The sequence below is a fragment of the Cryobacterium psychrotolerans genome (genome assembly GCF_900101115.1).
Classification (GTDB): domain Bacteria; phylum Actinomycetota; class Actinomycetes; order Actinomycetales; family Microbacteriaceae; genus Cryobacterium; species Cryobacterium psychrotolerans.
On sequence record NZ_FNFU01000013.1, the window covers coordinates 1 to 56522 of the forward strand.

The window sequence follows — 56522 nt, forward strand, 5'->3', positions numbered from 1 at the left end:
TCCGCTAGTCGTTCTGGGGGAAGCCCAGGTTGATGCCGCCGTGGCTCGGGTCGAGCCAGCGGCTGGTCACGGCCTTCTCCCGGGTGTAAAAAGCGACCCCGGCAGGGCCATAGGCCTTCGCGTCACCGAAGAGCGAGTTCTTCCAGCCACCGAAGGAGTGGTACGCCACCGGCACCGGGATCGGCACGTTGATGCCCACCATCCCGGCCTGCACCTCGTTCTGGAAACGGCGGGCCGCCCCGCCGTCGTTGGTGAAGATCGCCGTGCCGTTGCCGTACTGGCTGCTGTTGATCAGGTCGAGGCCCTCGGTGTACGTGGCGACGCGGACCACCGAGAGCACCGGGCCGAAGATCTCATCCTGGTACACGGCCGAGTCGGTACCGACCTTGTCGAACAGGGTCGGGCCGAGCCAGAAACCGGATGCGTCCCCATCGACCTCGATGCCGCGACCGTCGACGACGACCTCGGCCCCGTCCGCGGCCGCAACGTCGATGTACGAGGCGACCTTGTCGCGGTGCACCTTCGTGATCAGCGGGCCCATGTCGCAGCCGCGCATGCCGTCGCCGACCTTGAGGCCCTTCATCCGCTCGGTGATCTTCGCGATCAGCTCGTCCGCGACGGGCTCGACGGCCACGATCACGCTGATCGCCATGCACCGCTCACCGGCCGAGCCGAACCCGGCGTTGACCGCCGCGTCCGCGGCGAGGTCCAGGTCCGCGTCCGGCAGCACCAGCATGTGGTTCTTCGCCCCGCCGAGGGCCTGCACCCGCTTGCCGTGGAGCGCCGCGGTCTCGTAGATGTACTTCGCGATCGGGGTCGACCCGACGAACGAAATCGCCTGCACGGCGGGGTTCACCAGCAGAGCGTCGACGGCCTCCTTGTCGCCGTGCACGACGTTCAAAACACCGTCGGGCAGGCCCGCCTCGGTGAACAGGGCGGCCATCCAGTTCGACGCCGACGGGTCCTTCTCGCTGGGCTTGAGCACGACCGTGTTCCCGGCCGCGATCGCGATCGGGAAGTACCACAGCGGCACCATCGCCGGGAAATTGAACGGGCTGATGATGCCCACCACACCGAGGGCCTGCTTGAGCGTGTACACGTCAACACCCGTCGACACGTTCTCCGAGTAGTCGCCCTTCATCAGGTGCGGCATCCCGAGCGCGAACTCGACAACCTCCAGGCCCCTCGTGATCTCGCCGAGCGCATCCGCGCTCACCTTGCCGTGCTCGGCGGTGAGGATGTCGGCCAGCTCGCCCTTCCGGGCGTTGAGCAGCTCACGGAAATTGAACATGATGCTCTGGCGCTTGGCCTGCGAGGTGTCACGCCAGGCCGGGAAAGCGGCCAGGGCCGACGCAATCGCGACGTCGACGTCGGCCGTGCTGGCCAGGCTCACGTTTTTGGCGACCTGGCCCGTGGCCGGGTTGAACACCGGCGCGGTGCGGGTCGAGGTGCCGGCGGCGGCGGCCCCGTCGATCCAGTGGCTGATTGTGGGAATAGCGTTCATTGTCATCTGTCGATTCTGTCGGTGTTGTGGTTTGCGGGTGTCGCGGTGATCGAGCTTGTCGAGATCAGGGTCTCGACAAGCTCGACCACCGATCAGTTGAGCAGGTCGAGGCCGAGCACCTCGTCGTAGACGGCCAGGGCCTCGGCGACCTCGTCATCGGTCACCACGCAAGGCGGCACGACGTGGATGCGGTTGTCCGCGAGGAACGGCAGCAGGCCCCGGCCGAGCAGCTCCGCCTTGATCCGCCCCATCACCGCGCCGTTGAGCGGCTCCCGGGTCTCCCGGTCGGCGACGAGTTCGAGCGCCCAGAACACACCCTCACCGCGCACCTCACCGATGACCGGGTGCTTCGCCTGCAACTCGGCAAGCCCCGGCGCCAGCACATCGCGGCCGATCCGGGCCGCGTTCTCCACGATGCCCTCGTCCTCCATCGCGTCGAGCGCGGCCACGATGGACGCCATCGCCAGCGGGTGACCGCTGTAGGTCAACCCGCCCGGGAAGACGTTGGTGTCCCAGTCACGGGCGATGGAATCAGGGATGATCACACCGCCGGTGGGCACGTAACCGGAGTTGACGCCCTTGGCGAAGGTGATCAGGTCGGGCACGACGTCGTAGCCGTCGAACGCGAACCAGCGCCCGGTGCGCCCGAAGCCGCACATGACCTCGTCCAGGATGAGCATGATGCCGTAGCGGTCGCAGAGTTCGCGCACCCCGGCGAGGTAGCCGGGCGGCGGCGGCATCACGCCGGCCGTGCCGGGGATCGTCTCCAGGAGCACGGCGGCGATCGAGCTGGGACCTTCGCTCTGGATGACCCGCTCGAGGTGGCGCAGCGCCCGCTCCGACTCCTGCTCGGGTGTGGCAGCCCAGAACTCGCTGCGGTAGAGATACGGGCCGAAAAAGTGCACGTGGCTCCGCGCGAATTCGTTCGGGATGCGGCGCCAGTCTCCGGTGGCCACGATCGCCGCGCCGGTGTTGCCGTGGTACGAGCGGTAGGTCGAGAGCACCTTGTCGCGACCGGTGTGCAGCCGGGCCATCCGCATGGCGTTCTCGTTGGCATCCGCGCCGCCGTTGGTGAAGAAGACCTTGCTGAAGCCCTCGGGGGCGCGGTCGACGATGCGCCGGGCAGCCTCGCCACGGGCGAGGTTCGCGGTCGACGGGGCGATCGTCGTGAGGGTGCTCGCCTGTTCGATGATTGCCCTGACGACGGCCGGATGCTGGTGGCCGATGTTGACGTTGACCAGCTGGCTCGAGAAATCCAGGTAGCTGCGCCCGTCGTGGTCCCAGACGCGGCTGCCGAGCCCCCCGGCGATGACGAGCGGCTTGAGTGCGGCCTGCGCCGACCAGGAGTGGAAGACGAAAGCGCGGTCGAGTTCGCTCGTGCGCTCATTCATTCCGGGTCCGGTGGCGCCGGGTCCGGTGGTGCGGTCAACGGTGTCAGTCACGGGTATCGCTTTCCTTCTGTGAATCCTGGTCGGGGGTGCGGGGGTTGGCGGTGCGGGGGTGGCCGGGTGGCCCGAAGTGGGCCACCCGGCGGGGGACGGTGTTAGGCGCCGCCCTCCTTCAGGGTGACGGTGAGGGGCTTGAAGCCCTCGCCCTTGACGTCGACTCCATCTTTCTCCAGTTCGTCGAGCGCCTGCTGAACGTACGTGTTCGACCAGGCGGTCTTGGGCGGGTCGGAGGTGATGATGGTCGCGCCGGTCTCATTCTTGGTGTTCATCGCGATGTCGACGGTGTTCTGCCAGGCGCCTTCATCGATGATGCCGATGCCGTTGGTGGACGGCCAGATCAGCTTGTTGACCTCGTTGGTCATCCAGAGCTGGTGGCTCTGGCCGAGCTGGGATCCCGCGGCCGTCACGATTCCCGCGGCGTCCTCGGCGTTCTCAGCGGCGAAGATCCAGCCCCGGATCGAGGCCTTGATGAACTTCACCGTGGTCTCGGCGTAGTCCTTGTCGGACTCGAGCAGGTCGGCGTTGGCCCAGATGGCATCCTGCAGCATGGCGGTGCCTTCCTCGTTCCAGTCGATGACGTTGAGGTCTTCGGGCTGGTAGAGCTCGCCGGTCTTCGGGTTCTTCGTCTCGAGCACCTGCGCGTACTCGTTGTAGGTCATCGCCTGCGCGGCGTCGATGTCGCCGGAGAGGAAGCCGTTCATGTCGAACGCCTGCTGGATGAGCTTGATGTCGCCCACCTCGACGCCGGCCTTCTGCATGCCGGCGAAGAGCTCCCACTCGTTGCCGTAGCCCCAGCTGCCCACGTTCTTGCCCTTGAGGTCGGCGGCCGACTCGATGCCGGCGTCCTTGAAGGAGATCTGGGTGGTGGCGGAGCGCTCGAAGATCTGCGCGACGTTGGTGATGTTGGCACCCTGCTCGATCGAGCCGAGCACCTTGGGCACCCAGGAGATGGCGAAGTCGGCGTCGCCGGAGGCGAGCACGTCCTGCGGAACGATGTCCGCCGCGCCCTCGGTGATGGTGACGTCGAGGCCCTCGTCCTCGTAGAAGCCCTGGTCGACCGCGGCGTAGTAGCCGGCGAACTGGGCCTGGGCGACCCACTGGAGCTGGAGGGTGACCGGCGTGAGCTCGCCTGCGCCATCCGTCGCCCCATCGGTGCCGCCGTCGCCACCGGTGGTGCATCCGGTGAGGACAAGGGCGCTGGCTGCGGCCATGGCGCCGAACGTGCCGAGCCATCGTGTGCTGTGTTTCATGATTTCCTCCGGTTTCGCTGTGACTACTCAGGGTGGGGATGGGAACGACCGGCCGCCTGGCGGCCGGACACCTAGCCGGTGCTGCGGCGGCTGACCAGCTTCTCGAGGGCGAGCGCGGCGGAATAGAACAGGAGACCGAGCAGGATCGACCCGAGCACGTAGGCCCAGGCCAGCCCGTAATTGCTGCTCGAGGCCGAGGAGGTGATCGACTTGCCGAGGCCGCCGACCGGGCCGCCGAAGTACTCGGCGATCAGGGCGGAGATCACCGCGAGCGAGGACGCGATCCGCAGGCCCGTGAAGACGTAGGGCGTGGCCGTCGGCAGGGTGACGGTCTTCGTCGCCTGCCAACTGGATGCCGCGTACGAGCGCATCAGGTCGCGGTGCACCGGTCGCACCTGGCGGAGCCCCTTGAGGGTGTTGAAGTACACCGGCACGAACACCGCGAGCCCGGCGACGATCTGGCGGGCCGTTTCGGCGCCGGCGCCGAACATCGTGTACAGCACGGGGGCGAGCGCCACGATCGGCACCACGGAGATCGATGCCACGATCGGGGCGCCCATCTCGTCGGACACGGGAACGAGCGCCGCGATGATCGCGGCCAGGATGCCGAGCACCGCGCCGACCAGCAGGCCGATCAGGGCGTTGCGGCCGGTGACGACCATGCCGTTGATGACGTTCTGCAGGTTGGCGGCGAACTCCTCGCCGATCAGGAAGGGCCCGGGCAGGATGAACGCCTTGATCTCGAACGCCACGACCGCCCACTGCCAAAGCAGGAGGGCGGCGACGCCGAACACGACCGGCGGCAGCGCCGTGCGCACGAATCCGGCCCCGCCCGGCTGCCCCTGGTTCATCGTGTCTCGACCCCGCGCGCGCCGGTGGGCGCCTCGCCGTGCAGCAGCTCGCGCACCTGGCTCACGGCGTGGAAGAACGCCTCGTCCTCGCGCAGGTTCTCGCCGCGCTCGGCCGTGTCGCCGAGGCCGACGCCGAGCACGTCGCGGATGCGTCCGGGCCGCGGCGACATGACCACGACCCGGTCGGAGAGGAACACGGCCTCCGGGATGGAGTGCGTGACGAAGACGACGGCTGCACTGGTTTCGCCGCAGATCCGCACGAGCTCGTTCTGCATCCGCTCGCGGGTCATCTCGTCGAGCGCGCCGAAGGGTTCATCCATCAGCAGCAGGCTGGGGCTTTCGGCCAGCGCGCGGGCGATCGCCACTCGCTGCTGCATGCCGCCGGAGAGCTGGTCCGGGTAGTTGTCGGCGAAGTCGGACAGCCCGACGAGTTCGATCAGTTCGGCCGCCCGCGCCCGCCGGGCCGCCTTGCCGGCCCCGTGCAGTTCGAGCGGGAGCTCGATGTTGCCGGCCACCGTGCGCCAGGGCAGCAGGCCGGCCTGCTGGAAGGCGATGCCGTAGTCCTGGTCGATCCGCGCCTGCCTGGCCGGCTTGCCGAAGACCCGGATGCTGCCGGCCGTCGGGGTGTCGAGGTCGGCGATCAGCCGCAGGAGCGTGCTCTTGCCGCAGCCGCTCGGGCCGATCAGCGAGACGAATTCGCCGGGCGCGACGGTGAGGCTCACGTCGTCGAGGGCGGTGACGGATGCGCCCTTCCGGCCGGTGAAGACACGGCTGACGCCGCCCACGTCGACGGCGGGGGCGCGGCCGCCCGGGGAGGACTCCATGATCATGCTGCGACCTCTCCCCTGCGGAAACGACGAAGGAACAGGCCGATGAGGCCCACGAAACCGGCGGCCAGGAGGCCGACGGCGATGGATCCGAAGATGGGCGCCCACGGTTTGCCCGGGTCGCCGCCGGCCGCACCGGCGTACTCGACGATCAGGCGCCCGATTCCGCCGCGCAGCCCGATCGACACCTCGGCGACCACGGTGCCGATGACGGCACTGGCCGCGGCCAGCCGCAGGGCGGGCAGCAGGTAGCCGACGCTCGCCGGCAGCCGGAGCCGCCAGAGCGTCTTCCACCAGCCCGCGGCGTAGCAGTGCATGAGGTCGACGTGGTTGGCGTCCGGGGAGGCGAGGCCGCGGAGCGCGCCGACCGACACCGGGAAGAACGCGAGGTAGGACGCGATCAGGGCGACCGACATCCAGCTTTCCCAGCTGAAGTCGCCGATCTCGATCTGCGACCCCCAGCGCCGGACCAGCGGGGCGAGGGCGATCAGCGGCACGGTCTGGCTGAGCACGATCCAGGGCAGGACCGCCGATTCGGCGAGCCGGAAGCGTTGCATGAGCAGCGCGAGCAGCAGGCCGACGGTGACCCCGACGAGCCAGCCGACCGCCGCGATCCCGAGCGTGAACATCGATCCCTGCAGCACGACGAGCCAGAGCGGCAGGGCTGCGGCCGCGCCGGTGACCGGTTCGAGAACCCGCTCGGCCATCACCCAGAGGTGCGGCATGGCGAGGTCGCTGGTGCGCGGCAGCAGGGTCGTGCCGCCCACGACGACCCCGTCCGCCGGGCCGAGCAGTTTGTAGAGCTCCCACAGGGCGGCGAGCACGACGAGGCCGAGCGCCCCGGTGACGATGCGCCGCAGCTGCACCTGCCCGCGGCGCGCCTGGCCGCGCGGGGCCCGGGTCTTCCCCGCTGCGGCAGGCTGGGCCGGCGGTGCCGTTCGGGTCATGCCTTGGCCACGATGTGGTCGGCCATGGCCGTGATCACGGTCTCCCCGTAGACGCGCATCGTTTCTTCTTTGTTGTCGTGCTGGAGGTAGCCGGCGAACTGGTCAACGCCGATCTCCCGGAGCGCCTGGAGCTTCTCGATGTGGTCCCTGGCCGTGCCGAGCAGGCAGAACCGGTCCACGATCTCGTCCGGCACGAAGTCGGCGTGCACGTTGCCGGGGCGTCCGTGCAGGTTGTAGTCGTAGTCCTGGCGGCCGGCGATGTAGTCCGTCAGTGCCTTCGGGACGTGCGAGTCGGTGCCGTACTTCGCGACGATGTCGGCGACGTGATTGCCGACCATCCCGCCGAACCAGCGGCACTGGTTGCGCATGTGGTCCCAGTCCTCGCCGATGTACATCGGCGCCGCGACGCAGAATTTGATCGACAGCGGGTCCCGGCCGACGTTCGCCGCGGCATCCCGGACGGTCTTGATCATCCAGGCGGCCACGTCGAGGTCGGCCATCTGCAGGATGAAGCCGTCGCCCACCTCGCCGGCGAGCTTGAGGGCCAGCGGGCCGTAGGCCGCCACCCACACGTCGAGGCTCGAGCCGCGGCTCCACGGGAACTGCAGGGTGGCGCCGTTGTATTCGACCGAGCGCGAGTTCGCCAGCTCGCGGATGACGTGGATCGACTCGCGGAGCGTCTTCAGCGTGGTGGGTTCGCCGTTGATCACCCGCACGGCCGAGTCGCCGCGGCCGATGCCGCAGATGGTGCGGTTGCCGTACATCTCGTTGAGCGTCGCGTAGGTCGACGCGGTCACCGTCCAGTCCCGCGTGCCTGGATTGGTGACCATGGGCCCGACGATGATCTTGTCGGTCTCGGCGAGGATCCGGCTGTAGATCACGTAGGGCTCCTGCCAGAGCAGGTGCGAGTCGAACGTCCAGACGTGGCTGAAGCCATGCGCCTCGGCGAGCTTGGCCAGCTGCACCGTCCGGGCGGACGGCGGGTTGGTCTGCAGAACTGCTCCGAAATCCATCTGTTTCCCGCCTAGATCAGGTACTGGCTCAGGCCGCGCTTGACGAACTGGCCGTCACCCTTGGCGCCGAGGTATTCGTTGTGGTCGATGACGACCTTGCCGCGGGAGAGCACGGTGTCGACGTGGCCGTCGATTTCGTAGCCCTCCCAGGCGGAGTGGTCCATGTTCATGTGGTGGGTCTTTTCGTAGCCGATCGACGTGTGGCCGTTGGGGTCGTAGATGACGATGTCGCCGTCGGCGCCGGGCTGGATGACGCCCTTCTTGCCGTAGAGGCCGAACATCCGCGCCGGGGTCGTCGAGGTGATCTCCACCCAGCGCTCCAGGGTGATGCGCCCGTTGACGACCCCCTGGTAGAGCAGGTCCATCCGGTGCTCGACCGAGCCGATGCCGTTGGGGATCTTGGAGAAGTTGCCGAGGCCGAGGTCCTTCTGGCCCTTCATGCAGAACGGGCAGTGGTCGGTGGAGACCATCTGGATGTCGTTGGTGCGCAGGCTCTGCCACATGTGGTCCTGGTGCCCCTCGGCCCGGGACCGCAGCGGCGTGGAACACACCCACTTCGCCCCCTCGAAGCCCGGCGCCCCGAGGTTCTCTTCGAGCGAGAGGTAGAGGTACTGCGGGCAGGTCTCCCCGAACACGTTCTGGCCGTTGTCGCGGGCCGCGGCGAGCTGCTCGACGGCCTGCCTGGCGCTCACGTGCACGACGTAAAGGGGAGCGCCGGTGAGGTTCGCGATCATGATCGCGCGGTGCGTGGCCTCCTCCTCCATCTGCCAGGCCCGGGCTACGCCGTGGTAGTACGGGTCGGTCTTGCCCTGGGCGAGCAGCTGCTCCACGAGCACGTCGATCGCCGGCCCGTTCTCGGCGTGCATCATGGTGATCAGGCCGGTGTCGGCGGACTTCTGCATGGCGCGCAGGATCTGCGCGTCATCGGAGTAGAAGACGCCGGGGTAGGCCATGAAGAGCTTGAAGCTCGACACGCCCTCGGCGAGCAGGCCGTCCATGGCCTGCAGGGAGTCGGCGTTGACGTCGCCGATGATCTGGTGGAACGCATAGTCGATCGCGCAGTTCCCGGCCGCCTTCTGGTGCCAGGTGGCCAGGCCGTCGAAGACCCGCTGGCCGTAGGTCTGCACCGCGAAGTCGATGATCGTGGTCGTCCCGCCCCACGCCGCCGCCCGGGTGCCGGTTTCGAACGTGTCGGACGCCGCCGTGCCGCCGAAGGGCAGTTCCATGTGCGTGTGCGCGTCGATGCCGCCGGGGATGACATACTTCCCGGTCGCGTCGATCACCCGGTCGACGCTCGCGGGAAGGTCGGTCCCGAGCAGGCGGGATCCGGGCTCCAGCACGGCGACGATGGTCTCGCCGTCGATCAGCACATCTGCCTTCGACCGGCCGGTCGCCGTCACGACGGTGCCGCCGGTGATGAGGGTTGTCGTCATCTCTTGCTCCTCTTGGTGGAACCCGCGGTCAGGGTGCGGTGATCGGTCCGTAGGAGTCCGGGCGGCGGTCGCGGTAGAACTGCCACGAGTTGCGCACCTCGCGGATCAGCCCGAGGTCGAGGTCGCGGATGACGATCTCCTCCGTGTCGGTGGAGGCCACCTCGCCGACGTAGTTTCCGCGCGGGTCGACGAAGTAGGAGCTGCCGTAGAAGGTCACGGCGTCGTCGCCGAACTCCTTCGTTTCGGTGCCGATGCGGTTGTTCGCGCCGACGTAGTACTGGTTCGCGGCGGCCGCTGCCGGCTGCTCGAGCTCCCAGAGCCGGTTGGACAGGCCCGGCTTGGTGGCGGAGGGGTTGAAGACGATTTCGGCGCCGTTCAGGCCCAGCGCGCGCCAGCCCTCGGGGAAGTGGCGGTCGTAACAGATGTACACGCCGATCCTGCCGACCATCGTGTCGAAGACGGGGTAGTCGCCGTTGCCGGGGCGGAAGTAGAACTTCTCCCAGAACTGCGGGAGGTTCGGGATGTGGTGCTTGCGGTACTTGCCGAGGTACGTGCCGTCGGCGTCGATCACGGCGGCCGTGTTGTAGAGCACGCCGGGCTGCTCCTCCTCGTAGACCGGGAGGACGATGACCATCTTGTGCTCGGCAGCGAGCTTCTGGAACCGTTCGACCAGCGGGCCGGGCACCGGGTGCGCGTAGCCGTAGTACTTCGAGTCCTGCACGATGCCGAAGTACGGACCGTGGAACAGCTCCTGGAAACAGATCACCTGCACGCCCTGTTTGGCCGCGGTTCGCACGAATTCCTCGTGCCTGACGATCATCGATTCCTCGTCACCCGTCCAGGTGGTCTGGGTGATTGCTGCCCGAACAACGGTCATGGTGCCTCCAGAATTTCGCGGTGAGCCTGTCCAGATCGAAACTTTTTCGGACTGCGTTGTCCGTATTTGTTATTATTCGATGTAAACATTTCAGTTGTGTTTCCGAGTGTGTCGCACGCGTTAATCATCCTGTCGTCGAAACCAGGCAGGGGCAAGAGAAGAATGCAAATCTTTATCGACGAGATCGAGCGGCGCACGCCGGCCGGGATCGCGGCGGCGATCGGCCGGATGATCCGCACCGGGCAGCTCGCGCCGGGCGACCGCCTGCCCACGGTGCGCCAGTTCGCCAGCGAACTCGGGGTGAGCCCGGCCACGATCAGCCACGCCTGGCAGGCGCTGTCCGGGATCGGCCTGATCGCCTCGCGGGGACGGAGCGGCACCTTCGTGCTCGAGCAGGCGCCGCAGTGGCTGCCGGCCCGGAGCCAGTCGATGGCCGGCCACCAGCAGGCCACCCGGGTCGACCTGTCCCGCGGCACCCCCGACCCGCTCCTGCTGCCGGCCCTGGGCCCGGCGCTCTCGCGGGTCTCCCAGCGCGCCGTGACGCCGAGTTACCAGGACTTCCCGGTCATCCCGGAGCTGCTCGCCGTTCTGATCGAGTCCTGGCCGTTCCCGGCCGAGTCGATCACCGTCGTCGACGGCGCCCTCGACGCGATCTCGCGCAGCCTCGACCAGGTCACCCGGTTCGGCGACCGCGTGATCGTGGAGGATCCCGGTTTCCCGCCGTTCTTCGACCTGCTCGACCAGCTCGGCGTCGAACGGATCCCGGTCCCCGTCGACGAGCACGGGATCGAACCCGCCGCCTTCGCGGCCGCGCTCGAGCTTTCCCCGGCCGCCGTCATCCTGCAGCCCCGCGCGCAGAACCCCACCGGAGCGTCGATGACGGCCGAGCGCGCGGAGGAACTGGCGGGCCTGCTCGCGGGAAGCGAGGCCGCCGCCCACACGATCGTGATCGAGGACGACCACTCGGGCGAGATCAGCATCGCACCGGATGTCAGCCTCGGCCGGTGGCTGCCCGGGCGCGTGCTGCACGTGCGCAGCTACTCGAAGTCCCACGGCCCCGACCTGCGCATCGCCGCGCTCGGCGGGCCGGCCCGACTCGTCGACCGGATCGTCGCCCGCCGCATGCTGGGGCCGGGCTGGACCAGCCGGATGCTGCAAACGATCCTGTTCGAACTCCTCACCAACGGGGAGAGCATCGCCCAGGTCAGCGAGGCCAGACGCATCTACTTCGCCCGGCAGAAGGCACTCGCCGACGCCCTGAACGAGTTCGGCCTCGGCGTGCACCAGGCCGACGGGATCAACACCTGGCTGGCGGTGCCGGACGAACGGGACGCGATCGTGCAGCTCGCGGCCGCGGGCATCCGGGTCGCCGGCGGCTCGTCGTTCCTCGCCTCGGACTCCGCCTCGGACCGCCCGGGGTCGTTCATCCGGGTGACGGCGGCGGCCATCGAGGGCGACGTCGCCCCCATCGCCAGGGCGATCGCGATCGCGGCCCGGCCGCCGGGACCGGGTGCCCACTCCCTCGAAACGAGATGGACCTAGCACCCAACGCGGGGCCAACTTGTGCCCATTCGGACAATTGTCGCCGGCGCATCGGCGACAGTCGTCCGATGCGGCAGCACGTGTTCGGTGCGCGCGTTAAGCTCGAAGCAGACCGCCGGTTGGCTCTGACCGGTCGAGCTGCCTTGGATTTGGGCCGCAGGTCGCCGAGCACCCTCGGATTCCCCTGCCATTCCTGTCCCATCCCGCGCTCGCGCAAGCGCCGGGCCGGACCCCCTCCCGTGAGGCTCCCCATGAACCGCAAAACCCTGCACCTCGGCGCGCTGGCCATCGCCGCCTCGACCCTGCTGCTGGCCGGCTGCGCCGGGCAACCGGCCGGCACCGCCCCGAGCGCGAGCGCGACGGCCGACTTCCCGGTCAGCATCGACAATTGCGGCACCACGGTGACCGTGCAGAAGGCGCCGGAGCGCATCGTCACGATCAAGTCGTCGACCACCGAGCTCCTGCTCGCCCTCGGCCTCGGCGACAACATCGTCGGCTCGGCCTTCCTCGACGGCCCGCTGCCGCCCGCCCTGGCGCCCGCCGGCAAGGCGCTCAACGTCATCAGCGACTTCCTGCCCGGCCAGGAGGCCGTTCTGGGACTCACCCCCGACTTCATCTACGGCGGCTGGGAGTCGAACTTCTCGGCCGACGGCGTCGGCGAGCGCGACCGACTGGCCGACCTCGGCATCGGCAGCTACGTCTCCCCGGCCGCGTGCAAGGCCGCTGAGCACATGCCCGACCCGCTCACCTTCGAGAGCGTCTTCGACGAGATCACCGAGGCCGGCGCCCTGTTCGGCGCCGCGGATGCCGCCGCCGCGCTGGTCTCCGATCAGAAGGCCGAGCTGGCCGCGCTCGAGCCCGCTTCCGGCACCACGACGGCGCTCTGGTACTCGAGCGGAACGGACACCCCGTACGTCGGCGCCGGAATCGGCTCTCCCGCCATGATCATGGACGCGGCCGGGCTGGCGAACATCTTCGGCGACGTGCACGACACCTGGACCTCGGTCGGCTGGGAATCCGTCGTCGAGGCCAACCCGGACGTGATCGTGCTCGTGGACGCCACCTGGAACACGGCGGCGTCCAAGATCGCCACCCTCGAGTCGAGCCCGGCCACCCAGGGCCTCGACGCGGTGAAGAACAAGCGCTACGTCATCCTTCCGTTCGCGGCCACGGAGGCCGGCATCCGCAATGTGGAGGCCGCCGCGTCGGCGATCGACCAGCTCGCCGCCTTCGACAAGTAGGCCAGCAGATGGCGACCGAGCTGAAGGCGACAAGCACGAGGAGCGGCCGGAGACCACGCGGCCGCTACCTCGGCTGGCTGACCCTGTCGCTCGTCGCCCTCGTGCTCGTCAGCGCATCCGCCGTCGCGGTCGGGCCGGCCGATGTCAGCCTGCCCGACGTGATCGGCAGCATCGCCGGGCACCTCGGCCTGCCCGGCGTCGCCGTGCCGCCGCTCACCGACTCGATCGTCTGGCAGCTGCGCCTGCCGCGGGTGCTGACGGCCGCGGCCGTCGGCGCCGGGCTGGCCCTCAGCGGCGCGGTGATGCAGAGCGTCACCCGGAACCCGCTGGCCGACCCCTATCTGCTCGGCCTCTCCTCCGGCGCGTCGTTCGGCGCGGTCTGCGTGGTCATCCTCGGCGTCTCCTTCGCGCTCCCCGCCGCGGCCTTCCTCGGCGCCCTGGTCGCGCTCGTCGCCACCCTCAGCATCGCCAGGGTTGGCGGCACGATCACCCCCGGCCGCGCGGTGCTGTCCGGCCTGGCGATCGCGCAACTCGCCGCGGCCGCCACCTCCTTCGTGATCTTCTGGTCGGCCAAGGGCGACTCCTACCGCGAAATCCTGAACTGGCTGCTCGGCTCCCTCGCCGGCAGCGACTGGACAAGCGTCGCCATCTCGGCGTCCGCCCTCGTCGTGGTGGGAACCGGCATCGTGCTCGCGGCCACCCGCCTGGACGCGTTCGCGTTCGGCGACACGTCAGCGGCATCCCTCGGCATCGACGTCAACCGAACCCGCTGGGCCCTGCTCGGCGCCGTCGCCCTGCTCACCGGCTCGATGGTGGCCGTCAGCGGCGCGATCGGGTTCGTCGGCCTGATCCTGCCGCACCTCGTGCGCGGCCTGAGCGGGCCGGGACACCGGCGCCTCCTGCCGCTCGTCGCGGTGCTCGGCGCCCTGTTCCTCGTCGTCGCCGACACTCTCGCCCGCATCGTGTTCGACCCGCGCGAGCTGCCGGTGGGCATCATCACGGCGTTCATCGGCGTGCCGGTGTTCATCCTGCTGATCAAGCGCAAGCGGAGCGCCGCATGGGCGTGATCCTGGCGGACGTGTCGTTCGCGATCGACGGCGTGAGCATCCTCGAGGACGTGTCGGCGGTCATCCCGGCGGGCACCGTGACCGGGCTGCTCGGCCCGAACGGGGCCGGCAAATCGACCCTGCTGCGCCTGATCGCGGGCCTGCAGACACCGGATGCCGGCACGGTCCGGCTGGGCGGCACCGTCGTCGCGTCCCTGCCGCGGCGCGAGGCCGCCCGGCGGATCGCCCTGCTCGAGCAGAGCGCGGCGCCGAGCGTGGACCTGTCGGTGCTGGAAGTGGTGCTGCTCGGCCGCATCCCGCACCGCAGCCGGGTGCTCGGCAGCTTCGGCGGTGACGAGGACCGAAGGGTCGCCGAGCACTCCCTGGCGATGGTCGGGGCCGAGGGGCTCACCGATCGGCAGTGGCACACGCTCAGCGGCGGACAGCAGCAGCGCGTGCAGATCGCGCGGGCGCTGGCGCAAAGCCCGAGCCTGCTGCTGCTCGACGAGCCGACCAACCACCTCGACGTGAGCGCCCAGCTCTCGCTGCTCGGCCAGGTGCGCCGCCTCGGGCTCACCTCGGTCATGGCGCTGCACGACCTCAACCTCGCCGCGGCCTACTGCGACCAGATCCTGCTGCTGCACCACGGAAGGCTGGTGGCCTCCGGGACGCCCGAGGAGGTGCTGCGGCCGAGTGTCATCGCGGATGTCTACGGCGTGGACTGCGACATCATCGCGCACCCCCGCGGCGGGCATCCGGTCATCGTCTTCTCTCCGTCCGATGCGCCGGAGGCTGGAGCATGATCGGCAACATCACGGTCCTGGCCGGGGGCATCGGCGGCGCCCGGTTCACCCGCGGGCTGCTGCACCACCTCTCGGCGGCCCGGCCGGAGGCATCCGTCACCGTCGTGGTGAACACCGGCGACGACATGTGGCTGGACGGCCTGCGCATCTGCCCCGACCTCGACACCGTGATGTACACGCTCGGCGGCGGAATCAACGAGGAGCAGGGCTGGGGCCGGCCGGAGGAATCCCGCCGCACCTCGGCCGAGATCGCGGCGTACGGGCGCGGCTGGTCCTGGTTCACGCTCGGCGACCTCGACCTGGCCACCCACATCGTGCGCACCGACCTGCTCCGGAACGGTTCCACGCTAAGCGAGGCGACCGAGGTGCTCTGCCGGCGTTGGCAGCCCGGCGCCCGGCTGCTGCCGATGAGCGACGACCCGGTCGAGACATATGCCCGACTGGCTATGGATGCCGACGAGCACCGGGCGGGCGATCTGATCCACTTCGAGGAGTGGTGGGTGCGCTATCGGGCGGCAGTGCCGGTGACCGAGTTCGTGCCGGTCGGCCTGGCCGCGGCCGGGCCGGCGCCGGGCGTTGTTGACGCCGTCGAGGGCGCAGACCTGGTCATCCTGCCGCCGTCGAACCCGGTCGTGTCGATCGGCACGATCGTCGCCGTTCCGGGGATCGCCGAGGCCCTCCGCGGCACCTCCGCGCGGGTCGTCGGGGTGTCGCCGATCATCGCGGGCGCCGCGGTGCGCGGCATGGCCGACGCCTGCCTGAGCACGATCGGCGTCGAAACCTCGGCTGCGGCGGTGGGCCTGCACTACGGCTCCCGGAAGAGCGGCGGCTTGCTCGATGCCTGGCTCGTCGACGAGACGGATGCCGCGGCCGTGCCCGTGCTCGAGGCCGCCGGCATCCGCTCTGCTGCAGTGCCGCTCTGGATGCGCGACGTGCCCTCCTCGGCCGCGATCGCCGCCGAGGCGCTCGCGATCGCCGCCGCAACGGGCTGAGCGCGCAAGAACTGAACTGAACTGAACTGAACTGAACTGCGGACAAAGTACCTTCCTCGCGCCAACGAAGGTACTTTGTCCGCAACTCAACCATGCAGGCGGCGCGGGGAGTCAGGGTCCGATCTGGCGAGGGGCCTCGGCGGCCACGCCCGGGGCAACCGAGGTGCCGGCCACGAGCGCGCTCGTGTGCACGCCGACCCCGCGCTGCAGCGCCTCGGCGAGGTTGTCGACCGTGTCGACGTCCCGGCGGATCGACGCGGTCGGCGGCAGGCCGAGCGGCACATGGCCGGCCGCCTCGTGCGCGGCACGGGAGCCGAGGCCGAAACGCGGGCTGAACGGCACCCCGGCGAGCGCGAGCAGCGCCGTGGTCCCGGTTCCCTCCTCGTCGGCCACCATCGAGAGCGGATGCGCGGCGGCGAGGCCGAGCGCTGCTTCGACGTCGGCCACGGTGAGCGCGGGAAGGTCGCCCGTCACCACGGCGATCCCGCGGCCGGGGAAGGCCGCTCGGGCGGCATCCGTGCCCTGCCGGATGGCCGCGTTGAGCGGGCCACGCTGGTCGCCCTGGTCGCCCTGGTCGGTCGGGTCAAGCCGCACTTCGGGCACGATCACGGCGCCGAGCTCGGCCAGGCGAGCCGCAATCGCTTCCTCGGCGGTCACCACGAAGACCTGGCCGATCAGTGGCGTGTCCAGGAGTGCCGCCACGGTGTCGAGGGCGAAGGCATCCGCCAGCCCACCGCGGTCGGGCAGATCGCCGAGGCGACTCTTGGCCTCCGGCGTGCCCTTGACCGGAACCACGGCCACCCAGCTCACGCGGGGTCGCTTCCGCACGCACAGGCAGCAGCGCCAGCGGCGCCGGCAGCAGCAGCAGCAGCAGCAGCAGCCTGCCCGGCCGCGAAACCCTCCGCATACGCCTCCGCCGACCCGAGGCGGAACATGTCCTGGTCGCTCGGGCGCAGCAGCCGACTCGCTCCGCGCGCATCCGCCGCGTCGAGTTCGCCGACCAGCCTGCCGAGCCCGCGCACCACGGCCACCGGATTGCCGCTCGTCTTGCCCTTGACCAGGTCGGCCGCCCCGGCGATCTCGTCGGCGACGGCGGCGATCGTGGCGTCGAGGCGCTTGCCGGAGGAATCCTCCGTGCCGCGGAGGTCGTCGAGCACGGCCAGCCCGGCCGCGCCGATCGCGATGTCGGTCTGGCCCTCGCGCCAGGGTCGCCCGACCGTGTCGGTGATCAGCACACCGAGCCACAGCCCGGTGCGCTCCCGCAGCGCCGCGCAGAGCGCCCGCGCCGATGCATCCGGGTCGATCGGAAGCAGCAGCACGGTGCCGTCGGGGGTGTTGCTCGCGTCGACTCCGGCCGCAGCCAGCACGAGTCCCTGCCGGTTCTCGACGATGCGGGTCACCCCTCCCGGATGCTCCCGGGTGGCCACCACGCGCACGGTCTCGTCGGTGATCGCCTGCTCGCGGTCGGCGGCGGCCACCTGCCGGCCCTCGGCCTTGGAGACGATCTTGCTGGTCACGGCCAGGATGTCGCCGCCCCGCAGTAAAGCCCCGGCCGCGCCGAGAATGATCGCCGCGAGGTCGTCGCCGGCCTCGATCTCGCCGATGCCTTCCGGGGCGAACACGGTGAGCGCGCCGGAAGGCACGCCCTCGGGCCCGGCTGCGGGCGCAGCCCTCTCGTTCATCGTTACCGGACGAGCTTCGGCAGCACGTCGCGGCCGAAGACGTCGATCCACTGGCGCTGGTTGCGGCCCACATTGTGCAGGTAGATCCGGTCGAAGCCGAGGTCGACGAACTTCTGGATGTAGGCGCGGTGGTCGTCCGGGTCGGCCGAGATGATCATCCGTCCCTCGAAGTCCTCGGGGCGCACGAGCTTGGCGATCTGCTCGAATTCGAACGGCGAACGGATGTCGCCCTTGGGGAACTTCATCCCGCCGTTCGGCCACTCCACCATGGCGTTGCGCATGGCTTCCTCGTCGGTTTCGGCCCAGCTCATGTGCAGCTGGAGCACCTTGGGCATCGCCGACGGGTCCTTGCCGGCATCCTTCGCGCCCTCGTCGAATTTGCCGAACAGCATCGAGATCTTCTCGAGCGGGGCGCCCACCGTGATCAGGCCGTCGGCGTGGCGGCCGGCGCGTTTGGCCGTGACCGGGCCCGCGGTGGCGATGAGGATCTCGGGGGCTACCTCGGGCATCGTCCAGAGCCGGGTCGACTCGAGCTTGTAGAACTGCCCGGAGTGCTTGACGTCCTTGCCGGCGATCGAGGCCGTGAACAGCTTCGAGATGATCTCGATGGCCTCGAACATGCGGTTGATCCGCTCCGGGGCTTCCGGCCAGTACTGGCCGACGATGTGCTCGTTGAGCGCCTCGCCCGAGCCGAGGCCCAGCCAGTGCCGGCCGGGGTACATCGAGGCGAGGGTGGCGGAGGCCTGGGCGACCATGGCCGGATGCCAGCGGAACGTCGGCGCGGTGACCCCGGGCCCGAGGTCGCCCTTCGTGCGCTCGCCGATTGCCGCGAGCACGCTCCAGACAAACGACGACTCGCCCTGGGCCGGCACCCACGGCTGGAAGTGGTCCGCCGCCATCACACCGCTGAAGCCGTGCTCCTCGGCGTGGGCCGACAGGGCGACAGCCTCCGCGGGGGCGAACTGCTCGAGCATTGCCGCGTAGCCGATCTGCAAATCCGTCATGCAGTCATCCTGCCAGTCATAGGCTGGAACAATGCGCATCGCCACCTGGAACGTCAACTCCATCCGTGCCCGTTCGGCGCGCGTCGTCGACTGGATGGTGCGCGAGGACATCGACGTGCTCGCTATGCAGGAGATCAAGTGCAAGCCCGAGCAATTCCCGGCCCAGGCCTTCGAAGGCGCCGGCTACGAGCTCGCCATCCACGGGCTGAGCCAGTGGAACGGTGTCGCCTTCGCCAGCCGCGAACCGATGACGGATGTCGCCACCAGCTTCCCCGGGATGCCCGGCTTCCTGAAGGGCGAGGAGGGGCCCGGCCTGCCGCTGGAGGCGCGCGCGCTGGGGGTCACGGTCAACGACCTGCGCCTGTGGAGCCTCTACGTGCCGAACGGGCGCACCCTGGACGACCCGCACTACGTCTACAAGCTCGACTGGCTGGCCCGCCTCAAGGAGCACGCGAGCGCCGAGCTCGCCGCCAACCCGCAGCTGGCCCTCGCGCTGATGGGCGACTGGAACGTGGCGCCGCTGGACTCCGACCAGAACGTCCCCGGGCTCGTCCCCGGGTTGTCCACCCACATCTCCGCGCCGGAGCGCGCCGTCTTCCACGCCTTCGAGGCCGCCGGTTTCACCGACGTGGTGCGGCCGCTCGTCCCGGAGGGGGCGTTCACCTACTGGGACTACAAACAGCTCGCTTTTCCGCGCAACGAGGGCATGCGCATCGACTTCATCCTCGGCTCGCCGGCATTCGCCGACCTGGTCACCGGGGCGAGCATCCACCGCAACGAGCGCAAGGGCGACGCCCCGAGCGACCACGTGCCGGTCGCCGTCGAGCTCGCCCTCGAGGACGAGGACGACGACCGCCCGATGATCTTCTAAGACCCCCCCCCCCCCCGCCAACCCTCGCGAAACCGCACTTGTGCGCGTTATGAGGCCCGTTTAGCCTGCACAACTGCAGTCTCGCGAGAGGGAAGGGGAAGGAAGGGGCGGGGTCAGGCGAGGAGGGCCGCGATCAGCAGCAGCGACGGGAGCGATGCGATCGTCGTGACGAGCACCGTGTCCCTCGCGATCACGGTTCCGCGGTTGTACCTCGCCGAGAAGTTGTAGATGTTCTGGGCCGTCGGCAGCGCTGACACCGTCACCACCGCGAACAGCTCCGTTCCGGTCAGGCCGAACGCGAACCGCCCGAGCAAGTACGCGATGACGGGCATCACGCCAACCTTGATCACGGAGGCGACCGCCACCTGCTTGCGCCCGGTTCCCGCCTTCAGCAGGCGCTGGCCGTGCAGCGACATCCCGAAGGCCAGCAGCACCATCGGGATCGCCGCGCCGCCGAGGATCTCCAGCGGCGCCAGGATCGGCTCGGGGACCGTGATCCCGAGGGTGGCGATCAGCACCGCGGCTGCGGAGGCGATGATCATCGGGTTGCGCACCGGCTGGGTCAGGATGGACCGCAGCGACACCCGGCCGCGGGTGGACATGTCGAGGATGGTCAGGGTGAGCGGCGCAAGCACGAGCAGCTGGAGCAGCAGCACCGGGGCGACGTACTGGGCGCTGCCGAGGACATAGATGGCCACCGGCAGGCCGATGTTGTTGGCATTGACGTAGGTCGCCGCGGTCGCCCCGAGCGTGGTCTCGGCCACCGGCGTGCGGAAGAAGACCAGGGACACCGTCACGAACAGCGCCGCGCCCAGCAGGACGCTGCACAGCACGGTCATCAGGAACGGGGAGACGAAGACCCGCACGTCCGCATGCACGAGGACCGTGAACAACAGGGCGGGGGTCGCCACGAAAAACGTGAGCCGATTCAGCACATACCCGGCCCCCGGACCGGCAATCCCGATCCGACCAACCACATAGCCGACCAGGATCACGAACCCGATGATCGCGAACCCGATCAGCACACCACCCATTACCGGGAGTCTACGCGGCGCGCGGCGCGCGGGCGGTCCGGCCGCACTGACCTTCTCGGGGCGTTTCCTTGCGGCGGGCGCAGCCCCGCCCTTACCCTCAGACCATGCCCCACATCGACGTACCAGGCGCATCGCTCTACTACGAAACCGCCGGACACGTGTCCGCGCCCGCCCTGTTCCTGCTCCACGCGGGGATCGCGAACCTGCGGATGTGGGACCCGCAGGTCGAGGCACTGGCCGCGGACCACTTCGTCATCCGATTCGATTCCCGCGGTTTCGGCCAGACCACCTCGGAGGATGTCCAGTTCTCCAACCGCGACGACGCCCGGGCCGTGCTCGACCACCTCGGCATTGCCGCGGCGACCCTCGTCGGATGCTCGCGCGGCGGCTCGATCGCGATCGACGTCGCCGCGGAGACCCCGGAGCGCGTGAGGGGCCTGGTCACGATCGGCTCCGGCCCGAGCGGGTTCCCCGAAGTGGAGCTCACCGACGTCGAGGACGCGGCGTTCGACCTGGTCGACGCGGCGTTCGAGGCGAAGGACTGGCACCGTCTGGCTCGGCTCGAGGTTGCCCTGTGGGCGATCGGGCCCCTGCGCCGGGAGGAGGACCTCGACCCTGAGTTCGTCTCCCTCGCATACGAACTCAACCGCGTCAATGTCGTCCACGCGGAGGAATGCCCCGTCCCCGTCCCCCTCGATCCGCCCGCCTTCGATCGCCTGGTCGACATCGAGGTTCCGGCGCTCGTCACGGTCGGCGCATTCGACATCACCCCGGTGCTCGCGCAGTACGAGTACCTGCTCTCCGCCCTCCCGAACGCGCGCGGGGTCACCTTCCGCGACGCCGCGCACCTGCCCAGCGTTGAGCTGCCGGCGGAATTCGAGCAGGTCCTCCTCGATTGGCTGACCGAAAAGGGCCTGTGACCCCTGGCCTGCCTGATCGCCGGCGAGCGGCGCCCCGGTCGCTAGTCTGGGGCCCGTGATCGAGCTGCATCTGCGCGGACGGGTCGCGGCCGGCCGCCGCGCGGACCTCGTCCGGCTCCTGGCCGAAGCGATCCCGTTCTACGAACGGCCCGGCGGCATCCGCGTGCGTGTGCTGTGGGACCTGGCCAACCCGGACCGGTTCGTCGAGATCATTGAGTACGCGGACCAGGACTCCCATGACCGGGACCAGCTCCGCGTGGAGCCGGACCCTGAGATGATCGCGTACCTGCACCGCTGGCGCGAACTCCTGGCCGGCCCCCCGCAGGTCTCGATGCCGCGAAACCGCAGTTGTGCGCCTTAAACGGGCCGCATAACGCGCACGACTGCGGATTCGCGGGGAGGACGGGCAGAATGGGGGCGTGACCCCAACGACGAAGACCGCGCCCTTCGGGTTCCGCCGCAATCTGCTCCGGCCCGACGACTCCGAGCGCACCGACCGCGTCACCTATATCGAGCTGTTCTTCGACCTGATCTTCATCCTCGCGCTCACCCAGCTCTCCCGGTATCTCTACGAGAACCAGTCCTGGACCGGCGCGCTCGAGTCCGCCATGCTGGTGCTCGCCCTCTGGTGGGTCTGGGTGTTCACGACCTGGGTCACCAACTGGCTCGACCCGGCGCGGCTGCCGGTGCGCGGCGTGATCATCGCCCTCTCGCTCGTCGGCCTCGTGATGAGCACCTCCATCTTCGAGTCGTTCGGCGACCGGGGCATCGTCTTCGCGATCGCCTACGTGAGCCTGCAGCTCGGGCGCACGGTGTTCATGGTGCTCGCGCTCGCCCGGCACGACCGCGCCCTGCACCAGACCTTCCTGCGCATGCTCGCCTGGCTGTCGGTAGCCGCGGTCTTCTGGATTGTCGGCGCCCTGCTGCCGCTCGAGTTCCGTCTCCCGTTCTGGATCGCCGCCCTCGCGATCGAATACCTCTCCGCGAGCCTCGGCTTCCGGGTGCCCGGAGCGGGAAAGGCCGCCGTCGACGACTGGGACCTGTCCGGCCCCCACATCGCCGAGCGCAGCGCCCTCTTCGTGATCATCGCGCTCGGTGAGTCGTTCCTGGTCACGGGGTTCGCCTTCGTCGCCCAGGAGTCCTCACTGCCGGGCGTGCTCGGGATGCTTCTCGCTTTCGTCACCGCGGTGGCGATGTGGTGGCTCTACTTCGACCACGGCGAGAGCGCCGGGAGCAAGGCCATTGCGCGCGCCTCCGCCCCGGGCCGGATCGCGCGTCTCGCGTACACCTACGTGCACGCGATCATCATTGCCGGGATCGTGCTGACCTCGGTCGCCGACAAGGAAATGCTCGAGCATCCGGATGAGGCCATGAGCTGGTCCACGGCCGTCACCGTCGTCGGCGGGCCGGTGCTCTACCTCGTCGGGCTCGTGCTCTTCCGCCGGATCGTCGCCAGGGAGCTGCTCGTCTCGCACCTGACCGGCGTGGCGGCGCTGCTCGTCGTGTTCGCGCTCGCGTTCCAGGTGTCGCCGCTGCTGCTCGGGGCGATGACCACGGCCGTGCTCGTCATCGTCGCCGCTTGGGAGACGATCCTCCGGGTGCGGACAGGCACGGACGAGCCCGAGGCCGGCTGACCCGACTTCGGCCGGGCGGGCCGCCCTTCCGCTTGCCGCGGGGCGGCACTGGCATGCAGCATGGCCACGTCATCCGAAGACGAAGCGAACCACAGTGGGGTGTCGGCCGAGGGCCGCTCCTTCCGTTTCAAGTTCTCGCCCGACGAGGCGTTTCCGCCCGGCAGCTTCGTGACCTTCCGCCAGGCGCCTGATCGAAGCGCCCTCGGCCAGGTGGAGTCCAACTCGGAGCGTCCCGCCGGCCGGGCGGCAGCCTCTGGCCGGATTCTCGGCGTCATCGACGAGGGCGGCCGGCTGGATCCGCTCGCCTCGTCGCCCTTCCGGTCCGCCGAGGTCGCCGCGGCAGGGGAGGAAACGATCGAGCTCCTCCACCGCGCGACGGGTGCGACCCTGGAGGTGGGCTCCCTCACCACAAACCCCGACGTGCCCGCGCGACTGCTGCCGCATCGCTTCAACCGGCACACGTTCTGCTGCGGGCAGAGCGGATCGGGGAAGACCTACGCGCTCGGAGTCGTGCTCGAGCAGCTCCTGGCCCACACCGAACTGCCGTTGGTCATCTTCGATCCCAACGGGGACTTCGTTCGGCTGCCCAATCTGCGCGCCGATGCGCCGGGCGAGGCCGCCGAGCGGCGCAAGTTCGGGCTGTGGCTGCTGCTGTCCACGCAACGCCCGTCCAAGGTCCACCCGAGCATCATTTCGCAGTGCGACAACTCCGTCCTGATGAAGATGAGCTCACCCCTGGATCTGACGGAGCTGGGGGCCGTCTTCGGCTTCGCGCCGGCGCGCTGCTGTCCCGGTCCCCCCGCTTCCGCCAGGGTGAGGCCTTGTTCGCCGGCGGGTTCGTGCCGGCTCCGTGCGTTATGCAGGTCAGAAACCGGCTGACGCACGAGGGCGGCACGGACGTCGGCGTCCCGCTGCGCACGTGATGAACCGCCCACACGACACGCGGATGGCCCGGCCGAGGTTAGAACCCGAAGTCGCCGCCACCGCCGAAGTCGCCAAAGCCGCCGCCACCTCCGAAGTCGCCGCCGCCCGAATCGCCGCCGCCCGAACCGCCCGCAGAGGCATCCGCCCCGGACGCGTCGGCGCTTCCGGCATCACCGCCGGCGTCGGATCCGGACCCTGCGTCAGCTCCGGCATCCGTCGGCATGAACGCGCTCACAATCGCCGACCCGATGACGTACCCGGCAATGGTTCCGAGCATGGAACTGCCCACCATGCCGCCGAAGCTCATCCCGCCCTGGCCCTGGTTGCCGAACGTGCGGGCGAGCGTGCCCGGCTGCTGCAGCTCCGCTCGCGTCGCGGCCTGGGCGAGGGTCGCCGGCTCCGCGTTCGCGGGGCGCTCGCTCGGGTTGACGTTCTCACTGAACTGCCGGAAGAGCAGGTCGCGCTGCTCCGGCGTGAGCTTCGCGAACGCCTCCGTGTGCACCTCCTCGATCGTCTCGGGCGGGGCCGTGCGGAGAAGGTACTGGTAACGCTCGACGGCCATTTCGTCGTCGGTGCGCTGGGGCGCGGCCGCGCTGCGCGGGGCCCTGGGCGGTGCATGCTGCCGTTCCGGCTGCGGCTCTTCGCGGCCCAGGAGGCGATCGAGGAATCCCATGGTGTGCTCCCTTGCTTCGGTGTGCTGCTCCCACGATTCCAGCCCCGGCTGGGTGTGCGCTGAACCCGCGCCCAGAGCGAGACGACGGTGACGGATGCAATGGTTCGAACTACTATCTGCTGCGTGGCGTGGGCTGTCCACGCCGATCAAGAGGGTAGGTGGTCGCGATGAGCGGACGAGTGGTGCACTTCGAAATTCCCGCGGATGACATGGACAGGGCTGCGGAGTTCTACCGCGCGGCATTCGGCTGGGACATCCGCCCGATGCCGGAGATGGACTACGTGATGCTGCTGCCGACACCGATATCCGAAGAGGGAGTGCTGGCGGAGGCCGGGTCCATCAACGGCGGAATGTTCAAGCGAGACGCGAAGCTGGCAAATCCGATCGTGACCATCGATGTCGCCGACATCGATGCGGCCCTCGAGAAGGTCTCAAGCCTGGGCGGATCGACAGCCCTGCCCAAGCAGGTCGTCGGCGAGATGGGCTTCGCGGCTTACTTCACCGACAGCGAGGGCAACCTGATGGGGCTCTGGCAGAACGCCTGAGCGCCCTGCCCGGCCGAGGTCTCCTCGCGGTCTACCTTTGAGCCATGGACTTCACGGCGCTGCCCACACTCACCGGGCAACGGGTCACCCTGGAACCGCTCTCGGCCGATCACGTCGAGGAGCTCAAGGTCGCGGTCGCGGAGGGCGAACTGTGGCGGGCCTGGTACACGGGCATCCCCTCGCCGGACGGGATGGCTGCCGAGGTGGCACGGCGACTGGCGCTCTTCGCGGCCGGGCAGATGCTGCCCTGGGCGATCCGGGACAACGCGCGCGGGACCGTCGTGGGGATGACCACGTTCATGAACATCACCCCGCAGCACCGTCACCTCGAAATCGGCTCCACCTGGCTGGCGCCCAGCGCCCAGCGCACCGGCATCAACACCGAAGCGAAGCTGCTGCTGCTCAGGCACGCCTTCGAGGCGCTCGACTGCATCGCGGTCGAGTTCCGGACCCACTTCCACAACCGGCAGTCCCGCGCCGCGATCATTGCCCTCGGCGCCAAGCAGGACGGGGTGCTGCGCAATCACCAGCTCGGGCGGGACGGGACCCTGCGCGACACCGTCGTCTTCTCGATCATCCAGGGCGAGTGGCCGACGGTGCGGCTCGGGCTCACCGAGCGGCTCACCCGGCACGCATCCGCCCGCTGACTCGGGCGACGCGCGAGAGTGGCCGGTTCTAGCCGCGCCCGACCCACTTGTCCATCGAGCCGTACACGCCGAAGACCCGGCCGGCGACGGAATCCCAGACGGGCAGGGGAAGCACGCCCTTGAGCACCTGGGAGAGTCCGACCGTCCACGGCATCATCAGTGAGGCCTTCCCGGCGAGCATCGAGCGCCACACCCGCTCCACGACATACTCCGGGGTCATCAGGGGCGTGAGGAGGGGACCGCGGGCGCCCTCGAACATCCCGGTCGAGATGTAGCTCGGCGACACCGTGGTGACCTTGACGTTGCCGAAGTCCTGCTGCACCAGCTCGAGGCGAAGCGAGTCGCTCCAGCCGATCAGCGCCGCCTTCGAGGCCGCGTAGACGCTCATCCTCGGGTTCGAGAGCATGCCCGCGGCCGAGGCGATATTCACGATCCGCGCCTCCCGGTAGGAGTTCGCCATCATCGCCGGCAGGAACTCGCGGGTGATGTACATCGGCGCGAGCGCGTTGATCTGCATGGTCTGGCGCGTGTCGTCGCCGTTGTCGTGCTCCCAGAAGTAGGAACCGCGCACGATCCCGGCGTTGTTGATCACGATGTCCGGGTCGCCCACCTCGGTGCGCACGCGCTGGGCGGTCTGCGCGATCGCGCCCAGGTCGGCGATGTCGACGACGTAGCTGGCGATCTGGGTGCCCTCCGCGGCGCGCCCGGACAGGACGGACGCCGTCGCGGTCAGGGCCCCCGCGTCCCGGTCCCAGAGAATCACGGACTTCGCACCCTCGGCGACGGCGCGCTCGGCGTACAGGCGGCCCATGCCCATGGCGGCTCCGGTGATCAGGACGTGGGCTCCGGAAACGGTTCGACTCATGGGTCCATCATCGCAAGAGATCCGCCCCCGCCCCGACGGGGCATGCCATGATTGCGGCGAGGACGAGGAGGCCGACCATGTCAGCCAAGAAGCCGAGGCTCCGCAAAGCGGTCTACTCCGGCGAGCTGCGCCGCCTCCAGACCGAGCTCGTTGCCATGCAGGAGTGGGTACGCGCCTCGGGCGCTCGCATTGTCGTGATCTTCGAGGGCCGGGACGCCGCCGGCAAGGGCTCCGCGATCAAGCGCGTCACCCAGTACCTCAACCCGCGCATCGCCCGGATCATGGCCCTCCCGATGCCCACCGACCGCGAGCGCGGCCAGTGGTATTTCCAGCGCTACATCGAGCACCTGCCCGCGGCGGGCGAGATCGTGCTGATGGACCGATCCTGGTACAACCGCGCCGGCGTCGAACGGGTGATGGGGTACTGCACGGCCGACGAATACCGCCGCTTCCTGCACCAGGCACCGCTGTTCGAGCGGATGCTCGTGGAAGACGGCATCCTGCTGGTCAAGTACTGGTTCTCGGTGTCCGACCGGGAGCAGGAGGCCCGGTTCCGCTCCCGGCTGAACGACCCGATGCGCCGGTGGAAGCTCTCCGAGACCGACCTGCTCTCGATCACGAAATGGGTTGACTACTCCAAGGCCAAGGATGAGATGTTCGTGCACACCGACATTCCCGAGGCGCCGTGGTGGGTGGTGGAAAGCGAAGACAAACTCGCCGCGCGCCTGAACATGATCAGCCACCTGTTGTCGATCGTGCCCTACGAGCACCTCCAGCCGCCGGACGTCACCATTCCGCCGCGCCCGGCGGCCTCCGACTACGAGCGGCCCCCGCGCGAGCAGACCCGGCCGGTGCCCGACTACGCCGCCACGCTGACGCCGCCGAACAAGAACGGGAAGTAGCGCGCGTCCGGGCCCCGCCGCCCGCGGCATAGGCTCGGTGCATGCGATTCGGACTCTTTGTACCCCAGGGCTGGCGTCACGACCTCGTCGGGATCGACCCCGCGGGGCAGTGGGCGGCGATGAGCGGCCTGGCCGCGCACGCCGACGCGGGCGCCTGGGAATCCATCTGGGTGTACGACCACTTCCACACCGTGCCGGTGCCGAGCGAGGAGGCCACCCACGAGGCGTGGACGCTCATGTCGGCGTTCGCGGCGACCACGACGCGCGTGCGCCTGGGGCAGATGTGCACCTGCATCAGCTACCGCAACCCCGCGTACCTGGCCAAGGTCGCCTCCACGATCGACATCATCTCCGGCGGCCGGGTCGAGATGGGGATCGGCGCCGGTTGGTACGAGCACGAGTGGCGCGCCTACGGCTACGGCTTCCCGCGCGCCGGCGAACGCCTCGCCCGCCTCGACGAGGGCGTGCAGATCATGCGCCAGGCCTGGACGACCGGCACGGCCACCCTCGACGGCGAGCACTACCAGGTGGACGGCGCCATTGTGCGGCCGCTGCCGCTGCAGGAGGGCGGCATCCCGATCTGGATCGCCGGCGGCGGCGAGAAGGTCACCCTGCGCATCGCCGCGCAGTACGCGAATTACACCAACTTCGACGGTTCTCCGGAGGGCTTCGAGCGCAAGAGCCGGCTGCTCGAGCAGCACTGCGCGACGGCCGGCACCGACTTCGGCTCGATCACCCGCTCGTCGAACTACAACACGGTCGTCGGACGGGACGAGGCCGAGGTGGCCGAGCGCCTCGACGCGATCCAGGCCCGGGTCACGCCGTACCTGGGCGCCGACGGGGCGGAGAACTTCATGGCCGAGTACCGCGGCGGCAAGGCTCTCTGCGTCGGCACGCCGGAGCAGATCGTGGAGCGCCTGGCCGGGATGAAGGCACGCGGCCTCGGCTACTCGATCCACTACTTCCCCGAGGCCGCCTACGACCGGTCCGGGATCGAGCTGTTCGAACGCGAAGTCATGCCCGCCCTGTGACCGAGATCCGCTGGGAGGAAGCCGGGGAGCAGCGCTCGGCGCTGTGGCGCTCCGAGAGCGGCTGGGAGCCGCCCCGGCGAGTGGTCATCGCCGACGACACGCTGACCGCGGATGTGGCCTACCGCCTGGCGAAATCGGGCACCGGGATGTTGTGGCGAGGGGATTTCCTGGGCGCCCGCCAGCTGCTGCAGGCACTCGGCCGGCGGGTTGACCGCGGGCGGCGCCCGGCCGACAAGGACCTCACCGCCGCCTTCCGGCGCTCACGGAGCGAGGCGCTCACCCGCGCGCAGGTGCTGGGCCTGGTGCTCGTGCCGCTCGAGGCGGACTACACGGTTCCGCTGCGCCGGGCGCCCGACGTGCGCCTGGCCTGCACCGAGACCTACGGGCCGGCCGACGGGCCGTCGGTGACCTCGCTGCGCGAGCTGATCGGTGTGATCGGGGCGCATGAGTGGCGCACGAAGGGCGTGCCGATACCGGCGCTCGGCGCCCGAATCCACCCACACTACGGCGTTTTCTCGCCCATTCGTGGGGAGTACCTCGAGCTGGTGCAGTCCGCTCCGCTTCCCGCCGGCAGCCTGGCCTTCGACATCGGCGTCGGCACCGGCGTGCTTGCGGCCATCCTGGCCCGGCGCGGTGTCGCGCGCGTCGTCGGGACCGACCAGGACCCCCGGGCGCTGGCCTGCGCGCGCGCGAACATCCAGCGCCTGGGTCTGGGCGACCGGGTCGACATCGTCCCGGCCGACCTGTTCCCGCCGGGACGCGCCCCGCTGGTCGTCTGCAACCCGCCCTGGATCCCGGCCGCGGCGGTCACGTCGACCGACTTCGCCGTCTACGACCCCGACAGCCGGATGCTGCGCGGCTTCCTGGCCGGCCTCGCCGACCACCTCGAGCCGGGCGGGGAGGGCTGGCTGATCATCTCCGACATCGCCGAGCTGCTCGGGCTTCGCTCCCGCGCGGAGCTCCTCGGCCTCATCGACGATGCCGGCCTCGAGGTCGTGGAGAGACTCGACACCCGGCCCACGCATCCCCGCGCCGCCGACGCCAGCGACCCGCTGCACGCCGCCCGCTCGAACGAAGTCACCTCACTCTGGCGGCTGCGCGCCAGGCGCGGCGCGGCCTGAGGCCAGGCGCCAGCGCGCCCACGGCCAGACCCCGTCCATTTCGACCTCGAGCGAGAAGCTCAGGAGGATTCGGATCAGCACGATCGCGGCGAGCACCAGCACGCTCTCCACCGTTGTTGTGACGAGGATGGTGCGGATGATGTCCGCCACGATCAGCACTTCCAGGCCGAGCAGGATGGCCCGGCCGAGGTTCCTGCGCAGGCTCTGGTACGCGCGGGCCCTGGTGTCGGCCCGCAGGGCACGCGGCACGGCGACGAGGAAGGCAGCCGCCCCGCCGAACACCATGATGGCGGCGCCGACCGCCTCGACGACCTGCACCAGTGCCGTAATAACCTGCTCGAAGGTCATGGGTCCGCTCTCGCCGTTTCCTGGGACGACGATATCACCGCGCCTCCGGCCAGTATTATCGGCCCATGGACTCCGCGATCGGCGGGCGCCGCAGCAGAGGAGGCCGGGCATGGACGCACATGACATCGCGGGCCTCCTCAGCGAGATCCTGACGCTGGTCGGGCTGCTCGGCGGCGGCGGGCTCTACCTCGCCGGGCTGGCCGTTCGCGACCTGCGCGGGCGCTGGGTGCGCACGGAAGGCGTCATCGCCGGCGCCGGGCCCGGCCCGGTCATCCGGTGGTTCGACCGCACCGGCGAGGTGCACGAGTCGCCGGCGACGACGCAGGAGACCGTTATACTCGAGCCGGGCGATGACGTGCCGGTCTGGTTCCGCGCCCGTTCGCCCTGGCGCTGCCGCACGCACGCTCCGGACCACGACGGCAAGGCCCTGCGCCTGACCGGCCTCGTGCTGCTGGGCGTGGGGATCGCGGCGGCCGTCCTTGGCTTCGTGCTGCTCTTCGTCTAGGCCGCCGGCTCACCCCGTGAGGGGTCGCAAATCGAGCTTCGTTGGCCGATTCAAGGTCGATTTGCGACCCCTCACGCGGGCCGGCGGGGGTACGCCCGGTAGCGGGCGCGAACCTCCGGCTCGAGGTGTTCGGTGGCGTAGCTGAGCGCGGTGCGCGGCATCCGGCCGGCATGCTCGTCGAGGAAGGCCAGCAGAAGGGGGCGGTCGAGCTTGCCGACCTCGCGCAACATCCAGCCGACGGCCTTGTGGATCAGGCTTTCCTGGTCGCCGAGCAGCCGCTCCGCGAGCTCGAGCGTCGTGGTGGCGTCGCCGTGCGCGATGAAGGCGCTACTGGCGAGCATGGCGACCCGCCGCTCCCAGAGGCTGTCGCCGGCGGCGAGGTCGAACAAGACGTCGCGCGGCCGGTCGACGAGGTACTCGCCGAGCAGTGTCGGCGCGGACGCATCCACGAGGTCCCAGTTGTTGACGAGGCCGCGCCGCACGGCAGCCAGGTAGAACTCGGCGAGCCTCGTGCGTGCGACCTCGTCGCGCGTTCGGGCGCGGCTCGCGCGCCGGAACCGGCCGACCAGGATCAGCAGGGCCGCGAGCCGGTGCTCGTGCACCTCGCTGGTGAGGAGCGTCTCGACCTCCCGCAGCCCCAGCCCGGCGAACCGCTTCACGACCAGCCGGATGTCGGGCAGCCGCAGGCCGGCGAAGACGTCGCCCTCGCCATACTGGCCCGGCCCCGTCTGGAAGAAGCGGGCGACCTGGGCGGCGCGGTCGGGGTCAGCGAGCGCGGCGAGCGCGGCGCGCACCGCGGCGGCCGTTGCCGGATCCGTGCTCGCATCGCTGCCGTCGTCCGTAGAATCCGTCATTCCCGCACTCTAACCCGGCGATTTCTTGCAAGAAGTCGTAAGAAACGCCGCTCGCGGCCGGATATTCTGAGGATACGGCGCACCCAACGCGCCGCCCACTGCCGCGACCGCGGCGAACTCAGAGGACGGGAGGTTCCCATGTCGAATTATGTTGCAGAAGCACTGGTCGGTGAGCCCGAGGTTCTCGAGGACGTCGCGACCCACCCGGCCTGGCTGCGCCTCAAGGCCGCCGCGACCGCCCTGCAGGGCGTCCAGGCGCAGAACGGTTCGATCCCCGAGCCGTCGGCGCACCCGGATGCCGCGGCCCGCGTCGCCGTGATCACCACCGCCATCCGGGAACTCGCCCCGCTGTTCCCGCACGACGCCGCCTATCTCGACGCCGCGGTGGCCGACTTCGACCGCTGGGCGAGCGAAGGCTTCGGCGAGCCCGACTTCTACGACGCGCTGATGGCCTTCCAGCCGCAGCAGCACCGGGTCGACGGACTCCGCCACCTCGTGGTCTTCCCGATGTACACGCAGAACGGCAGCTCGAACCGCCTGGTCGAGGCCGTTCTGATCGCGGTCATCTGGCCGGCGTTCATTGCGGAGCTGGAGCAGGAATACACCAACGGTTTGTTCGTGCCGATCCGCTTCCTCGACTTCACTCCCGGCTACGACACCAACTCCGCGGTGCTGTTCCCCGAGACGGTCGCCATGCGCGAGATCCCGACGTTCACCTGGGGGGCGATCTTCGCCGACCGCGAGGCCGCCAGGTACCGCCGGGTCGTGCGCGCGGCATCCGAGATCACCCGTCTCGAACTGCCCGACGACGCGGCCGCGCTGCTCGACGACCAGCAGCTGGCCGAGGAGACCTTCGTCATGTGGGACCTCATCCACGACCGCACGCACATGCGCGGCGACCTGCCGTTCGACCCCTTCATGATCAAGCAGCGGATGCCGTTCTTCCTGTATTCGCTGGAGGAACTGCGCTGCGACCTGACCGCCTTCCGCGAGTCGGTCAGGATCGAACGTGACGAAAACGCCAGCCCGGAGGCGCGCAGGCACGCCAAACTGGTTCAGTACGCCGTGATCTTCGACCGGATCTTCCGGTTCTCGATCACCGGCAGCCGAACCCGCAACTACGACGGCCTCGGCGGTCAGCTGTTGTTCGCGTGGATGCACCAGCACCACGTGCTGCACTGGACCGACACCCGGCTCGCCTTCGACTGGGACGCCGTCCCGGACGTGGTGATCGCGCTCGGCGCGCAGATCGACGACCTGTACTGGGCGTCGATCGACCGCCCGAAGAAGGCGCACTGGCTGGCGGCGTACGACATGATCAGCGCCACGTTGACCCCGAACCCGGCTTCGACCTGGGCTCGCGGGCTGCCGCTCGAGGTGCTCGCCGGTCCGCCGAAGGGCTACACCGACCTGGTGCTGGACGACGAGTTCCCGCTGTCCATGTTCTTCGAGGCGCTGGACAAGAAGATGAAGTCCGTCATCGAGTCGACCGTTGGGATCACCGCGCGTGGCTGATGTCCCCACCGGGGCGACGGCGCCTGCCGTCGCTGGTCGCACCGTGCTCATTGCCGGCGCGACCAGCGCGGCCGGGGTCGCCGTCTGCGCGGCGCTGTCGGCGGCGGGGGCCACGGTGATTGCCGTCGGCTCGAACGTGGACCACCTGCAGGCGCTGAAAAGCCAGGTTCCGGATGCCGCCACCTTCGTCTACGACCTCGCCAACTTCGCCGAGGTGCGCGCCCTGGCCCACACCGTGCACGAGGCGCACGGCCGCATCGACGGCCTCATCCACCTCGTGGGCGGCTGGCGCGGCGGGGGCGGGCTGGCCGGCCAGACCGACGAGGACTGGGATTTCCTGCACGGCCGCGTTCTCACCACCCTGCGCAACACGACCCGCGCCTTCAACGACGACCTGCTTGCCTCCCCGGCGGGCCGCCTGGCGATCGTGTCCTCGGTCTCGGTCGACAAGCCGACACCGGGCGGCGCGAACTACGCGACGGCCAAGGCCGCGGCCGAAACCTGGACCCGCGCGGTCGGGCAGGGCTTCGCGAAGACGGCCCCGGATGCCGCGGCGGTCATCTTCGCCGTGCGCGCCCTCGAGGGCCTCGAGGCCGAGCTCGCCGCGTCGGTGGTCGGCCTGTGGGACGCGCCGGCGGCATCCGTCAACAACACCCGGATCCCGCTCCACACGCGCCCAGATTGACGGTTGCGCTCGAGTTTGCCGGGCGCACCGGTCAATCTCGACCGCAACCGCCAAGGTCGGCGGGACGCGGCGTGACCACTTCGCGGGCTCAGCAGAATGGGCCAAGATGGAGGGGTGACCCAAATCCATGACCTGAACTCCCGCGGCTTCGCCTCAGACAACTATTCGGGCGTGCACCCCGAGATCCTCGAAGCCATCGTGGCCGCCAACGGCGCCCACCAGATCGCCTACGGCGAGGATGTCTACACGGCACGGCTGCAGGAGGTCTTCGCCGAGCACTTCGGCGAGGGCGTCGAGGCGTTCCCCGTGTTCAACGGCACGGGCGCGAACGTGATCGGGCTGCAGTCGATGCTGCCTCGCTGGGGCGCCGTCATCTGCACGGCCACCGCGCACATCCACTCGGATGAGGGCGGAGCGCCCGAGAAGGTCGCCGGCATCAAACTGCTCCCGATCCAGACCCCCGACGGCAAGCTCACCCCCGAGCTCATCGCCCAGGAAGCCTGGGGCTGGGGTGACGAGCACCGCGCCCAGCCGCTGGTGGTCTCGATCACGCAGTCCACCGAGCTCGGCACGGTCTACACGGTCGACGAGGTGCGCGCGATCGCCGACTACGCGCACGCGAACGGCATGAAGCTGCATATGGACGGCGCCAGGATCTCCAACGCCGCCGCCTCGCTCGGCGTGCCGTTCCGCGCCTTCACCCGCGATGCCGGCGTCGACGTGCTCAGCTTCGGCGGCACGAAGAACGGCCTGATGTACGGCGAATGCGTGGTCGTGCTGAACCCGGACGCCTCCGAGGGCCTGATCTACCTGCGCAAGCTGAACATGCAGCTGTCCTCGAAGATGCGCTTCATCTCGGCCCAGTTCATCGCCCTGCTCGGCGGCGACCTCTGGCTGCGCAACGCCGGCCACGCCAACGCCATGGCCGCCCGGATGCGACTGGCGCTCGAACACGGGATCGCGACGGGTTCGATCACCGGCGTCAGGTTCAGCCAGCTCAGCCAGGCCAACTCCATCTTCGCGGTGATCCCGCCCGGCATCGGCGACCGGCTGCGCGAGTCCTTCCGCTTCTATGACTGGGATGCGGCGACCGGCGAGGTGCGCTGGATGTGCGGCTTCGACACGCACGAAGAAGACATCGACGCCTTCGTCGCCGCGCTGGAGCGGGAACTCGCGGTCCGATGAGCGTCTTCGCCGCCAGGCCGTGGCTCGGCGCCTACGCGCCCGGCGTGCCGACCGCGGTCGAGTCATCGACGCAGACCCTCGTCGACATGATCGACGGCTCGGTCGCCCGGTTCGGCGACCGAGTCGCCCTCGACTTCTTCGGCGCGACCACGAGCTACCGGCGCCTCGGCGACCAGGTAGCCCGGGTGGCGAACGGGCTGCGTCGCCTGGGCGTGAAACCGGGCGACCGGGTGGCGCTCGTGCTTCCGAACTGTCCGCAGCACGTGGTCGCGTTCTACGCGGTCCTGCGCCTGGGCGCGATCGTCGTCGAACACAACCCGCTCTACACCGAGCGGGAGCTCCGTCACCAGTTCGAGGACCACGGCGCACAGGTCGCGATCGTCTGGGACAAGGTCTACGCCACCGTGCGCGACTTCCCGAAGGACATGGGGGTGTCGAAGGTCATCGCCGTCGACCTCACCCAGGCCATGACGCTGGGCAAGCGGCTGCTCCTGGCCCTGCCGATCCCGAAGGCGCGCGCCTCTCGTTCGGCCCTGACCATCGGTCGCCTCCCGTCGGACGCCCTCGACTGGGACTCCCTCGTCGGCTCCCGACGGCTGCGCCCCTCGCATCAGCGGCCCGGCGTCGGCGACATCGCCGCGCTCCAGTACACCAGCGGCACGACAGGCGCCCCGAAGGGCGCCATCCTCACCCACTTCAACCTCCGCACCAACGCCCTCCAGGGCGAGGCGTGGGTGCAGGGGCTCCGCCCGGGCGAGGAGGTCGTCTACGCGGTCCTGCCGATGTTCCACGCCTACGGGCTGACGCTCTGCCTGACCTTCGCCATGGGCACGGGCTCCCGGCTCGTGCTGTTCCCGAAGTTCGACGAGGGCCTGGTGCTGGATGCCGCCCGGCGCACCCCGCCGACGTTCATGCCCGCCGTTCCCCCCATCTACGACCGGCTGGTCACGGCTGCCGCGAAGCGCAAGATGAGCCTGCGCGGCATCCGTTTCTCCATCTCCGGGGCGATGAGCCTGCCGGTGGCGACCGTGCAACGGTGGGAGGACGCCACCGGCGGCTGGCTGGTGGAGGGCTACGGGATGACCGAGACCTCACCGGTCGCGCTCGGAAACCCGATCGGGCCGAGCCGGCGCCCCGGCACGGTGGGCGTGCCGTTCCCGAGCACCGAGATCCGCGTTGTTGACCCGGACGACCCCACCGTGGATCGCGGATTCGACGAGGAGGGCGAACTGCTCATCCGCGGGCCGCAGGTGTTCTCCGGATACTGGAACCGGCCGGAGGAGACCGCCGAAGCGCTTCTTCCGGGCGGCTGGCTGCGCACGGGTGACATCGTCAGCGTCACCCCCGACGGCTTCGTCACGGTCGTCGACAGGATCAAGGAACTCATCATCACCGGCGGGTTCAATGTGGCCCCCTCGGAGGTCGAAGCGGCCCTCCTCTCCCATCCCGCCGTGCAGGATGCCGCCGTCGTCGGGCTGCCGAGCAAGGCAGGCGGCGAGGACGTCGTGGCCGCGGTCGTGCTCAAGGCGGGCGCGAGCCTCGACGTGGACGCCCTGCGGGACCACTGCCGCACCCGCCTGTCCGCGTACAAGGTTCCGAGGAACGTCGTCCAGGTCGGGGACCTGCCGCGTTCCCTGATCGGCAAGGTGCTGCGCCGCCAGGTGCGCGAGAGTCTTTCCGAGAAGTAGGTCGCCCGCGAGGGCGCCTCCCTTTCGTGGCTATATGCGGGTGCATGGAATATGGCGACGACGATCGCGTTTAGACAGGTGGGTCAGTGTTGCCCCGCCCCCGTGTTCCAGCCGAAGGACAGCACCCCATGACCCTGATCACCGATTCCATCAGCCGCGCCGCCGACACGACCTCGCCCATCCTCCCGGTTCTCGCCGAGCGCTGGAGCCCGCGCGGCTACGATTCCGCCGCCGTCATCGACGAGACCACCCTGACCACGGTGCTCGAGGCCGCCCGCTGGGCGCCGTCGGCCAGCAACATCCAGCCCTCGCGCTACATCGTCGCCCGCCGCGGCTCGGCGAGCTTCGGCACCATCCACGCCGCCCTGATGGGCTTCAACCGGGCCTGGGCGGATGCCGCCTCCGTCTTGATCGTGAACGTCGCCGAGCTGGACATCGACGACACCCGCCAAAACCCGTGGGCCCGGTACGACCTCGGCCAGGCCGTCGCCCACCTGACGATCCAGGCGCAGCACGAGGGCCTGCACACCCACCAGATGGGCGGCTATGACGCCGCCGCGCTCGCGCTGGCCTTCGGGCTGGCCGACAACCAGGCGATCGTGTCGATCACGGCCATCGGCGTGCTCGCCGATGTCGGCACCCTCTCGAAGGAGCTGCTCGAGCGCGAATCCGCGCCGCGCACGCGCAAGCCCCTCGCCGACCTGCTCCTCGTCAACGACTGACCGGGCCGTTCCACGTTCAGTTGCGGACAACGGACCTTCACTTCGCTGGGGAAGGTACTTTCTCCGCAACTGAATGCCGGGGAGCGTGTCGAGTTTCGCTAGGCGGCCAGGCGCGCCTGGGAACGGCGGGCCAGGCGCACGGCGCCATCCGGCACCTTCGTGTCGCGGTTCAGCCGGGCCCCGTGGCCGATGCGGGCGTCAGCCCCGATCCGAGAGTGGCTGCCGATGCGCACGTCGTTGCCGATGACGGCCCCACGGCCCACGTGCACGTCGTCGCCGATGAAGGCCAGGCTGCCGATCCGCGCACCCTGGTCGATCCAGCTTCCCTGGCCGATCCATCCTCCGCGGGCGACGCGAGCCTCGGCCTCCACATACGTCGTGGACGCGATGAACGTGCTGTCCTCGACGTTCGCCCCCGGCGCCACCAGCCCGCCGCCGTTGGCGTGCCTACGGTACTTCGTGACCGTGCCGGCGGCGTCTTCTACTTCTTCGATCTTCCGTGTCATTGCCTCTCCCCGGACGCGTCATGCGCGTCGTGCGTTCGGACGCGTGGTGCGCGTCGCTGGCTTTAACACGCGGGCGGCACGGTTGATTCCCCGGCCGGCCCGACCTCAACCGGCCGGTCTGCCCTCAACCGGCCGATTTGTGCGAGACGCCGTGGGCTTCCGGGCGGACGTCGTCGCCAATCACCCGCGCGGCGGCGAGCAGCAGGGGAATGGCCCGGGCAGCGAACGCGTCGCCGACGCGGGACACCGGGCCGGAGACCGAGATGGCCGTGGGCGTCGGGGCGCCGGGGACCGCAACGGCAAAGCATCGCACGCCGATTTCCTGCTCGTTGTCATCAATGGCGTAGCCCCGCTCACGGGTGCGGGCCAGGTCGGCCAGCAGCTCGTCAACGGTGCCGATGCTCATCTCCGTGGGCGTCGGCATGCCCGCCCGGGCGACGATGCCCCGCACCCGGTCGTCGTCAAGCTGGGCCAGGATCGCCTTGCCGACCCCCGAGTCGTGGGTGTGCACCCGACGCCCCACCTCGGTGAACATCCGCATCGAGTGCGCCGAGGGGACCTGGGCGATGTACACGACCATGTCCCCGTCGAGCATCGCCATGTTGGACGTTTCGCCCAGCTCGGAGACCAGGGAGGCCAGTTGCGGCCGGGCCAGGGCGCCGAGCTGCTTGCTCGCCCCGTCGCCCAGCCGAATCAGGCGCGGACCCAGCGCATAGCGCCGATTGGGCAGCTGCCGGGCGTATCCGAGCGCCACCAGGGTGCGCAGGAGGCGGTGAATAGTGGGGAGCGGCAGATCGGTCGACCCGGCCAGTTCAGACAGGGTCACCTCGCGCCCGGCATCCGTGATGAGCTCCAGGAGTTCGAAGACACGCTCCACAGACTGAACGCCGCCGATAGTCTTTACCGCCATTCCCTGGCCTCCCGTGAGTGTCTGACAGAAATTTACCGCATGGCGAAATTTTTGTCTCAAATCCTAAGATACCTCAGGATTGTGGGGGCCGGCGGGGAGACCTGGGAACGGTTGTGTTTCCGCAGGATAGACAATAATATCCGTAATATGAAAGAACCTGGCGGAACGATGATGTCGCTGACACTCACTGACGCGCGGCCGGTCGCCCGCGCCGAGGAAATTCTCACCCCGGAGGCGCTGGCCTTCATCGAAGACCTGAACCGCCGCTTCGCTCCCCGACGGAGTGAACTTCTCGGCGAACGGAAGGCCAGGCGCGACACCGTGGCCGCCACGGGCAGGCTGGACTTCCTGCCGGAGACCGCCTCGGTGCGCGCCGGCGATTGGCAGGTCGCCGCGGCTCCCGCGGCCCTGCGCGACCGCCGGGTCGAAATCACCGGCCCGGCCTCGCCGGCCAAAATGGCCATCAACGCGCTCAACTCAGGGGCCCGTGTGTGGCTGGCGGACCTCGAGGATGCCAGCTGCCCGACCTGGCCCAACGTGGTCGACGGCATCCTGAACCTGCGCGACGCAGCCGCCGGAACCCTCGCCTACACCTCGCCGGAAGGCAAGGAATACCTGCTGCGCACCGACGCCTCTCCCGCCGTGGTCATCACCCGGCCGCGCGGGTGGCACATGGTCGAACGCCACGTGCTGATCGACGGCGAGCCCGCGGTGGCAGCGCTCGTGGACTTCGGCCTGCACTTCTTCCACACAGCGAAACTGCTGCTGGCGGCTGGCCGTGGACCGTACTACTACCTGCCCAAGATGGAGAGCCATCTCGAGGCCAGGCTCTGGAACGACATCTTCGTTTTCGCCCAGGACTACCTGGGCGTGCCGCAGGGCAGCATCCGTGCCACGGTACTGATCGAGACCATCCCGGCGGCCTTCGAAATGGACGAGATCCTCTTCGAGCTTCGCGACCACGCCTCGGGCCTCAATGCCGGACGCTGGGACTACCTGTTCAGCATCGTGAAATACTTCCGCGATGCGGGCCCGGCGTTCATCCTGCCGGACCGATCCTCGATCTCCATGACGGCGCCATTCATGCGCGCGTACACCGAGCTGCTGGTCAAGACCTGTCACCGGCGCGGCGCCTTCGCCATGGGCGGCATGGCTGCGGTCATCCCGAACCGGCACGAACCCGCGGTCACGGAGGAGGCCTTCCGCAAGGTCAGGGCGGACAAGGTTCGCGAGGCGCTCGACGGCTTCGACGGCTCCTGGGTGGCTCACCCCGACCTCGTGCCCGTCTGCCAGGAGGTGTTCGACGACGTTCTCGGCGAGCGCCCCAACCAGCTCGACAAGGCGCGCCCCGAGGTTACCGTGACGGCGGATCAGCTGCTCGACATTGCCTCCGCGGCCGGCCAGGTGACCGAGGCCGGGCTGAGGCTGAACCTTTACGTGGCCGTGGCGTACACCGCCGCCTGGATCTCCGGAAACGGGGCCGTCGCCATCCACAACCTGATGGAGGATGCCGCGACGGCAGAGATCTCCCGGTCCCAGGTCTGGCAACAGATCCGCAACGGTGTCACGCTCAGTGACACGGGGCGCACGGTGACCCGCGAACTCGTCGCCCGGATTCTCGGCGAGGAGACGGAGAGACTTCGCTCGGAAGTGGGCGAGGAGGCCTTCAACGCGTTCTACCGGCCGGCCGGCGAGCTGATTGGGGAGATCTGCCTCTCTCCGGAGTACACGGATTTCCTCACCACGCCCGCCTACGAGCTGATCGACTGACCCGTGGGCGCAGCCACCTCCCTCTCCGCCGCTGATCTGCGGCAGATTGACACCCAGCTGGCCGCCACCGACACCCTGCTGGACACGAACTACCCCGGTGACGACGGCAGCCGCCAGCCGGTGCACACCGTCTACGTCCCGGCGGACCTGTTCACGCCGGGCCTGGCCGCCGAGTGGGGAGAGCGAGCCCTGCACGCTGCGGCCGCCCACGGCGGCCTGTCCCGGCTGGGGTCGCTTCTGGGATTCGACGATGACCTCGCCGAAGCGCTCTCGACTCGCGTCGAGACGAAGCTTTCGAGCGAACCGATCGAGGACCTGCGGCTGGACTTCGAGGATGGCTACGGAAACCGCGGCGACGAGGCGGAAGACGAGGACGCGGCGAACGCAGCGCGGCTGGTGGCCCGGTCGGTGGCCGAGGGCACCGCTCCGCCCTTCATCGGGATCCGCTTCAAGGGCCTGGAGACGTCCACGCGTGCCCGAGGGCTGCGCACCCTGGACCTGTTCATCTCGGGCCTGGTCACGGCGGGCGAGCTCCCCGACGGCCTGGTGCTGACGCTGCCCAAGGTCACGACGGTGGACCAGGTGCAGGCGATGGGCTACGCCGTTGGCCGGCTGGAGGACGTGCACTCGCTGCCCGCCGGCCGGTTGCGCTTCGAGGTGCAGGTTGAGACGCCGCAGCTGATCCTCGGCCCGGACGGAACCTCGCCGGTGGCCCGACTGGCGCACGCTGTGCCCGGGCGGATCAGCGGGCTGCACTACGGAACCTACGACTACAGCGCCTCGCTGCAGATCTCGGCCGAATACCAGTCGATGGAGCATCCGGTCGCGGACTTCGCCAAGGAGGTCATGCAGCTGGCGGTTGCCGGCACCGGCATCCGGCTCTCGGATGGTTCCACCAACGTCATTCCGGTGGGCGACGGCGTCGATGACGCCTGGCGCTTGCACGGCCGGCTGGTTCGACGGTCGCTGGAGCGTGGCTACTACCAGGGCTGGGACCTGCACGCGGCGCAGCTGCCGAGCCGATTCGCCGCCACCTTCGGCTTCTACCGGCAGGGACTGCCCGCCGCTGCGCTCCGGCTGCGCGCGTATGCGGACCTGACCGCCCGGGACAGGGCCGCCCCGGTCGGGGCCGGAAGCGGCATCCTGGACGAGCCGGCGACGGCACGCTCCCTGGCGGGGTTCGTGCTTCGCGGTGTGCAGTGCGGCGCGGTCGGCGCCGAGGAGGCCCTGGCCGTGACCGGCCTGGGCCTGGCCAGGCTCACCCTGCTTGCCCATCCGCGATTGGATGCCGGTAGCCTTGCCGGAACTCCGGGAGCAGACGCATGAGCAACTATTATTCCCCAGAGGGCGGCCTGCCCGCCCAGACCGCGCTCCTCACCGACCGCGCGGTGGTCAAGGCGGCGTACACGGTGATCCCGAGGGGCGTGCTGCGGAACATCGTCACCAGCAACCTCCCCGGCTGGGAGAACACCCGGGCGTGGATCCTGGCCAGGCCGATCGCCGGCTTCGCCACCACCTTCGCCCAGTACATCGTCGAGGTGGCGCCCGGCGGCTGCAGCGCGAAGCCGGAGCCAGAGGCCGGCGTCGAATCCGTTCTCTTCCTCACCAGGGGCACGCTCACGCTGACGCTCGACGGCACCGAACACACGCTGGAACCGGGCGCCTATGTCTACACGGCGGCCGGGGCGCGGTGGTCGGTGAGAAACGACGGCGACGAACCCGCGACCTTCCAGTGGGTGCGCAAGGCCTACGAGCCGCTCGAGGGCTACACGGCCACGTCATTCGTCACCAGCGATGCCGCCGTGACGCCCTCGGCCATGCCGGACACGGACAACCGGTGGTCGACCACCCGCTTCGTCGACCCGAACGACCTGGCCCACGACATGCACGTCAATATCGTCACGTTCGAGCCCGGCGCCGTCATCCCGTTCGCCGAAACCCATGTGATGGAGCACGGCATCTTCGTGCTCGAGGGCAAGGCCGTCTACCGGCTCAATGACGACTGGGTCGAGGTGGAGGCAGGCGACTTCATGTGGCTGCGCGCGTTCTGCCCCCAGGCCTGCTACGCCGGCGGCCCCGGGCAGTTCCGCTACCTCCTGTACAAAGACGTCAACCGGCAGATCCGCCTGACCTGACGATGAGCGCCAGGCCTGAAGACACCGCGCCGACGGGCCCCGCGGCCCGCGGGTTCGACCTGGTCATCCGCGCCTCAAGGATCCTGACCCCCGCCGGCATCGTGTCCGCCGAGGTCGGCATCCGCGCCGGAGTGATCACCCGGATCGAGCCGCTGGGCAGCGGTTTGGACGGGGTCAGCACGATTGAGCTGACGGCCGACGAAACCCTGATCCCCGGACTGGTCGACACCCACGTGCACGTCAATGAGCCCGGACGCACGGAGTGGGAAGGCTTCGCGTCGGCCACCCGGGCCGCCGCGGCCGGCGGTGTCACCACGATCATCGACATGCCGCTGAACAGCATCCCGCCGACGACGACCGCCCGGGCGCTGGAACTCAAGCGCAGCGTGGCGCAGGGCCAGTGCTTCGTCGACGTCGGTTTCTGGGGCGGCGCCGTCCCCGGCAACACGGCGGAGCTGCGCGGGCTGCACGACGCCGGCGTGTTCGGCTTCAAGTGCTTCCTGCTGCCGTCGGGGGTGGACGAGTTCCCCCCTCTCGAGCCGGCCGAGATGGAGGCGGACATGGCCCTGACCAGCGGATTGAACTCCGTGCTGATCGTTCACGCCGAGGATGCCCGCACGATCGACCGGGCGCCGGCCGCCGCGGGCGACCACTACGACACCTTCCTCGCCTCCCGACCGCGGGCGGCCGAGAACCTCGCCATCGCCGACGTCATCGAACGCGCGCGCCGGACCGGTGCGCGCGCGCACATCCTGCACCTGAGCTCCTCGGACGCGCTGCCGATGATCGCCGGCGCCAGGCGCGACGGGGTGAAGCTGACGGTGGAGACCTGCCCGCACTACCTGACCCTGACGGCCGAGGAAATCCCCGACGGCGCGACGGCGTTCAAGTGCTGCCCGCCGATCCGCGAAGCCTCCAATCGCGACCTGCTCTGGCAGGGCCTGACGGAGGGCGTCATCGATTGCATCGTGTCCGACCACTCCCCGAGCACGCTTGACCTGAAAGACCCGGCGAACGGTGACTTCGCGGTCGCCTGGGGCGGGGTGTCCTCCCTGCAGCTGGGCCTCTCCCTGGTCTGGACAGAGGCCCGGACCAGAGGGATCAGCCTCGAACGGGTGCTCGGCTGGATGTCCACCACCCCGGCGAACCTCGCCCGGCTCACCCGGAAGGGACGGCTCTCCGTCGGATCCGACGCGGACATGGCCATCTTCGGCGCCGAGGACACATTCGTCGTCGACGCCCGGAAGCTCAACCACAAGAATCCGATCACTCCCTACGACGGCCGGACGCTGACCGGCGTCGTGCGCATGACGTTCCTCCGCGGCCGGGAAGTCGACGGCCGGACGCCGACCGGCAGGCTACTGCGCCGCGGGACCTGAGCCGGCCGGCACGGTTTCGAAGCGCTGGAGCAGCTCGGCCGCCACGCTGACGGCGATGGCCGCGGGATCCTTCGAGGTGATCCCCGGCAGGCCGATCGGAGTGTGGATGCGGGCCAGATCTTCCGGCGTGTGGCCCTCGTCGGCCAGGCGCTGCTGGAAACGCCGCCATTTGGCGCTCGAACCGATCAGGCCGATGGACGCCAGCTCGGGGAACCGGAGCGCGACGTCGCAGAGCGCCACATCCTCCGCATGGTCGTGGGTCATGATCAGGACATGCGTGCCGGCCGGAAGCAGCTCGAAAACCACCTCCGGAACCGGTGCGTGATGCACGCGAAGGCGGGCAGTACTCCCGCCCAGGACGGCGAGTCGATCCTCGGCGAGCTGGTCGGCGCGGGAGTCGACCAGGTGCAGGTCCAGCTCATGGCGGCTGAGAATCCGAGCCAGCTCGAGGCCCACATGCCCCAGACCGAAGATGACGACGGCGGGCACAACCCTGATCGGTTCCACCAGCAGCACCACCTCTCCCCCACAACACTGCACGCCGTGCACGGCCGGGGCCTTGTCGCTCAGCTGGACGGTCATCAACTCCGGCTCGGCGGCATCCGCGGCAATCAGGGTCCTGGCCCGCTCGATCGCGGTTTCCTCGAGGTTGCCGCCGCCGATTGTCCCCCAGGCCTCGTGCGCGGAGACGACCATCTTCGCGCCGCCGTTCCTCGGTGCGTGCCCGCGCACCGCCGCGACCGTGACGATGACCCCGGCCAGCCGGTTCGCACGCAGATGTTCCACCGCGTCGATCCACGCCATGTCAGGTGTCCGTCAGGGCGGGAGCGCGTTCGGCGCCGCTCGTGCCCTGCGTCGGCGCCTCAGCCTCGACGGCCGCGCGCGCCGCCGTCAGGGCCCAGAACACGGCCTCGGGTGTCGCCGGGGAAGCCAGCTCCACGCTGTGCCCGGCCGGCCCGAAGCCGGCAACGGCCTGGCGCAGCGCCTCGCGGACGCTGAGGGCGAGCATCACCGGCGGCTCGCCCACGGCCTTGGAGCCATAGATCGCACCGTCTTCGGTGGCCCGCTCGAACAGCGTGACGTTGAATTCGTCCGGCATCTCCGACAGGCTCGGCAGCTTGTAGGTGCTGGCCGACTGGGTGAGCAGGCGTCCTCGACCCGGGCCGTCGCCGGCATCCCAGCGCAGATCCTCCAGGGTGAGCCAGCCGGCGCCCTGCACGAAGCCACCCTCCACCTGGCCGATGTCGATGATCGGGGACAGGGAGTCGCCCACGTCGTGCACGATGTCGACCCGGCGCACCCGGTACGCCCCCGTGAACCCGTCCACCTCGACCTCGGTCGCGGCGGCTCCGTAGGCGAAGTACTTGAACGGCTCCCCCTGCATCGCCTTCTGGTCCCAGTAGAGCCCCTCCGTTCGGTAGAAGCCGGCCGCCCACAGCTGCACGCGCTGCAGGTACGCCTCCCCCGCCACCTCGGCGAAGCCGATGTCCTGGCCGGCGCCCAGACCCAGGGCGCTCACCCTGCCGCGGGTAAACCGCACGTCCTGGGAGTGCGCGCCGAGCATCCGGCCCGCGACGTCAGCCATCCGCGCAAGAATCTGATCGCAGGCGTTCTTGATGGCGCCACCGTTGAGGTCGGAGCTGGAACTGGCCGCCGTCGCCGAGGTGTTGGGTACCTTGTCCGTGCGAGTGGGCGCCAGCCGCACCGCCGACAGGGGAACGCCGAGGGCGGTTGACGCAACCTGCAGCATCTTCGTGTGCAGGCCCTGGCCCATCTCGGTGCCACCGTGATTGATGAGCACGGATCCGTCCTTGTAGACGTGCACCAGGGCGCCGGCCTGGTTGAACGCGGTGAAGTTGAAGGAGATCCCGAACTTGACCGGCGTCAGCGCCAGCGCGCGTTTCAGGTGCGGACTGGCCGCGTTGAATGCCCGGGCCTCCTCCGTCCTCCGCGCGAGGGCGCTGCTGTGGACCAGCTGGGTCCAGATCGCGCCCAGCCGTTCGGCGTGGCGCACCGGCTGTCCGTACGGCGTCAACTGGCCCGGGGCGTAGAAGTTCTTCCGTCGAAGCTCGGCCGGGTCGATGCCGAGCAGCGGGGCGCACCGACCGAGGATGTCTTCGATCATGAACATGCCCTGCGGTCCGCCAAAGCCCCGGAACGCCGTCTGCGAGGTCTTGTTCGTCTTCACGATCCGGCCGCGGGCTTCGATCGCGGGGATCCAGTAGGCATTGTCGATGTGGCAGAGCGCACGGCTCAAGACGGGTTCGGACAGGTCGAGGCTCCAGCCGCCGTCTGCGGTCAGCGTGGCTTTCAGCCCCAGCAGCAGCCCGTCCTCGGAGAAGCCGACCCGCCAGGAGGCGTGGAACGGGTGTCGCTTGCCCGTCAGGGTCAGGTCCTGGGTTCGGGTGAGCCGCAGCCGCACCGGCCGGCCGGTCAGCAGGGCGCCGAGCGCGGCCACCGCGGCGAATCCGTGCGGCTGCATCTCCTTGCCGCCGAACGCTCCGCCCATCCGCAGGCACTGCACCGTCACCGCGTTGCTGCTGAGCCCGAGCACGTGGGCCACGATTGCCTGCGTCTCGGAGGGGTGCTGGGTGCTGCACTGCACGAACACCCGTCCGTCGTCTTCGACCTGCGCCAGCGCGGCCTGGGTCTCGAGGTAGAAGTGTTCCTGCCCTCCGACCTCACTCTCGCCCTCGAACACCCGGGCGGCCCCGGCCAGTGCCGCGTCGGCGTCTCCGCGTCGCACGGTGCGGGTCTCGCCCTGGAACGACTCGGCCGTGATGGCCTCCGACAGGGTCACCACCGAGGTCAGCACCTCATACTCGACCTGCACGGCGTCGGCGCCGAGCCGGGCGGCCTCAGTGGATTCGGCCAGGACCCAGCACAGCGCCTGACCGTAGAACATGACTTCCGTGGGGAACAACGGCTCGTCGTGCTTGATCCCGGAATCGTTGATGCCGGGCACGTCGTCGGCGGTGAGCACCCGGACGACGCCGGGAACGCCGAGGGCGCCGTCGGTGCGCAACACGCTCACGCGGGCATGGGCATGGGTGGACTGAACCGGCCAGGCGGTCAGCACCCCGGCCGTGCGGGATGCCAGGTCGTCGGTGAAGATCGCCCGCCCGGTCGCGTGCAGGATCGCGCTTTCGTGCGGCACGGGCAGGCCGACCGCCGGGTCGACCGGGCGATCCGAGAGGGCACTCATGACAGGGCCTCCCCGGTGGCTTCGGTGTAGAACTTGAGCATCGCCTGGACGAGCATGGCCTTGCGGTAGGCGGCGCTTGCCCGGTGGTCGTCCAGGGGGGTCCCCTCGTCGCCGAGCGCGGCCGCGGCCCTGCGCACGGCCGGGGCCGCCCACGGTTGGCCTTCCAGGGCCTGCTCGGTTGCCCGCGCGCGCAGCGGGGTTGCCGCCACGCCGCCCAGGCCGATGCGGGCCCGTGTCACCAGGCCGTCGTCGACGTCGATGGCGAAGGCCACGGCCACGCTCGAGATGTCGTCGAACCGGCGCTTCGCTATTTTGTGGAACGCGGTGGTCCCCGCCAGCGGCAGCGGTATCCGGATCGCCCGGAGAATCTCGTCCGGGCGGCGCACGGACCTGCGATAGCCGGTGAAGTAGTCGCTGAGCTCGACCTCGCGCTCGCCCACCGTCGAGGCCAGGACGACCACCGCGTCCAGGGCCAGGAGGGCCGGCGGGCTGTCGCCGATGGGAGAGCCGGTGCCCAGGTTGCCGCCGAAGGTCGCACGATTGCGGATGAGCCGGGACGCGAACTGGGGGATCATGTCGCCAAGCAGAGGCACCCGGCCGGCCAGGGCGCTCTCTACCTCAGACAGCGGCACGGCCGCGCCGATCTGGATGAACCGGTCCCCGAATTCCAGGGTGCGAAGCTCCCCGATCGCATCGATGGCGAGCACGAGCGGGCTGCGGCGGCCGCGCAGATTGACTTCCACGCCCCAGTCCGTCGACCCGGCGATCAGCACCGCGGTCGGATTCTCGGCCAGCAGGCCGACCGCCTCGGCCAGCGTCCGCGGGCGCACGAATTTCCCGTCGGGAGCCTCCAGCACCGTTGCCGCCGGCCGCGGGGGCGGGAGGTCCCGCCGGGCGGCGAGCTCGTCGCCGGCCTGCGGGGCGCCGAGGGCGTAGGCGGCGTCGCGGATCGGGCGGTACCCGGTGCACCGGCAGAGATTGCCGGCCAGCGCATGAAGATCGAACCCGTTCGGGCCGCGTTCTCCGCACGGGGCATCGTCGCTGAGGTCGCCTCCCGGCTGCCGGTCCCGCCGGTAGAATTCGGCCGCCATGCTGCAGGCGAAACCCGGAGTGCAGTATCCGCACTGGGAGCCGCCTGCTGCGGCGAGTCCGGCCTGGACCGGGTGAAGCGCTGCCGGCGTGCCCAGTCCCTCTGCTGTCACCAGCTCCTGGCCGTCGAGCGCCCAGGCCGGGATCAGGCACGCGTTGACCGCCGCCCAGGCGGTGCCGCCCGAACCGTCGGCCTGGCCGACGAGCACTGCGCACGCGCCGCACTCACCCTCGGCGCAGCCTTCCTTGCTGCCGGACAGGCCGTTCTCCCGCAGCCACTCGAGGGCCGTCGCGTGTGCACGCACACCGGCCAACGGGCGTCGTTGCCCGTTCACAGTCACGCTGGATTCATAGGTCACACTGGATTCATAGTTCACGCTTGGATCATCCATGGTCCCCGCTCCTTTTCGTACCTTCCCCCAGGATGACAATGTAAGCCATCGTGACGACGGGCACACTGACATCCCGGACCTAATATGCGATCCGGTCGGGGGTGCTCAGCCAGACGTTGAAGGGTTCCGTGGCGTCATCGCCGAGGCCGATCCGATTGATCGGCATGATGCTGTCCTCGCCGCCGGGGTTCTCGAAGTAGTCGTAGAAGACCGCGTCATCGAACCCCGCTCCGGCCGCATCGTCACGGTCGGCCGCGAAGAACACCGTGCCGATGCGCGCCCACAGGGCCGAGGAGAGACACATCGGGCACGGTTCGCAGCTCGCGTACAACGTCGCCCCGGTGAGGTCGAACGTGCCGAGACCCTGGCAGGCCGCCCTGATTGCGGTCACCTCGGCATGGGCCGTGGGGTCCAGGTTCGCGGTGACCCGGTTCACTCCCTCGAACACGCGGCCGTCCGGCGCGACGACGAGGGCCCCGAAAGGCCCGCCGCTGCTCCGGACGTTGTCGGTGGCGAGTTGCACGGCCTGCCTCAGCAGCAGTGCCTCCTGGTGCGATGCATCCATGGGACTGGGCTCCTTAATTCTTTCGAACCGTGAATTCCGGGACTAACAGAAGCCGGCCATGCCCTCCCAGGCGGCTGCGGCATCGGTTGCGTCATCGCGCTGCACGACGGCCTCGATCAGGCCGTACGGGCGGTCGGCGGCGAAGAAGACCTCGCCGGGGTTGTCGAGGTCGAACGGCGAGAGGTCGACCAGGTAATGGTGGCGGTTGGGCATCGAGAACTTGATCTCGTCGATCTCGGGGTGAGCCTCGAGAACGGCCTTGCCCATCTGGAACAGGGTCTGCTGCAGGGCGTGGGAATGCTTGTCGGCGAAGGCCCTGAGCAGCACGCGTCGCACGTCCGCGTAGACCGCGTCGTAATCGAGCCCTGCGGTGTTGTAGCGCCAGCGGGCGGTGACCGAGGTGGCGAGGATGCGATCGGTGGCGTCCTGCAGGGTCGTGTACACGTCGCGGGGGAAGCCGGTGAACTGCGACCCGGTGGATTTGAGCACCGAGAGGTCCTTCAGGCCGGCGATGACCGTGGGTGCGCCGCCTCCGTCGATCGTGACGGTGGCGGTGCGGATTTCGGTGCCGCCACGGACGAAGGCGTGGTCATGGGTGCTTTCGCCGTCTTCGTTGCCCATGTCGATGTGGGCCCAGGAGTACTTTTCGGCCGCCCAGCGGCCGCCGGTGACCCACTCGAAGTCGTCAACGAAATGCCGGGCGAGGCGAAGGAGGAGATCCTCGGGGGCGCCGACGCCGTCCCTGGCGAAGGCGAAGGCCGTGTTCTTCTGGGTGTCCGTGGCAATGACGTGCGCGTTGTCGCCCTCGACGTGGGCCGCCTCGAAGTCACCGCGCAGCTGGGAGGTGATGCTCAGGTCTTCGATCTCGTGGCGCGCCGTGTCCCTGGTCACCTTGACGAGGCGCACCTCGGCCTTCCCATACTGGTTGGCGCCGAGAACGATGCTGCCGTGTGCCATGGTCAGCTTCCCCTGTAGGTCGAGTATGCGAATGGGCTGAGCAGCAGAGGTACGTGGTAGTGCTGCGCGGGGTCGGTGACCTCGAAATCGATCGACACCACGGGGTAGAACGTGTCTCGGCTGGTTCCGGCGAAGTATTCGCCGGTGGCGAAGCGCAGCCGGTAGGTTCCGCGCTCGAGCAGCTCCGGACCGAGGTCACTCACGCGGCCATCGGCGTCGGTTCGGCCGGCAGCGATCTCGGTGCCGTCCACGTCCAGCAGGGAGACGGCGACGCCTCCGGCCGGACGACCGGTGGCGGCATCCAGAATATGAGTACTGACATGACTACGGAGCTGGCTCACGACGTCAGGATTCCTTCCAGACGGAGCACGGCGATCTCGCGCAGCTGATCCGCGACGACGGGGATCTCCTCCTCGGGTGAGTGCGTCAGCCGGCTCCGCAGCGCAGCAAGGATCTCCTCCGGCGTGCGCCGCGCAGCCCGGATCAGAAAAACTCGCCCGAATCGTTCCTCATAGGCGCGGTTGCCCGCGGCAAGCGCCTCCGCGACGGCGGTGTCCCCTGGATCGATTCCGGCCTGTTCCGAACGGGAGAGCGAGGCTTCGGCGTGCGCGCCGCGCGCCCGCTCCCCGATCCGGGCGTGGCGGGCGAGCGCTCCGTCGATTTCGGCGATCGTCCAGGGTGCTGCGATGTGCCGCGCCACCGTGAGGAGCTCCTCCACGTCGGAGTACGGGCGGGCGTCGACGACGCCATCGACCCACCGGGCGATCTGCACGCACGGGCGCACGGCATCCCGAGCCTGCTCGCGGTCGAGGAGGTTGAACTGTTCAAGCGTCATTGCTTGTTCCCCCTGGCGTAACTTCCACAATGAGAAAGCGCTATGTCATTGCAAGTGAAGTGGCTGGGGGTGGGTCTGTCAAGCATCGACCCGGCCAGGTGCCGCACGAGCGGCACCTGGCTTTCGGGCCGCTAGGGGCGGAGCAGAACCTTGATCGCGCGGCGTTCGTCCATGGCGGCGTAGGCCTCCGCGACATCCGCCAGCGGCAGCTCGAGGTCGAAGACGCGGCCGGGGTTGATCGCGCCGGAGAGCACCTCGGGCAGCAGTTCCTCGACGTAGCCGCGCACGGACGCGACGCCGCCGTTGAGGCCGACGTTCCGGCTGAACAGCGGGCGCACGGCGATGGGGCCGCCGGTGGGCACGCCCACGTAGCCGACCATGCCGCCGGGCCGGGCCGACTCGATCGCCTGGTCCATCGACTCCTTGGTTCCGACGCACTCGAGCACGCAGTCGGCGCCGATTCCGTCGAAGAGCTCGCGGATGCGGGCGACGCCCGCCTCGCCGCGTTCCTCAACGATGTCGGTGGCGCCGAACTCGCGGGCGACGGCCTGCCGATCCGCGTGGCGCGACATGGCCACGATCCGGGACGCACCGAGGCGCTTGGCCGCGATGATGGCGCAGAGGCCGACCGCGCCGTCGCCGACGACGACGACCGTGCTGCCGGTGGTCACGCCGGCGGAAACAGCCGCGTGGTGGCCGGTGCCCATGACGTCGGCGAGGGTGAGCAGGCCGGGAACCTGGGCGTCGTCCGGCATCGACGGGGTCGCCACGAGCGAGCCGTCGGCGTGGGGCACGCGCACCTTTTCGCCCTGGGCGCCGTCGGCGAAGCCGCCGAGCTGGTCGTCGGAGCCCCACCAGCCGCCGTTGAGGCAGGAGGTGCTGACGCCGTTCTGACAGTTGACGCAGGTGTTGTCGCAGTCGTAGAAGGGTGCGATGACGAAGTCGCCTACCTTGACGGTGCGGACGTCCGGGCCGATGGCCTCGACGACGCCCACGAACTCGTGGCCGATCCGGTGAGGTTCGTCCGTCGGCTGCACGCCGCGGTACGGCCACAGGTCGGAGCCGCAGACGCACGCGGCGACGACGCGCACGATGGCGTCACCCCCGGTGGAGAGGATCGGGTCGGCTACTTCTTCCAGGCGGACGTCTCTCTCGCCGTAAATCACTGTTGCACGCATCCCCCGAGCCTAACCCCCGCGGGCCCGAGGGATCGCTGGACGGTCTAGAGCTCGACGTCGTCGACGTCCTCTTCGCCGGAGGGCACGGGCGGGGCGGCGGCGGATGCGACGGTGAGCGAGTCCCCGTCCGGTGCGAGTTCGACCCGAACCGTGTCACCGTCGCGAACCTCGCCGGACAGCAGCGCCCGGGCCAGCCGGTCGTCGATTTCCTGCTGCATCAGCCTGCGCAGCGGACGCGCGCCGTAGATCGGGTCGTATCCGCGCTCGGCCAGCCAGGCCCGGGCATCCGGGGTCACGGCCAGTTCGAGCCTGCGCTCGGCGAGCCGCCGCTGCAGACGGTCGACGTTCAGCTCCACGATCCGGCCGAGATCCTCCATCGACAGCGACGAGAACACCACGATGTCGTCGAGGCGGTTCACGAACTCGGGCTTGAAGGACTTGCGCACCAGGTCCCGGACGGCGGTTTCCTTCTGCTCGGGCGAGAGCGTCTGGTCGACCATGAACTGCGAACCGAGGTTCGAGGTGAGCACCATGATCGTGTTGCGGAAGTCGACGGTGCGGCCCTGGCCGTCGGTGAGCCGGCCGTCGTCGAGCACCTGCAGCAGCACGTCGAACACCTCAGGGTGCGCCTTCTCTACCTCGTCGAAGAGGATCACAGAGTACGGCCGCCGGCGCACGGCCTCGGTGAGCTGCCCGCCCTGCTCGTACCCGATGTACCCGGGGGGCGCCCCGACCAGGCGCGATACGGAGAACTTCTCGCCGTACTCGCTCATGTCGATGCGCACCATCGCCTTCTCGTCGTCGAAGAGGAAGTCGGCGAGCGCCTTGGCCAGCTCCGTCTTGCCCACGCCGGTCGGGCCGAGGAACAGGAACGACCCGGTGGGCCGGTCTGGGTCGGAGATCCCGGCCCGGGTGCGGCGCACGGCGTCGGCAACCGCGCGCACGGCATCCTTCTGGCCGATCAGCCGGTGGGCGAGCTCGCCCTCGAGGTTCAGCAGCTTCTCGGTCTCGCCCTGCAGCAGGCGGCCCACCGGGATGCCGGTCCAGGCCGCGACCACGGCGGCGATGTCCTCTGCGGTGACGTGGTCGTTGACCATCCGCGGCCCCTCCGACTCGGTCTTCTCCGCGGCGGCCAGCTCCCGCTGCATCACCGGGATGTCGCCGTAGAGCAGGCGGGACGCCTTCTCCAGGTTGCCCTCCCGCTGTGCGCGGTCGGCCTCGCTGCGCGCGGAGTCGAGCCGTTCCTTGAGTTCGCCGACCCGGTTGAGCGAGGCCCGCTCCGTTTCCCAGCGCGCCTGCAGCTCGGAGAGCTTCTCCTGGCGCTCGGCGAGGTCTTCGCGCAGCTTCTGCAGCCGCAACCTGGACGCGTCGTCCTTCTCCTTCTTGAGGGCGAGCTCCTCGAGCCTGAGCCGATCGACGCCGCGCCGCAGCTCGTCGATCTCCACCGGGGCCGAGTCGATTTCCATCCGCAGCCGGCTCGCCGCCTCGTCGATCAGGTCGATGGCCTTGTCCGGCAGCTGCCGGGCCGTGATGTACCGGTTCGACAGGGATGCCGCCGCCACGAGCGCCGAGTCGGCGATCGACACCTTGTGGTGGGCCTCGTAGCGCTCCTTGAGCCCGCGGAGGATGGCCACGGTGTCTTCGACGCTCGGTTCGTCCACGAGCACCGGCTGGAAACGGCGCTCGAGCGCGGCATCCTTCTCGATGAACTCGCGGTATTCGTTCAGGGTGGTCGCGCCGATCAGGCGGAGTTCGCCGCGGGCGAGCATGGGCTTGAGCATGTTGGAGGCCGCCACGGAGCCCTCGCCGCCGCCGGCGCCCATCAGGGTGTGCAGCTCATCGACGAAGGTGATGATCTCCCCCTCCGCGTCGTTGATCTCCTTGAGCACGGACTTCAGCCGCTCCTCGAACTCACCGCGATACTTCGCGCCGGCGACGAGCGCGGCCAGGTCGAGGGAGACGAGCTGCTTGCCCTTGAGCGAATCGGCGACGTCGCCGGCGACGATGCGCTGGGCCAGCCCCTCGACGACGGCGGTCTTGCCCACGCCGGGTTCCCCGATGAGCACCGGGTTGTTCTTCGTGCGACGGGTGAGAACCTGGCTCACCCGGCGAATCTCGGCATCGCGGCCGATCACCGGGTCGAGCTTGCCCGTGCGGGCGATTTCGGTGAGGTTGACCCCGTAGAGCTCCAGGGCGCTCTTCGCTTCCTCCTGGGGCGGCTGCTGTCCGGCTTGCATCGCGAGGTCTCCTTCAAAGTTGAGTCTGATTGGCTCAAGTTTATCGAGATTGGGCGATTCCCGCTAGGGCGGACTCTCTCCGGGCCTCCCAGCCGCGCGTGAGAGACTGGACGTCGACTTACGTACGGATTTCCTCCCACTATGGCCCATACCCTCAGCTCGCACGAGATTGCCCTGCTCGTCGGCAGCCAGGCCTTCTCCCGCGGCGAGCGCTACGTGCGCAACGGACACGTGCAAAAACAAACCTGGTTCGGTTCCGGCACCCAGCTCTTCGGACAGGTGCGGGGCACTCGCCCCGAGCCCTATTCGGTGACCGTGTCGTTCACGGTGAACGCCGCCGGGCAGGCCAGCCGGGCCACGGGCGTGTGCACCTGCCCGGTCAAGCGCAACTGCAAGCATGTCGCCGCCCTGCTCCTGGCCAGCCGGGATTCCCCGGCGGACGGCCCCGATGGCCCGATTCGAGAACGCCGGATGCCAGCCTTCGAGCCCGGGGCCCGGCCTGCCGCGCCCAGGGCGCCCTCGCAGCAGGGCGTCTCGGTCGTCCGGACCCGCGCCAGGCTCGCCCTGCAATTCGAGCTGCTCGCCCCGATCAGCACCGGCTGGTACTCGGCCGGGCGCACGCGTCCGGCGCGGCGCCTGGGCATCCGCCCGATGGTGATGGGCAGCGGCGGCTCCTGGATCCGCGGCGGCCTGACCTGGGACAACCTGCTCTACTCCCTCGACTCGCTCGATGCCACCCACGTGTCGATCCTGACCTCCCTGCGCGCGCTGTATGCGGCGGGCCGGGGCTACCGCGCCCCGGCCGACAACTGGTTGCACCTCGACGACGCCGGGAACGAGGACCTCTGGGAGATCCTCGACACGGCCCAGGGCGCCCGGATGCCGCTGGTCTACGCCAACCCGGCGCAGGATCCGGTGGTGCTCTCGTCTGCTCCGGCCACCCTGGCGGTCGACATCAGTCGCGGCGAAGCCGGGCTCGCGCTCACGCCGACCGTCACGCTCGCCGGCCGGCGCCTCGATCGGCAGCACCTCGGTTTCCTCGGCGATCCGGCGCACGGGCTGTTCGCCTGGGACGGGCCCGGCGGCGAAGCGGCCCCGGGCGGCGATGTCCGGCTCACCCTCGCGCAGCTCTCCCACCCGGTCAGCGCCCAACTGCGCGCCCTCGCCGAGAGCGCGAACCGTCTGGTGCGTTCGAACGACGAGGATGCCTTCCTCGCCCAGGTCTACCCGTTCCTGCGGCGGCAGGGCGCGGTGACCAGCCGCGACGGGTCGTTCGACCTGCCCGACATCCCTCGCCCCGTGCTGGCGCTGGCGATCACGCACTCCGACGAGACCGCGGCCGGCCCGCGGATCGGCGTGCGCTGGGACTGGCGCTACCTGGCCCCGGGCGACTCGCCCGCGGCGGTGTCCGGTTCCCGGCGCCCCCTGTGGCCGTGGCCGGGCGACACGGCCTTCCGCGACGAGGGTCGTGAGGCGGATATCCTGAACGCGCTGGGCCCCGCGCTCGCCCGGTTCCCGACCATCGCGCCCCAGCACCGCGGCGCGCCCCGGCTGAACGCGTCGGCGGGCCTCGCCGGAGGCGCGATGATCGCGTTCCTGGACGCGGTGCCCGAGTTCACCCGGTCCGGCGACGTGGTCGTAGAGGTGATCGGCGACGCCCCCGACTACCGTGCCGCGGAGCAGCCGCCGGTGATCAGCCTGGCCACGACAGACCGGGCCGACAGCCGCGACTGGTTCGACCTGGCCGTGACGGTGAGCATCGACGGCGAGAGCATCCCCTTCGACGCGCTCTTCCTGGCCCTCGCCGCCGACCGGGACGTGATGATCCTGCGCAGCGGCACGTACTTCAGCCTCGACCGGCCCGAGTTGCACCAGCTCCGGCGCCTGATCGAGGAGGCGCGCGCGCTGCAGGAGCCGGGCTCGGCCGCGCTCGGAATCAGCCGGTTCCAGGTGGACCTCTGGGACGAGCTGCAGGCGCTCGGCGTGGTGGCCGCCCAGGCGGCCGCCTGGCGCGAGACGATGGCCGGCCTGGCCGCGACGGTGTCGACGGATGCGACGGCGCTGCCCGGATGCCCCCTGCCGAGCGGCATCCAGGCCACGCTGCGCGGCTACCAGCAGGCCGGCTACGACTGGCTGAGCTTCCTCTACGACCACCAGCTGGGCGGCATCCTCGCCGACGACATGGGGCTCGGCAAGACGCTGCAGGCGATCGCCCTGATCGCCCGGGCGCGCGAG

Annotated in this window: 54 protein-coding genes (1 of these 54 running past the window's edge); 26 read left to right on the forward strand and 28 right to left on the reverse strand. The window is 69.7% G+C overall.

Annotation, left to right across the window (positions count from 1 at the left end; all coding sequences use genetic code 11):
* Positions 1–4 precede the first annotated feature (4 nt).
* The 9 genes from BLQ39_RS11015 to BLQ39_RS11055 form a co-directional block, all read right to left on the reverse strand.
* Complete coding sequence (locus BLQ39_RS11015) at positions 5–1504, reverse strand: CoA-acylating methylmalonate-semialdehyde dehydrogenase (protein WP_422386381.1); 1500 nt, start codon at positions 1502–1504, stop codon at positions 5–7.
* Positions 1505–1596: 92 nt separating this feature from the next.
* Positions 1597–2895, reverse strand: coding sequence for an aspartate aminotransferase family protein (locus BLQ39_RS11020; protein ID WP_092324103.1), 1299 nt, complete (start codon positions 2893–2895; stop codon positions 1597–1599).
* A 152-nt stretch (positions 2896–3047) separates the two neighbouring features.
* Positions 3048–4202 (reverse strand): ABC transporter substrate-binding protein, encoded by a 1155-nt coding sequence (locus BLQ39_RS11025; protein WP_092323983.1) that lies wholly within the window; start codon positions 4200–4202, stop codon positions 3048–3050.
* A 71-nt stretch (positions 4203–4273) separates the two neighbouring features.
* Positions 4274–5053 carry an ABC transporter permease gene (locus BLQ39_RS11030; protein WP_092323984.1) on the reverse strand — a complete coding sequence of 260 codons (780 nt, stop codon included), beginning with the start codon at positions 5051–5053 and terminating at the stop codon, positions 4274–4276.
* On the reverse strand, positions 5050–5877 hold the full coding sequence (locus tag BLQ39_RS11035) for an ABC transporter ATP-binding protein (RefSeq protein ID WP_370255413.1): 828 nt from the start codon (positions 5875–5877) through the stop codon (positions 5050–5052). Before BLQ39_RS11035 ends, BLQ39_RS11030 begins: the two co-directional genes overlap by 4 nt.
* A 2-nt stretch (positions 5878–5879) precedes the next feature.
* A complete protein-coding gene (locus BLQ39_RS11040; protein ID WP_092323987.1) occupies positions 5880–6827 on the reverse strand; it encodes an ABC transporter permease in 948 nt (315 codons plus the stop codon).
* Entirely contained in the window at positions 6824–7840 is a 1017-nt protein-coding gene (locus BLQ39_RS11045) for a TIGR03842 family LLM class F420-dependent oxidoreductase (protein ID WP_092323989.1), read from the reverse strand. The genes BLQ39_RS11040 and BLQ39_RS11045 overlap by 4 nt, the downstream gene beginning before the upstream one ends.
* Positions 7841–7851: 11 nt before the next feature.
* On the reverse strand, positions 7852–9273 hold the full coding sequence (gene hydA, locus BLQ39_RS11050) for a dihydropyrimidinase (RefSeq protein ID WP_092323990.1): 1422 nt from the start codon (positions 9271–9273) through the stop codon (positions 7852–7854).
* A 28-nt stretch (positions 9274–9301) separates the two neighbouring features.
* Positions 9302–10150, reverse strand: coding sequence for a nitrilase-related carbon-nitrogen hydrolase (locus BLQ39_RS11055; protein ID WP_092323992.1), 849 nt, complete (start codon positions 10148–10150; stop codon positions 9302–9304).
* 162 nt (positions 10151–10312) lie between these two features.
* On the opposite strand from BLQ39_RS11055, the gene BLQ39_RS11060 reads away from it, so the two are divergent.
* From BLQ39_RS11060 to cofD, 5 genes are all read left to right on the forward strand, one after another.
* On the forward strand, positions 10313–11692 hold the full coding sequence (locus BLQ39_RS11060) for an aminotransferase-like domain-containing protein (protein ID WP_092323993.1): 1380 nt from the start codon (positions 10313–10315) through the stop codon (positions 11690–11692).
* A gap of 251 nt (positions 11693–11943) precedes the next feature.
* A complete protein-coding gene (locus BLQ39_RS11065; protein ID WP_092323995.1) occupies positions 11944–12933 on the forward strand; it encodes a putative F420-0 ABC transporter substrate-binding protein in 990 nt (329 codons plus the stop codon).
* Positions 12934–12941: 8 nt separating this feature from the next.
* On the forward strand, positions 12942–14000 hold the full coding sequence (locus tag BLQ39_RS11070; protein ID WP_092323996.1) for a putative F420-0 ABC transporter permease subunit: 1059 nt from the start codon (positions 12942–12944) through the stop codon (positions 13998–14000).
* Entirely contained in the window at positions 13991–14782 is a 792-nt protein-coding gene (locus BLQ39_RS11075) for an ABC transporter ATP-binding protein (protein ID WP_092323998.1), read from the forward strand. Before BLQ39_RS11070 ends, BLQ39_RS11075 begins: the two co-directional genes overlap by 10 nt.
* Entirely contained in the window at positions 14779–15774 is a 996-nt protein-coding gene (gene cofD, locus BLQ39_RS11080) for a 2-phospho-L-lactate transferase (protein ID WP_092324000.1), read from the forward strand. Before BLQ39_RS11075 ends, cofD begins: the two co-directional genes overlap by 4 nt.
* Positions 15775–15885: 111 nt before the next feature.
* Here cofD and cofC read toward each other — a convergent pair whose 3' ends face one another.
* From cofC to BLQ39_RS11095, 3 genes are read right to left on the reverse strand one after another with little or no spacing between them, the layout of a single operon-like run.
* Positions 15886–16584, reverse strand: a complete 699-nt coding sequence (cofC, locus tag BLQ39_RS11085) for a 2-phospho-L-lactate guanylyltransferase (RefSeq protein ID WP_241982948.1) — start codon at positions 16582–16584, stop codon at positions 15886–15888.
* Positions 16581–17456: a coenzyme F420-0:L-glutamate ligase gene (gene cofE, locus BLQ39_RS11090; protein ID WP_092324003.1), complete on the reverse strand. Its 876-nt coding sequence runs from the start codon at positions 17454–17456 to the stop codon at positions 16581–16583. Before cofE ends, cofC begins: the two co-directional genes overlap by 4 nt.
* Positions 17457–17458: 2 nt before the next feature.
* Entirely contained in the window at positions 17459–18460 is a 1002-nt protein-coding gene (locus BLQ39_RS11095; protein WP_092324005.1) for a TIGR03557 family F420-dependent LLM class oxidoreductase, read from the reverse strand.
* Positions 18461–18491: 31 nt separating this feature from the next.
* Here BLQ39_RS11095 and BLQ39_RS11100 point away from each other — a divergent pair, with 31 nt between their 5' ends.
* Positions 18492–19331, forward strand: a complete 840-nt coding sequence (locus BLQ39_RS11100) for an exodeoxyribonuclease III (protein ID WP_092324006.1) — start codon at positions 18492–18494, stop codon at positions 19329–19331.
* Positions 19332–19444: 113 nt separating this feature from the next.
* On the opposite strand, the gene BLQ39_RS11105 is transcribed toward BLQ39_RS11100, so the two are convergent.
* Positions 19445–20365, reverse strand: coding sequence for an AEC family transporter (locus BLQ39_RS11105; protein ID WP_092324008.1), 921 nt, complete (start codon positions 20363–20365; stop codon positions 19445–19447).
* A 104-nt stretch (positions 20366–20469) separates the two neighbouring features.
* Between BLQ39_RS11105 and BLQ39_RS11110 the strand changes: the two genes are divergently transcribed.
* The 4 genes from BLQ39_RS11110 to BLQ39_RS11125 are packed head-to-tail and all read left to right on the forward strand — an operon-like array spanning position 20470 to position 23798.
* On the forward strand, positions 20470–21285 hold the full coding sequence (locus tag BLQ39_RS11110; protein WP_092324010.1) for an alpha/beta fold hydrolase: 816 nt from the start codon (positions 20470–20472) through the stop codon (positions 21283–21285).
* 55 nt (positions 21286–21340) lie between these two features.
* Positions 21341–21646: a putative quinol monooxygenase gene (locus BLQ39_RS11115; RefSeq protein WP_092324011.1), complete on the forward strand. Its 306-nt coding sequence runs from the start codon at positions 21341–21343 to the stop codon at positions 21644–21646.
* Positions 21647–21704: 58 nt separating this feature from the next.
* Positions 21705–22919, forward strand: coding sequence for a low temperature requirement protein A (locus BLQ39_RS11120; protein ID WP_166784496.1), 1215 nt, complete (start codon positions 21705–21707; stop codon positions 22917–22919).
* A gap of 60 nt (positions 22920–22979) precedes the next feature.
* Positions 22980–23798, forward strand: coding sequence for a helicase HerA domain-containing protein (locus BLQ39_RS11125; RefSeq protein WP_241982947.1), 819 nt, complete (start codon positions 22980–22982; stop codon positions 23796–23798).
* An 82-nt stretch (positions 23799–23880) separates the two neighbouring features.
* Here BLQ39_RS11125 and BLQ39_RS11130 read toward each other — a convergent pair whose 3' ends face one another.
* Positions 23881–24516, reverse strand: a complete 636-nt coding sequence (locus BLQ39_RS11130) for a hypothetical protein (RefSeq protein ID WP_092324014.1) — start codon at positions 24514–24516, stop codon at positions 23881–23883.
* Positions 24517–24683: 167 nt separating this feature from the next.
* Between BLQ39_RS11130 and BLQ39_RS11135 the strand changes: the two genes are divergently transcribed.
* Both BLQ39_RS11135 and BLQ39_RS11140 read left to right on the forward strand, forming a co-directional pair.
* Positions 24684–25061 carry a VOC family protein gene (locus BLQ39_RS11135; protein WP_092324016.1) on the forward strand — a complete coding sequence of 126 codons (378 nt, stop codon included), beginning with the start codon at positions 24684–24686 and terminating at the stop codon, positions 25059–25061.
* A 44-nt stretch (positions 25062–25105) separates the two neighbouring features.
* A complete protein-coding gene (locus tag BLQ39_RS11140) occupies positions 25106–25708 on the forward strand; it encodes a GNAT family N-acetyltransferase (RefSeq protein WP_092324017.1) in 603 nt (200 codons plus the stop codon).
* Between the two features lie 28 nt (positions 25709–25736).
* Here BLQ39_RS11140 and BLQ39_RS11145 read toward each other — a convergent pair whose 3' ends face one another.
* Entirely contained in the window at positions 25737–26573 is an 837-nt protein-coding gene (locus BLQ39_RS11145) for an SDR family oxidoreductase (RefSeq protein ID WP_092324018.1), read from the reverse strand.
* Positions 26574–26650: 77 nt separating this feature from the next.
* Here BLQ39_RS11145 and ppk2 point away from each other — a divergent pair, with 77 nt between their 5' ends.
* From ppk2 to BLQ39_RS11160, 3 genes are read left to right on the forward strand one after another with little or no spacing between them, the layout of a single operon-like run.
* Positions 26651–27475 (forward strand): polyphosphate kinase 2, encoded by an 825-nt coding sequence (ppk2, locus tag BLQ39_RS11150; RefSeq protein ID WP_198417111.1) that lies wholly within the window; start codon positions 26651–26653, stop codon positions 27473–27475.
* Positions 27476–27516: 41 nt separating this feature from the next.
* Complete coding sequence (locus tag BLQ39_RS11155; RefSeq protein ID WP_092324021.1) at positions 27517–28506, forward strand: LLM class F420-dependent oxidoreductase; 990 nt, start codon at positions 27517–27519, stop codon at positions 28504–28506.
* Entirely contained in the window at positions 28503–29627 is a 1125-nt protein-coding gene (locus BLQ39_RS11160; protein ID WP_092324023.1) for a methyltransferase, read from the forward strand. The genes BLQ39_RS11155 and BLQ39_RS11160 overlap by 4 nt, the downstream gene beginning before the upstream one ends.
* Here the strand turns inward: BLQ39_RS11160 and BLQ39_RS11165 are convergent.
* Positions 29589–29975 (reverse strand): DUF1622 domain-containing protein, encoded by a 387-nt coding sequence (locus tag BLQ39_RS11165; protein ID WP_092324024.1) that lies wholly within the window; start codon positions 29973–29975, stop codon positions 29589–29591. The two genes, BLQ39_RS11160 and BLQ39_RS11165, sit on opposite strands and share 39 nt — an antisense overlap.
* Before the next feature lie 109 nt (positions 29976–30084).
* On the opposite strand from BLQ39_RS11165, the gene BLQ39_RS11170 reads away from it, so the two are divergent.
* Positions 30085–30480 (forward strand): DUF3592 domain-containing protein, encoded by a 396-nt coding sequence (locus tag BLQ39_RS11170; RefSeq protein ID WP_092324026.1) that lies wholly within the window; start codon positions 30085–30087, stop codon positions 30478–30480.
* Positions 30481–30551: 71 nt separating this feature from the next.
* Here BLQ39_RS11170 and BLQ39_RS11175 read toward each other — a convergent pair whose 3' ends face one another.
* Complete coding sequence (locus BLQ39_RS11175) at positions 30552–31334, reverse strand: DNA alkylation repair protein (protein WP_092324027.1); 783 nt, start codon at positions 31332–31334, stop codon at positions 30552–30554.
* Between the two features lie 138 nt (positions 31335–31472).
* On the opposite strand from BLQ39_RS11175, the gene BLQ39_RS11180 reads away from it, so the two are divergent.
* The 5 genes from BLQ39_RS11180 to BLQ39_RS11200 all read left to right on the forward strand — a co-directional run bounded on the left by BLQ39_RS11180 (position 31473) and on the right by BLQ39_RS11200 (position 37129).
* Complete coding sequence (locus tag BLQ39_RS11180; protein WP_092324029.1) at positions 31473–32849, forward strand: DUF6421 family protein; 1377 nt, start codon at positions 31473–31475, stop codon at positions 32847–32849.
* Entirely contained in the window at positions 32842–33534 is a 693-nt protein-coding gene (locus BLQ39_RS11185; RefSeq protein WP_241982946.1) for an SDR family NAD(P)-dependent oxidoreductase, read from the forward strand. Before BLQ39_RS11180 ends, BLQ39_RS11185 begins: the two co-directional genes overlap by 8 nt.
* A gap of 114 nt (positions 33535–33648) precedes the next feature.
* Positions 33649–34719, forward strand: coding sequence for a threonine aldolase family protein (locus BLQ39_RS11190; protein ID WP_241977173.1), 1071 nt, complete (start codon positions 33649–33651; stop codon positions 34717–34719).
* Positions 34716–36407, forward strand: coding sequence for a long-chain-fatty-acid--CoA ligase (locus tag BLQ39_RS11195; RefSeq protein ID WP_092324033.1), 1692 nt, complete (start codon positions 34716–34718; stop codon positions 36405–36407). Before BLQ39_RS11190 ends, BLQ39_RS11195 begins: the two co-directional genes overlap by 4 nt.
* Positions 36408–36535: 128 nt before the next feature.
* Entirely contained in the window at positions 36536–37129 is a 594-nt protein-coding gene (locus BLQ39_RS11200; protein ID WP_092324034.1) for a nitroreductase family protein, read from the forward strand.
* Between the two features lie 98 nt (positions 37130–37227).
* On the opposite strand, the gene BLQ39_RS11205 is transcribed toward BLQ39_RS11200, so the two are convergent.
* Together BLQ39_RS11205 and BLQ39_RS11210 are read right to left on the reverse strand one after the other, a co-directional pair.
* Complete coding sequence (locus BLQ39_RS11205; protein WP_092324036.1) at positions 37228–37635, reverse strand: hypothetical protein; 408 nt, start codon at positions 37633–37635, stop codon at positions 37228–37230.
* A gap of 124 nt (positions 37636–37759) precedes the next feature.
* Positions 37760–38545, reverse strand: coding sequence for an IclR family transcriptional regulator (locus tag BLQ39_RS11210; RefSeq protein ID WP_092324037.1), 786 nt, complete (start codon positions 38543–38545; stop codon positions 37760–37762).
* Between the two features lie 171 nt (positions 38546–38716).
* Here BLQ39_RS11210 and aceB point away from each other — a divergent pair, with 171 nt between their 5' ends.
* From aceB to allB, 4 genes are read left to right on the forward strand one after another with little or no spacing between them, the layout of a single operon-like run.
* Entirely contained in the window at positions 38717–40315 is a 1599-nt protein-coding gene (gene aceB, locus BLQ39_RS11215; protein WP_092324106.1) for a malate synthase A, read from the forward strand.
* Between the two features lie 3 nt (positions 40316–40318).
* On the forward strand, positions 40319–41641 hold the full coding sequence (locus tag BLQ39_RS11220) for a DUF6986 family protein (RefSeq protein WP_092324039.1): 1323 nt from the start codon (positions 40319–40321) through the stop codon (positions 41639–41641).
* Complete coding sequence (locus BLQ39_RS11225; protein ID WP_092324041.1) at positions 41638–42450, forward strand: bifunctional allantoicase/(S)-ureidoglycine aminohydrolase; 813 nt, start codon at positions 41638–41640, stop codon at positions 42448–42450. The genes BLQ39_RS11220 and BLQ39_RS11225 overlap by 4 nt, the downstream gene beginning before the upstream one ends.
* 2 nt (positions 42451–42452) lie before the next feature.
* Entirely contained in the window at positions 42453–43829 is a 1377-nt protein-coding gene (gene allB, locus BLQ39_RS11230) for an allantoinase AllB (RefSeq protein ID WP_092324043.1), read from the forward strand.
* Here allB and xdhC read toward each other — a convergent pair.
* The 9 genes from xdhC to BLQ39_RS11275 all read right to left on the reverse strand — a co-directional run bounded on the left by xdhC (position 43809) and on the right by BLQ39_RS11275 (position 54287).
* Positions 43809–44633 (reverse strand): xanthine dehydrogenase accessory protein XdhC, encoded by an 825-nt coding sequence (gene xdhC, locus BLQ39_RS11235; RefSeq protein ID WP_092324045.1) that lies wholly within the window; start codon positions 44631–44633, stop codon positions 43809–43811. The genes allB and xdhC overlap by 21 nt on opposite strands.
* A 1-nt stretch (position 44634) precedes the next feature.
* A complete protein-coding gene (xdhB, locus tag BLQ39_RS11240) occupies positions 44635–47034 on the reverse strand; it encodes a xanthine dehydrogenase molybdopterin binding subunit (protein WP_092324046.1) in 2400 nt (799 codons plus the stop codon).
* Positions 47031–48515 carry a xanthine dehydrogenase small subunit gene (locus BLQ39_RS11245; RefSeq protein ID WP_092324048.1) on the reverse strand — a complete coding sequence of 495 codons (1485 nt, stop codon included), beginning with the start codon at positions 48513–48515 and terminating at the stop codon, positions 47031–47033. Before BLQ39_RS11245 ends, xdhB begins: the two co-directional genes overlap by 4 nt.
* Before the next feature lie 79 nt (positions 48516–48594).
* Positions 48595–49080, reverse strand: coding sequence for a nucleoside deaminase (locus BLQ39_RS11250; RefSeq protein ID WP_092324049.1), 486 nt, complete (start codon positions 49078–49080; stop codon positions 48595–48597).
* Positions 49081–49122: 42 nt separating this feature from the next.
* Positions 49123–50037, reverse strand: coding sequence for a factor-independent urate hydroxylase (gene pucL, locus BLQ39_RS11255; protein ID WP_092324051.1), 915 nt, complete (start codon positions 50035–50037; stop codon positions 49123–49125).
* 2 nt (positions 50038–50039) lie between these two features.
* The gene (gene uraH, locus BLQ39_RS11260; protein WP_092324053.1) at positions 50040–50378 is read right to left on the reverse strand and encodes a hydroxyisourate hydrolase; all 339 of its coding nucleotides are present in this window, start codon (positions 50376–50378) and stop codon (positions 50040–50042) included.
* On the reverse strand, positions 50375–50872 hold the full coding sequence (gene uraD / locus BLQ39_RS11265; protein WP_092324055.1) for a 2-oxo-4-hydroxy-4-carboxy-5-ureidoimidazoline decarboxylase: 498 nt from the start codon (positions 50870–50872) through the stop codon (positions 50375–50377). The genes uraH and uraD overlap by 4 nt, the downstream gene beginning before the upstream one ends.
* 131 nt (positions 50873–51003) lie before the next feature.
* Positions 51004–52050 (reverse strand): zinc-dependent alcohol dehydrogenase family protein, encoded by a 1047-nt coding sequence (locus BLQ39_RS11270; protein ID WP_092324056.1) that lies wholly within the window; start codon positions 52048–52050, stop codon positions 51004–51006.
* Positions 52051–52094: 44 nt separating this feature from the next.
* The gene (locus BLQ39_RS11275) at positions 52095–54287 is read right to left on the reverse strand and encodes an ATP-dependent Clp protease ATP-binding subunit (RefSeq protein WP_092324058.1); all 2193 of its coding nucleotides are present in this window, start codon (positions 54285–54287) and stop codon (positions 52095–52097) included.
* Positions 54288–54428: 141 nt separating this feature from the next.
* Between BLQ39_RS11275 and BLQ39_RS11280 the strand changes: the two genes are divergently transcribed.
* Positions 54429–56522: the 5' portion of a DEAD/DEAH box helicase gene (locus tag BLQ39_RS11280; protein ID WP_092324060.1), read on the forward strand. 1269 nt of this gene lie beyond the right edge of the window; 2094 of the gene's 3363 nt are visible here — the first part of the coding sequence; the start codon lies at positions 54429–54431; its stop codon lies off the right edge, out of view.

Coding starts and splice junctions, on each gene's coding strand:
- BLQ39_RS11055 (WP_092323992.1), bottom strand. CDS start 10,150: ATGACCGTTGTTCGGGCAGCAATCACCCAGACCACCTGGACGGGTGAC.
- BLQ39_RS11270 (WP_092324056.1), bottom strand. CDS start 52,050: ATGCGTGCAACAGTGATTTACGGCGAGAGAGACGTCCGCCTGGAAGAA.
- BLQ39_RS11035 (WP_370255413.1), bottom strand. CDS start 5,877: ATGGAGTCCTCCCCGGGCGGCCGCGCCCCCGCCGTCGACGTGGGCGGC.
- hydA (WP_092323990.1), bottom strand. CDS start 9,273: ATGACGACAACCCTCATCACCGGCGGCACCGTCGTGACGGCGACCGGC.
- BLQ39_RS11170 (WP_092324026.1), top strand. CDS start 30,085: ATGGACGCACATGACATCGCGGGCCTCCTCAGCGAGATCCTGACGCTG.
- BLQ39_RS11180 (WP_092324029.1), top strand. CDS start 31,473: ATGTCGAATTATGTTGCAGAAGCACTGGTCGGTGAGCCCGAGGTTCTC.
- BLQ39_RS11110 (WP_092324010.1), top strand. CDS start 20,470: ATGCCCCACATCGACGTACCAGGCGCATCGCTCTACTACGAAACCGCC.
- BLQ39_RS11195 (WP_092324033.1), top strand. CDS start 34,716: ATGAGCGTCTTCGCCGCCAGGCCGTGGCTCGGCGCCTACGCGCCCGGC.
- BLQ39_RS11065 (WP_092323995.1), top strand. CDS start 11,944: ATGAACCGCAAAACCCTGCACCTCGGCGCGCTGGCCATCGCCGCCTCG.
- BLQ39_RS11200 (WP_092324034.1), top strand. CDS start 36,536: ATGACCCTGATCACCGATTCCATCAGCCGCGCCGCCGACACGACCTCG.
- BLQ39_RS11020 (WP_092324103.1), bottom strand. CDS start 2,895: ATGAATGAGCGCACGAGCGAACTCGACCGCGCTTTCGTCTTCCACTCC.
- cofE (WP_092324003.1), bottom strand. CDS start 17,456: ATGAACGAGAGGGCTGCGCCCGCAGCCGGGCCCGAGGGCGTGCCTTCC.
- BLQ39_RS11275 (WP_092324058.1), bottom strand. CDS start 54,287: ATGCAAGCCGGACAGCAGCCGCCCCAGGAGGAAGCGAAGAGCGCCCTG.
- BLQ39_RS11130 (WP_092324014.1), bottom strand. CDS start 24,516: ATGGGATTCCTCGATCGCCTCCTGGGCCGCGAAGAGCCGCAGCCGGAA.
- BLQ39_RS11245 (WP_092324048.1), bottom strand. CDS start 48,515: ATGGATGATCCAAGCGTGAACTATGAATCCAGTGTGACCTATGAATCC.
- uraD (WP_092324055.1), bottom strand. CDS start 50,872: ATGACGCTTGAACAGTTCAACCTCCTCGACCGCGAGCAGGCTCGGGAT.
- BLQ39_RS11095 (WP_092324005.1), bottom strand. CDS start 18,460: ATGACGGATTTGCAGATCGGCTACGCGGCAATGCTCGAGCAGTTCGCC.
- BLQ39_RS11140 (WP_092324017.1), top strand. CDS start 25,106: ATGGACTTCACGGCGCTGCCCACACTCACCGGGCAACGGGTCACCCTG.
- BLQ39_RS11015 (WP_422386381.1), bottom strand. CDS start 1,504: ATGAACGCTATTCCCACAATCAGCCACTGGATCGACGGGGCCGCCGCC.
- BLQ39_RS11135 (WP_092324016.1), top strand. CDS start 24,684: ATGAGCGGACGAGTGGTGCACTTCGAAATTCCCGCGGATGACATGGAC.
- BLQ39_RS11125 (WP_241982947.1), top strand. CDS start 22,980: ATGGCCACGTCATCCGAAGACGAAGCGAACCACAGTGGGGTGTCGGCC.
- BLQ39_RS11155 (WP_092324021.1), top strand. CDS start 27,517: ATGCGATTCGGACTCTTTGTACCCCAGGGCTGGCGTCACGACCTCGTC.
- aceB (WP_092324106.1), top strand. CDS start 38,717: ATGTCGCTGACACTCACTGACGCGCGGCCGGTCGCCCGCGCCGAGGAA.
- BLQ39_RS11145 (WP_092324018.1), bottom strand. CDS start 26,573: ATGAGTCGAACCGTTTCCGGAGCCCACGTCCTGATCACCGGAGCCGCC.
- BLQ39_RS11045 (WP_092323989.1), bottom strand. CDS start 7,840: ATGGATTTCGGAGCAGTTCTGCAGACCAACCCGCCGTCCGCCCGGACG.
- xdhB (WP_092324046.1), bottom strand. CDS start 47,034: ATGAGTGCCCTCTCGGATCGCCCGGTCGACCCGGCGGTCGGCCTGCCC.
- xdhC (WP_092324045.1), bottom strand. CDS start 44,633: ATGGCGTGGATCGACGCGGTGGAACATCTGCGTGCGAACCGGCTGGCC.
- pucL (WP_092324051.1), bottom strand. CDS start 50,037: ATGGCACACGGCAGCATCGTTCTCGGCGCCAACCAGTATGGGAAGGCC.
- allB (WP_092324043.1), top strand. CDS start 42,453: ATGAGCGCCAGGCCTGAAGACACCGCGCCGACGGGCCCCGCGGCCCGC.
- BLQ39_RS11210 (WP_092324037.1), bottom strand. CDS start 38,545: ATGGCGGTAAAGACTATCGGCGGCGTTCAGTCTGTGGAGCGTGTCTTC.
- BLQ39_RS11030 (WP_092323984.1), bottom strand. CDS start 5,053: ATGAACCAGGGGCAGCCGGGCGGGGCCGGATTCGTGCGCACGGCGCTG.
- BLQ39_RS11100 (WP_092324006.1), top strand. CDS start 18,492: ATGCGCATCGCCACCTGGAACGTCAACTCCATCCGTGCCCGTTCGGCG.
- BLQ39_RS11250 (WP_092324049.1), bottom strand. CDS start 49,080: ATGGATGCATCGCACCAGGAGGCACTGCTGCTGAGGCAGGCCGTGCAA.
- BLQ39_RS11060 (WP_092323993.1), top strand. CDS start 10,313: ATGCAAATCTTTATCGACGAGATCGAGCGGCGCACGCCGGCCGGGATC.
- BLQ39_RS11225 (WP_092324041.1), top strand. CDS start 41,638: ATGAGCAACTATTATTCCCCAGAGGGCGGCCTGCCCGCCCAGACCGCG.
- BLQ39_RS11040 (WP_092323987.1), bottom strand. CDS start 6,827: ATGACCCGAACGGCACCGCCGGCCCAGCCTGCCGCAGCGGGGAAGACC.
- BLQ39_RS11105 (WP_092324008.1), bottom strand. CDS start 20,365: ATGGGTGGTGTGCTGATCGGGTTCGCGATCATCGGGTTCGTGATCCTG.
- BLQ39_RS11205 (WP_092324036.1), bottom strand. CDS start 37,635: ATGACACGGAAGATCGAAGAAGTAGAAGACGCCGCCGGCACGGTCACG.
- BLQ39_RS11075 (WP_092323998.1), top strand. CDS start 13,991: ATGGGCGTGATCCTGGCGGACGTGTCGTTCGCGATCGACGGCGTGAGC.
- BLQ39_RS11070 (WP_092323996.1), top strand. CDS start 12,942: ATGGCGACCGAGCTGAAGGCGACAAGCACGAGGAGCGGCCGGAGACCA.
- BLQ39_RS11175 (WP_092324027.1), bottom strand. CDS start 31,334: ATGACGGATTCTACGGACGACGGCAGCGATGCGAGCACGGATCCGGCA.
- BLQ39_RS11165 (WP_092324024.1), bottom strand. CDS start 29,975: ATGACCTTCGAGCAGGTTATTACGGCACTGGTGCAGGTCGTCGAGGCG.
- cofD (WP_092324000.1), top strand. CDS start 14,779: ATGATCGGCAACATCACGGTCCTGGCCGGGGGCATCGGCGGCGCCCGG.
- BLQ39_RS11025 (WP_092323983.1), bottom strand. CDS start 4,202: ATGAAACACAGCACACGATGGCTCGGCACGTTCGGCGCCATGGCCGCA.
- ppk2 (WP_198417111.1), top strand. CDS start 26,651: ATGTCAGCCAAGAAGCCGAGGCTCCGCAAAGCGGTCTACTCCGGCGAG.